Genomic DNA, 57,671 nt, shown 5'->3' with positions numbered 1-57,671 from the left:
CAACAGGCTTTTGCCATGCTTATCGAAATACAGTTTTTGCTGACGGGTTTCTTTTTCCAGCTCCATCGGAATATTCTCTGATGCCCAGATCTGTCCGTGTGGATGTGGATTGCTACAACCCATAATATCTCCTTTATTTTCGAAGATCTGGATGTATTTGATGTAGTCTACAGCTTTCAGCGCTTCGTACTCTTTTACCCACAGGTCTACTACCTGGCGGATAGCAGGAACGTCCATTTCAGGCAGTGTGAGGTCATGTCTTGGGCTGAAACAGATCACACGGCAAAGGCCTTTCTGTGACTGTGCTACCAGCAGACCATCCTCATTCACATCGCCGGTAGGTGTGTCGGACAACAAAGCAGAGAAGTCGTTCGTAAAGGCGATCGGCCCTGTGTACGCTTCATTCTTGCTGCCATCGGCACGTGTATTGGTTGGACACAGGTAACAGTCTTCTACATAAGAAGGACGCTGTACCAGCGCTGGCGCTTCTACTTTTCCCTGCCATGGTCTTTTGGAACGGTGAGGAGAAACGAGTACCCATTCTCCGGTCAGGATATTCAGTCGGGTATGGGGATGAGAAGTTAAATCAAAGGTATTTTCAGACATTGCTCTTAGTGATTTCACTTGACAAGGATATCTGCGTGAAGGCGAACCTGCACGCAGATGGAAATGGTATATTAGTTATTCACCAGGTTGTTGACAGTACGGCAACCGTCTTCAATGCTGGTCACATATGCTTTCAGATTAGTGTTGAACTGCTGTTTGTAGCCTGCAGCTGCTCTTTCCAGCAGGGCTGGTACAGCAGTTTTCTTCACGATGTTGATAGTACAGCCACCAAAGCCGCCCCCCATCATACGTGCACCCAGTACGCCATTTTCACCGGCAGCGAATTCCGCCAGCCAGTTCAGTTCAGGGCAGCTTACATTATACAGCTTATCGAGGCCTTCGTGTGTAGCAAATACTTTTTTACCGAAAGCTGTAAGGTCGTCATTCTGCAGATCGATACAGGCATCCTGTAAGCGCTGAATTTCTTCCACTACATAACGGCAACGGTTATATACGGTAGCATTCTTACCTTTTACATAGGCATCCAGCATATCCATATTTACATCACGCAGGCTGTTTACATGCGGATGGTGTGCCTTTACCCAGGCTACACCCTGCTCGCACTCAGCACGGCGGGTATTGTATTCGGATGATGCCAGGGAGTGCTTCACCTGTGTATCCAGCAGCACGAGGTTTACATCGTCAAAGTTAAAAGGGATGTATTCATATTCCAGGGAGGCACAATCCAGTTTGATGAGCTGTTGTTTTTTACCAAACATGCTGGCAAACTGGTCCATGATACCACAACGTACACCAACAAACTGGTTTTCGGCAGCCTGTGACAGGAGTGCCATTTCTTTACGACCCAGGCCAAGGCTGAAAAGTTCATTCAAACCAAATACGGTAGCACATTCCAGTGCTGCGGAGGATGAGAGGCCGGCGCCCAGGGGAACATTACCGCAAAATGCACATTCAAATCCGCTGATGATATGACCACCCTGCTGCAATTGCTGCACAACGCCCAGCAGATAATCAGGCCAATGCTGTTTCGTACGCTCCAGTTTATCCAACGATCCGGTGAATGTATCATTTACATCCAGTGCATGCAGCACAATTTTGTTGTCGTTGCGCTTGATAATGGCGAGGTAGATAGCTTTGTCAATAGCGGCAGGCAATACGAATCCATTGTTGTAATCCGTATGTTCTCCAATGAGATTGATGCGTCCTGCAGCTCTTACCATAATTGGTTCCTGATCAAAATGCTGCTGGCAATAAGCGTTTAGTTTAGCTTGCTCCACGTTCTAATTTTTTAATCAAAGTTATTGATCCTAGTTTGTTCCTGTCAGGGATTTGATCACCGTGATCTCTTCTGTGCTGTAAGGTGTACCGTCTTGTCTGAAAATGTCGTGGAACCAAACTTTAGGTTCTGCGCCGTCAGGCATAGGTGTATCCCAGGCATAAATAGTATTGGTCTTACCTGATACAAGGCCCCAGTTGTAAGCAGCTACATTTTCCTTTTTCAGGAGCGGCATAATGTTCGCAAAGCGGCTGCCACGGGAACGGGCCATGTATTCGGTACAGATCAGGGGACGACCATACTTACGCAGGGTGTCGATTACTTCCTGGTGTTCCTTTTCGTCAGCATAGTTGTGATAGGTGATCACATCTGAATTGTTCAGTTGGAATTCGTTCAGGCTTGTGAGACTTTTATTCCATACACCGGAGCTGATAGGCTGTTCTGTATTAGCTTCTCTGCCCCAGGTGAATACGAGTTGTAATAAAGGCAGGCTTTTGTCTCCATAGTCGGAGTTGCCTGGTTCGTTATAAAGATCCCACAGGAGGATACGCTTATCTTTCCTGAAGGAGGTCATTACATCATTTACATATTTGTGCAGGGTGTCGTTCAGCAGTGGTGAACTTTCTCTGCGGATACCTGGGTCCTGCAACCAGCCGGAGTTATGGATACCGGGTTTGGGTTCAGGTTGGGTACCGATAGCATAGGTTTTGTTCCAGCAGTCATCAAAAAGTACGAAAATGGTGGAGATACCATAGCGGTCTGCGATGCTGAGATAGGTGTTCAGACGGTTTTTGAAACCCTGAGGATCCTGCTCCCAGGCAGCATGATGGAGGAATACGCGCATAGAATTTAAACCAATGGAGGCGGCGTAGCCAAGGTCACGGCTGATGGTGGTGGTGTCGAAGGTAGCTGCCTGCCACATTTCCAGTTGGTTGATAGCAGAACTGGGGATGAAGTTGGCGCCTCGTTGCCACGAATGTGATTTATACCATTTTTGAGCTTGTTTTTTGGACCATTGTGGTCGCGGCTGAGCATTAGCGACAACGGCCATCGTCGCAAATAACAAAGCGATTAATGAAACTTTTCCTTTCATGCATTTCAGTTTTTTTGTGGAGCTGGATAGATTCGGATTTAATAAGGGAGATTATTAGATCTTTTTTCTATAGCCATGGAATTTTTCCTGTTTAAAAAAGTGGAATCACGATATAAAAATAGAAGATTTACGTAAACGATTACAATAAATCTTACGAATGGTAAAAGATTTTATATAATTGATTGTAAATGAAAGATTTATTTTTATGTAATCGTTTACATCAAAGCGGCATTCCCTACGTAAAAGATGTTTATTTGCCCCATTTTCTTTTAGCCTCCCGCAGGGCCCTTTCCGAAAATTTGCGGAGGCTGCAAAGCAGCCTCCGCAAATTTTCGCTATCTCCTTACAGAGGACTGCCTATACACCGGTACCGGATCCAACACCACTCTCGACTTTACCAGCGTCCCCTCTTCCCCTTCATTTATCAACTCCATCAATAACTTAAACGCCTCCTTCCCCATCTGCACCGTCTGCTGATCTATACTCGACAAGCTCGGCGTTATATGCTCATCGAACGATTCATTGGCAAATCCGATCACCCCAAACGCCCCCGGCATATCTATATTTTTGTCTTTCAATTCCTTTACTACCCCCAGCGCCGTAAAATCCTCTACGGCAAATACCGCATCAGGTGGCTGTGCCAGCCCCAGCAAATGCTGTATTGCCTGTCTGCCCGCCTCGATCGAAACGTTTCCCTGGTATATCAGGTCCTCCTCTACAGGAATGCTATATGCCGCCAGGGCTGATTTATATCCTTCCAGGCGGTCTTTGAATATTTTCAGGTGCTGCTGCCCCGCAATGTGAGCAATCCTTTTATACCCCTGACGGATCAGGTGCTCCGTAGCATAGTAAGCTCCTTTGAAGTCATCTACCACCACCGAAGGAATATTCAGGCTATCATTCGCACGGTCAAAAAAGACCAGGGGTACACCCCGCTCCTTGATTTCCAGGTAGTGGCTAAAGTCGAATGTCTCCTTGGCAATAGAAGCCAGGATACCATCTACCCGGGTGCTCAGAAAGGTTTCAATCCCCTTCTGCTCATATTCCGGTTGTTCGTTGGACTGATAGATCAATACATTATAGCCGTGTTGGTTGGCCATACTTTCAATACCGTGGATAACAGAACCAAAGAAGTTGATTTCCGCGCTTGGAATGATGACCCCAATAATATTGGTCCTGCCGGAACGAAGCGACCATGCGATCCTGTCCCTCCGGTAGTTCATCCTTTCCGCCGCTTCCTGTACCATTTTACGGGTTTCCTCGCTGGTTCCCTTGCGGTTATTCAACGCCCTGGATACAGTCGCCCCCGTCAGGTTCAGCTCCCTCGCAATGTCTGCTATAGTAACTTTGTGGTTCAATAAAGGCTGTGTTTACTACTAAAGTATAAAATGATTATTTAATACAGCAAAAATAATGGAGGACGGCAAATTCCATTGTAATCAATCATTGCTTGCATTATATTTATACCAATCTAATCCTTACCAATGCAAGCTGCCAATCAACGCTTTCTACCACTGGATGTATTCCGTGGCCTTACCATCTGCTTTATGATCATTGTAAATACCCCCGGTAGCTATGATCATATATTTGCACCACTGGAACATGCCGCCTGGCATGGATTCACACCCACCGACCTGGTTTTCCCGTCTTTCCTCTTCGCCGTGGGCAATGCCATGAGCTTTAGTATGCGCAAGTATTACGAACTGGGTAATGCCGCTGTACTATCGAAAATATTCAAAAGGACCCTGCTCATTTTCCTGCTGGGATTCATTATGTACTGGTTGCCTTTTGTACGCCACACGCCAAACGGACTGGAATTCATTCCTTTCCATGACACCCGTATCATGGGCGTGCTCGAAAGAATAGCCCTCTGTTATTGCTTCGCTTCTCTCATGATCCGCTATTTGCCTACAAAAGCAGTTTGGATTATCAGCGCATTACTACTGCTCGGTTACTGGTTCATCATGTACTTCCTGGGTGATCCTGCCGATCCATATGGTTTCAGTACCAATGCCGCTGTCCATTTCGATAAGTTAATTCTTGGTGAAAATCATATGTACCACGATAAAGGGACCATCTCTGAACCCGAAGGATTACTCAGCACCTTGCCAGCAATTGTGAATGTAGTGATCGGTTATTACACCGGCCTCTTTATCCAGAAACGCAAGCCCAATACCTTCAGTATCCTCATTCGTTTCGGTTCTATATTCATTATTGTCGCTACTTTGTGGGACCAGCAATTTCCAATTAACAAGAAGTTATGGACCAGTTCCTTCGTGTTATTAACAGCGGGTCTGGATCTCCTGATACTCACTGCCCTCTTATATATTATAGATGTTAAGGGAAAAACCAGCTGGACCGGATTTTTCACCACTTTCGGGAAAAACCCATTATTCCTTTATCTTTTGTCAGAAGTGATGGTTATATTCTTATATTTCTTTACTATTGGGAACGAATCAGTATACGACTGGCTCAGTAACCATATATTTCAGCAAATAGCGCCGGGCAAAGTAGGGTCTCTCCTCTTTGCAATTACATTCATGCTGTTTTGCTGGTGTGTGGGTAAAATTCTGGATAAAAAACGTATATACGTACGTGTATAAGAAAGGTGATATAGTATATTCCCTTATCTTAGCTTTCTGAAAAACCCAACGTGTTTTGCTACGTTTTGAGAAACTGTTAGTCATGAAATAGTATGGAATTATCTTTAAAGGGGAAAACCGCCCTGATCTGTGGTGCTACACAGGGAATTGGATTGGCCACAGCCAGAGAACTGGCCGCTTTAGGAGCTGAATGTATCTTAATGGCCAGGGACAAAGAAGCCCTGAAGGAAATTATACCTACGCTCGAAGCAGAACATTTTCAAGAGCATAGTTATCTTGTGGCAGACTTCCAGCATACAAAGGAAGTAGAGGAAGCCATCAAAACCGTCACTGAGAAACAATCAATACACATCCTGGTCAATAACACAGGAGGTCCTGCCAGCGGCCCGATCGTAGAGGCAGAAGTGCATGAATTCACAGCTGCTTTCAACCAGCACCTGGTGAATAACCATATACTTGCACAGGCTGTGCTCACAGGTATGATCGCTGCCGGTTATGGCAGGATCATCAATGTGATCTCTACCTCTGTGAAAGCACCTCTCAAAAACCTGGGCGTATCCAACACCATCCGCCTCTCCGTCGCTGCCTGGGCCAAAACCATGGCGACAGAACTGGCACAGTATGGCGTGACTGTCAATAATATCCTGCCCGGTTCGACCAATACAAACCGGTTACGCTCCCTGATTCAAACCACTGCCAGGAAGCGCGGTGTGGATCAGACAGTAATAGAACAGGAAATGCTGAATGAAATACCAGCGAAACGCTTTGGAGATGCAAAGGAAGTTGCAGCTGCAATTGCATTTCTGGCTACACCTGCCGCAGGGTATATCACAGGTACGAGCATCCCTGTTGATGGAGGAAAGACACCGACCATTTAAAAATACTTATAAAATAAAAGCCCCGACAAATGTCGGGGCCTAATTCATCACTTTTTACTATTACAAATTGAACAAGTGTGTATCTGATTGTACAAAAATCTTTTATCTGAAGGCTTAATCAAAAGCGGAAAAGGAATTTTATTTACGCAAAGGGGAAAAACAAACAGGGGGCAGTCTACGACTGCCCCCTGTTTGTTTAATGCTGCCGAAGGCAGCACGCTATTCATTTTATCTAACGTCGAACCAAAGACGCGTAATCAACTGATCCGCTCCCTGGTGTGTAACCGCTGCTTTATAATTTACTCCATTCAGCGCCTGCTCTGCCGAAGGATAGGTGAGCCTCAAAGGAATTTTTCCACTCAGTACACCTGAATAAGCAGGTGTCAGTACCGGGTAATCCAGTCTTCTCCACTCTGCAAATCCTTCCAGGCCTTCGCCAAACAGCGCCAGCCATTTCTGCTCGCCAATTGATTTTCTGTAATCAACTGCATTATATGCTACTGAAGTCTGCGCCAGGTAAGTAGCTACCACTACATCACCAATACTATACTGTTGCAGTGAAGCGGTGATCGCCTGCTTATACAGATCTGCCGCATCGCCACTCAGCAAACCTCTCTGTGCTGCTTCGGCCTTGATGAACAATAACTCAGCATAGTTGAAGATCACTGCTGGTGCTGTAGTAGCTGTGAACACCGCACCTACATCTGATGTCTTGTTGAAACCCAGTTTAGATGCTGAATCCGTAGGCAACCCATTGGTGATACCTACTACTGCATTTGTATCCTTAGGGATTGCACCATATACACTCAGACGAGGATCATTGAAGGTATGCAGTAAATCAACCACGCTCTTGCTGATGCGGTAGTCGCTGCGTGTCTCCCTATTCTTTGCTACCGGGTTCTGATTGGGAGATGCCAGGTAAGTTAGCTGTGCATTCTCACTATTCGCAGCGATCAACCCACTGTTGTCCGCACCGATTTCATCGAACACGGCTTTTGCTGCATCAAACTCCTGATCAGCTATTCTCAGTGCAATACGCAGTCGCAGTGAGTTCGCAAACTTCTTCCACTTATTCATATCACCATTATACAGCACGTCGCCGCCGATAGCATCACCATTCGTATTGATCACGCTTACTGCTGCTTTCAGTTCTGCCAGCAATCCGATGTAGATATCACGCTGGTTATCGTACTTAGGTGTCAGGTATTTCTCAATATTTGCAGCCTGTGAATAAGGTACATCGCCATACAGGTCTGTCAGCACCTGGAAGATCCAGGAACGCATGATGACACCTACTGCGCGATAATTCGGATTGTGCAGGGTATCGCCCAGCTGAATCAGCGTAGTAAAATCCTGTACACCCTGTGCATAAAAGTTATTCCAGATAGTCTGGATACTGGTAGATGCAGGAATGTATTTGTCCGGGTCCGTATATTGGATCTTTGCCCAGTATTGTACATACAGCAAACTTGTTTCCATGGCAGCATCTGTGCCCCAGTAAGTATCTACATTCGCTTTGATACCATTGGTGAGCAGGTAATCCGGCTGTGCAGTTTCTGATTCATTCGGATTCTTGTTAATCCTTTCCAGCTGTTTGGAGCAGGATGTGAGCACCAGTGCAATACCAGATACCCATAGTATATATTTGAATAGTTTCATGATCTGATTTTTTGATGGTTGAATTAGAAGGATACTTTCAGGTTCACACCAATACTACGTGTAGTAGGAATCTGCAGTGTTTCCAGACCTTGTCCGTTACCAGTATTAAATGCCGTTTCCGGATCAATGTTTGGAACCTTTTTGTCGATGTAGAACAGGTTACGTGCAGTTACTGTCAGGTTCACGCCCTGTAATCCCCACTTGTGCGCTATTTCAAGCGGCAGTGCATATCCTATTCTTACCTCTCTCAGTTTGATAAAGCTGGCGCTGTACACACTACTTTCGTTCAGTGAGCTGCTGTATACAGCTTTGTAATAACGCTGTGCAGGCAGGATCGATTCATTCTTTTTACCATCGGCAGTTACACCGTCGAAGATGATACCATCATGGTATACAGTCTCGCCATTTGGTGCTGCAGATGTATGGTTCTCCAGGCGAACCGCTGTACCCTGCTGGTTATTGTTAGCATAGTAATAAGGTAAACCACCATGCTCCTCATCTCTGCCCGGCATACTTGCTGCCAGTACACCTGTGTAGATGCCGGTGTAGTTAGTACCGGACCAGATCTGGCCACCCTGGCGGGTATCGATCAGGAAGCCGACAGTGAAGCCTTTGAAAGAGAAGTTATTGTTGATACTACCTGTCCACTTTGGCGTATAGTAACCCAGTACTTTTTTATCATCAGCAACCACTGGTGCCCCACTGGCGCTTACGATAATTTCACCTTTGTCATTACGCTTATAAGCTTTACCATACAGGGCGCCATAGCGCTTGCCTTTGGATGCCAGTACCTGCATGTTGCCAGAGCTACCCAGTACATAGTCGTTCAGGAAACCTTCTTTGTCCAGCTCTATTACTTTAGAGATATTCTTTGCGTAGTTGATATTTACATCCCAACGGAAACCGGAGGCAGTAGTGACAGGTGTAGCACCCAGCATTACCTCCACACCATGGTTATTGATCTTACCTGCGTTCAGGATCTTCTTCAGGTCACCGGTAGTGGCACTTACATCGGCCAACAGGATCTGGTTGTAACTGCTGGAAGCATAGTAAGTCACATCTGCACGAAGGCGATCTTTCAGGAAACCTGCTTCGATACCGAATTCAGTAGATTGTGTTATTTCTGGTTTCAGATCTTTCTTCAGGTACTTATCATTCACAGTCTGCAACGGCAAGCTACCAAATGGCTGGCTGAAAGGATAAGTATTGATCAGGCTATAAGGATCGGTATCCTTACCAACCATTGCCCAACCACCTCTTACTTTAAGGTTAGTGAGTACATTGCTCTGAATGTGCAATGCATCGCTCAGTACCACACTTGCATTCACAGATGGATAGAAGTAAGAGTTATTTGCCGCAGGCAGTGTAGAAGACCAGTCGTTACGTGCAGTCAGGTTCAGAAATGCCCAGTCCCTGTAAGCTACCTGTGAAGAAGCAAAAGTACTGTACACTCTCAGTTGGTTAAAGACATTTGTAGATACCAGCGGATCCCGGGAGTTATTCAATGTATACAGATCTCTTACGGCCAGCTTAGGTGCCTGCTGAAAGTTGTTTTCGTATTGATTGTTGCGGACGTTGCCACCCACCAGACCATCAATAGAGAAATTTTTGTTCAGTTTCTTCTTTGCATTCAGGGTAAACTCGGCGTTGGTTTCAGTCACCTGATAGGCGTCTTCAGTATAAGAACCATAAGGCGTACCGTTTGTATAATAAGCTACTCTGTACTTACGCCTATCATTATAAGTATCCGTACCAATGCGGAAGTTAGCAGAGAGCCAGCTGGCGATCTCATAGCTCAGACGGGCGTTTCCGAAGAAACGGTTACGTGCCTGACCTACTGTGTTTTCATACTGTATCCAGTAGGGGTTACTATAGTAGCTATGGTTCCAGTTGAAATCTGTACCATCTGCATTTTTATAATTTCTGAGGAGACGGGTATCTACCTGACGGCCAAACCAGGTGAACTGCAGGGTCACGCTGTTTGCACGTTTACCATCTATACCAGGCAGGTTATCTGCATCAGCTTTTACATAGTTAGCATAGGTGCTCAATGTCAGCTTTGGTGTAAGGCGGTAGGTGGTATTCAACGCAAAGGAATTGCGGGTGATTCCAGTGTTTGGCATAATGCCGGTTTGCTTCGTATTATTATAAGAGAAACGGTAATCTGCTTTGTCGCTACCACCGCTTACTGATATACCATTGTTCAGGGTATAACCGGTCTGATAAAAATCCTTCACGTTGTCAGGATGCGCAACAAAAGGCACTGCTTCACCCTTGGAGAAGAACTGCGGAATAAGGCGGCCATCCATTTTAGGCCCCCAGCTTTCATCCACACCGTCGTTCACGCCACCACCTTTACCATCTACATAGCTGAACTGTCCGCTGGAACCCTGTCCATAGCTGTTCTGATATTTAGGCAGTACCAGTATATTTTCGAAGGTAGCGCTGCTGTTTACAGTTACGCCATAGCCTTTCATGCCTTTCCCGGTTTTGGTTTTGATAACCAGTACACCACCAGCGGCGCGGGAACCGTATAGTGCTGCGGCGTTCGGACCTTTCAATACGTTCAGCGATTCGATATCGTCTGCGTTCAGATCGGCAATGGCATTTGCAAAGTCGCGGGCTGTACCGATACCTACACCAAGCTGACTATTATCAACTGGAATACCATCCACGATGAACAAAGGTTGGTTGTTACCAGCGATAGAGGTTTCACCCCTGATCACGATACGGGAAGACCCCATACTACCCTGGCTACTGGTAACCGTTACACCAGCGATCTTTCCAGTCAGCGCATTGACGAGGTTCGACTCACGGGCTTCGGCAATATCTTTGGATTTAAGTTCCTGTACCGCATACCCCAGGGAACGCTTTTCACGGCTGATACCGAGGGCGGTGACAACTACTTCCTGCAATTTGCTTTCGTTGTTTTCCAGCGCGAAATTCAGGGTTCGGCCAGTGCCGGCAACCTGCTCAACAGCGGTAAATCCGATAAAAGAGATGCGGAGAGTATCTTTTGGAGATACGGTGATGGAATACTTACCATCTGCATCGGTTTGTGTACCATGATTTGTGCCTTTTACAGAAATGATAGCTCCTGGAATAGGTGTGGCATCAGTACGGGATGTGACAACCCCGGTAATTCGTGTGTTTTGCGCCTGCCCCCATTGATATGCGAGTAGGAGAGCCAGTATCATACCAGCGATTCTGCGTAGTTGGTTATGCATTTTTGTATCAGATTTCAGGTAATTAATGTCCATGGCAATGCCTGGCCGGTTTGGAACCAGCAGTTGACATGACTCACAATAGCGTTGACTTAATTAATAATGAGTAGGAAAAATTGCTACTACTTATACAGACATTTAATCGACGATTGTTAAATACAGGGCGAAATTAAGAAGGAATCTATTAACCTACAAGTTTTATAGACTAAGTTGTTAAGATTTTTATAAAAATTATTCGCTTTTCAGGAATCCAGCTGACTCTAAAAGTCTACGGATATTGGGATTGCTACTATAATTAGCAATAGGGGTTTTCAATTCTTTAGTGACCAGGCTCAGTTTGCTATACTTATCACCAAATGCATTGGCAAAGGCATTTCCATAGATCAGGTTCATAAAACCGTGATAGGGTTCAAAATGGCCATATCCCCTATCCTTCCAGAATTTATCCATCCTGTCTGTGAAGTTTTGCAGGGCGGTGCCGAATTCGGACCCGGTAATTTTAGATACAGGTACTTTGCGTTTTTCGGCATCTATGACTTCTTTTTTAAATAGGGTGATATAGAAGTCTGACCCATTATCTTTTTTAATTCCATCCAGGGCCTCGTTCAATCCTTTATACCCATCTTCTATCCCATCGGCGCAATACATAAATACAGAATCGCCGGATGGACTTTTCTGCAGGGTCGTTACAAAGTATAATCCATCAAATGACTGAAAGATCAGGTAGGTCCGGTCATTTTTCTCTACTTTTTTGATGATTTTCAGGTGTTCGGCTTCCAGATCGTTCGATTTTCTGCCACTGATGCCCCCCTGTTTGGTAGCCGGATCGGTACGATCCAGTACAATTTCATCCCCGTTGATGGTCACATGGACCGCAGGCGTAGTGCCTGTGCTCCATGTATACCAATCCCCTTTTTGGGCCATAGCGGCCGATATAAAGAAAAATAAACCCAGACAGCTACTGATTATCTTTTTCATATCAGTTATTCACTTTTTTGCATGAGGTTATAGAGTATTTTCTTCTCTCCTTCATCCAGTTTTATGCCGGTTAATGAATCGGCGGGTACAAAGTGTCTTTTAAAAGCAATGATTGCGGCACTCGTATCTTTCACATCATAACCAAAAAGACGCAGTGCTTGTTTAGTATTAAAATCTGCTGGCAGGGTCACGCCGGTAGTATCGTACCAGAGCCCAAAGCCTTTTTCGGCCAGTTGCTGCCAGGGAAAGTACCGGTTGGGGTCATTTTTGCGGGTAGGAGCTATATCGCCATGACCAATAAAGTTGGCTGCCGGGATATTGTACCTGTGTTTTAAAGTATCCAGTAAAACCATCAGACTATTGATCTGCTGAGGCTGGAAAGGTACGAATCCATTGTTATCCAGTTCGATGCCGATAGAACAGGAGTTCATATCAGTCACATTTCCCCATCTTGACAAGCCGGCATGCCATGCCCGGAGGTAATCATTCAGCATTTGCACCACCGTACCGTCTTTACAGATCACGTAATGTGCGCTTACATTGGTCCGGGTCAGGGTAAAAGTCCTGAAAGTGCTGTCGCAGGTGCCCTGTGCCGTATGGTGAATGATCACGTAATTCGGTTTACGCATATTGAAATTGGTGGAACCAATCCATTGTCCCGTAGGCTCTGCACGTAAGGTGCGGGCATAAGTTTTGGCTTGCTTGCGGTATACCTTGTTGGTAGCGCCATATGGAGAATGTGCGCAGCTGAATAAAATAGCCGGTAGGGCTAAGCATAGTAATAGTCTGACCTGTTTCATAGCTAACAAACATACAATTAAAATACCACGTTCTCTTAGTGCGTCTTCGCTATGCTACCGATACTAAAAGGGTACCAAAAGGGCACTTTATTATCCCTCGGATATTGAGGTGCCCTTTTGGTGTTCTTTTGGTGACGAAGAAGCATCGAAGAAGCGTCGAACAAGCACTATAAAAAAAGCCCCCTCAACTGAGGGGGCTTCCTATCTGTAATGATATTATTTTATCTTATTTAACCTCCTGGGTCATGGAATAAGGTACATCCTTATCAGAGATACCTCTGCTCTTATTAGGCGTAGCATCCATATCGAAGTCGATAGTTGCACCCTTCATCAAAGCATTGTAATCCAGCCAGTTGTTAGTCAGGTTCGCACCATTGAAGGTAGCAGATCTGATATAACGGTTTTCTTCGCTGTTTCTTGGTGCATTGATCACGATCTCTTTACCATTTTCCAGCTTCACGGTTGCTTTTTTAAACAAAGGTGCTCCTACTACATACTGTGGCGCACCAGGTGTAACCGGGTAGAATCCCAGTGCACTGAATACATACCATGCAGAAGTCTGGCCATTATCCTCATCACCGCAATAACCATCAGGAGTAGCTGAATACAGGCGGTTCATAACCTCCCTCAGCCAGTATTGAGATTTCCATGGAGCACCTGCATAGTTGTACAGGTAGATCATGTGCTGGATAGGCTGGTTACCGTGTGCATACTGACCAAAGTTCATGATCTGCATTTCGCGGATTTCATGAATGGTGAAGTGATAATAGCTATCGTCAAATACCGGAGGCATAGCGAATACGGAATCCAGCATCTGAACGAAGGTTTCTTTACCCCCCATCAGGTTGATCAGGCCCTGTACGTCGTGGAATACAGACCAGCTATAATGCCAGCTATTCCCCTCCGTAAATGCATCTCCCCATTTGGTTGGATTGAAAGGAGTCTGGAATTTACCATCCTCATTTTTCCCACGCATTAATTTGCTCTCTGCATCATATACGTTGCGGTAGTTACGTGCCTGTTTAGCAAAACGCTCGATTTCTGCCTTTGGACGGTTCAGGGCAACGGCCAGTTTCCAGATAGTCCAGTCATCATAGCTATATTCCAGTGTACGGGCAGTGTTCTCATTGATCTTCACATCATAAGGCACATAACCCAGTTTATTGTAATATTTTACACCTTTACGGCCTACTGATTCCAGCGGACCTTCGTTGTTGGAGTTCTTAATGATCGCTTCGTAGGCAGTGTTGATGTCGAAACCTCTTACACCTTTCAGGTATGCATCTGCAATCAGGGAAGCAGAGTTGGAACCGATCATACAATCGCGGTGACCAGGGCTCGCCCATTCAGGCAACCAGCCACTTTCTTTGTAAGCGTTCACCATACCTTCCATGATATGAGCGTTCATAGAAGGGTACATCAGGTTGAAGAAAGGGAACTGGGCACGGAAAGTATCCCAGAAACCATTATCGGTGAACATATAGCCTGGCAGTACCTGGCCATTATAAGGGCTGTAGTGTACCACTGCACCTTTGGCATCGTACTCATAGAACTTACGGGGGAACAGCATAGAACGGTACAGGCAGGAATAGAAGGTACGGGTCTGGTCAGATGTACCACCTTCTACCTTGATACGGCTCATCTCGGCGTTCCAGGCAGCTTTTGCCTTGTCTTTGATGGCGTCAAAAGTGCTGCTGCCTATCTCCTGGTTCAGGTTCAATACTGCCTGCTCAGGGCTGATGAAAGAAGATGCCACTTTTACGTTTACCTGCTCACCTTTCACAGTAGAGAAGCCGATTACGGCACCTACGTGATTTTCCTGTGCTTCCGCAACACCTTTGCTCAGTACATCGTTCTTGAAGGTAGCTACATAAGTGAAAGGCTTGTCGAAAGTGAGTACGAAGTAGTTTTTGAAATTAGCCGGTACGCCACCGCTGTTTTTGGTGGTATAGCCAATAATTTTGCGCTCAGACTGCAATACTTTGATGTAAGAGCCTTTGTCCAGCGCATCGATCACTACGAAAGCACTGTCTTCCTTACCATAGGTAAAACGGATAGCAGCAGCTCTTTCAGTTGGAGTGATTTCCGTGGTCACGTTGTGATCGGCCAGGTATACACTATAATAATATGGTTTGGCTACTTCCGCTTTGTGCGAGAACCAGCTGGCTCTGTCATCTTCTTTGAATTTTACAGATTTCGTTACCGGCATGATGGCAAACTGGCCGTAATCATTGATCCATGGGCTTGGCTGGTGGGTTTGTTTAAAACCACGCAGTTTGTCCGAATGGTAGGTGTACGCCCATCCGTCGCCCATTTTGCCGGTCTGCGGCATCCAGAAGTTCATACCCCATGGGCAGGCAATGGCTGGATAGGTATTACCAGTTGACAAGGAACCCTTTGAATCGGTTCCCATAAGTGGATTGACCCATTCCACCGGGTCTGAGACGCTATTCACAGTCTGGGCCTTTGCAAAACAGGATGCCAGCAAAAGGGCCGGAATGATGAGTTTTTTCATGTTGAGAGTGTCTGGAATTTTAGCATGATAAAGGACGTAAAAATAAGTTTTCGCGGGGCAAAATACCATTTATTTTATAAATGGAAGAATAGCTGTACTGGCGTTCAGAGATAGGCTAAATTGTTTTAGCTAAAAAGAACTTTCTCCGGGAGAATATTAACTTTTCCTTAAAAAGTAAACTTTAAACCAACCGTGTAGTCCAATATCGTCGTATTGTATAAGAGTATCAATTCATTGAAAATCCATCCTTCTCATGAATAAAAGATTTACGCTGGCCGTACTGACTGTAGGTACGCTGTGTGCAGTTTTTTTCGCTGCCTGTAAAAAAGAAAGCAAATCCGGGAGTACAACAACCACAACCTCCGGCACTGCTACCTCCGACGAGGATTCGCTGAAATACCTGATGTATAATACCATGCAGGTGAGCTATGTAAATGGTGGTCGTAGTACGACGACTGACCTGCCTACCTACTACTGGTATTCCAATGTGCCTACCTTGAATCCACTGAGTAGCACCTATTCCACAGCTGATGACCTGCTCACTGCCATGAAAGCTTATTCAGTAGGAACGGGGTCAACCGCGCTGGACAGGTATAGTTTTCTGGACAGAACAGGATCCTTGTCTACCTCCCTGCAGGATGGGGTATCTGGTTCCCTGACAAAAGTGTCTGCCACCTCCGGCGATTTCGGGATGGAAGTGAGTTATGTATACGCTGATGCGAATAAGTCTACCACTTACCTGTATGTGCTTTATGCAGATAAGAACTCTCCTGCTGGTCTGGCCGGATTGGAAAGAGGCGACAGGATCACAGCGATCAATGGCGATACAGATATTGCTTATGATGGATCTTCAGGTACCAATACGACCAAGGTAACCAATGCCTTGTTTAACTCCTCTTCTGTGAGTCTGACAGTGACAAAAAATACATCAAAAGTAACCGCCAGTTATTCACTGACTGCTGCTACTTACAATATTAACCCGGTGCTGTTTGATACCACTTATACGATCAATGGATCTAAAGTGGGGTATTTTGTGTTTTATACCTTTACCAGCACCTATACCAGTAAAGGGGTGGCATCACCAACCAAAACAGTCCTGGATGCCCTGTTCACCAAATTTAAGGCGGCGGGTATCACGAACCTGATTGTAGATCTTCGCTATAATGGTGGTGGGTCTGTCACCACTGCAGAATACCTGGATAGTGCGATTGCACCGGCCAGCGCTGCGGGCAAGACTATGTATTATTACCTGTATAATGATAAACTGACTGCCAACCTGGATCAGGTGGGGCTGGAAGCCAGTGTGAACTTCCCGGCTACTACCGGCGGACTGGCACTGGATAATGTGTTCTTTATTACATCGGGGAACACGGCATCTGCCAGTGAGATGACGCTGAATAACCTGAAGCCTTATATGAATGTGCAGCAGGTAGGTACCACGACTTATGGTAAACCTTGTGGATTTATCACCTTCACCTTGTCTGATTATGATAGTACCGGTAAGGAACAGTACCTGGCGGATCTGTATGCGATTAACTTTGCTACTGAAAATGCCAACCATACAGGTGGGTATTACTCAGGTATTACCCCCACGGATTCTGCGGCAGATTATATTGGTGCAAGATGGGGAAGTTTGACAGGAGATGAGAATTTGTATAATATCCAGACTTATCTGACAACGGGTAGTTATCCGGTGAGTACTGGTGGCAGGCTGGCTACGGGAAGTAGTGAAGGTTTGAGAGTGTCAGGGACGTCGTTGAATACGAAGAAGTTTAGTGGAATGGTGGATTATAGGATAGGGAAAAAATTGAAATAGAGAATTCTTCTTTCAAAACAAAACCGCTTTTGCCTACGGCAAAAGCGGTTTTGTTTTGAAAGAAAAGCTGTTTTGCTTCGGCACACCCATGCTTTTTAACGATGCTGGTCGTAAAGATTTGGTTTGATTGATTGTTCCAGTTCCGCTATTTCATTAGCTGTCAGAGCTGCTGACTTAAACACCCCTGCCGCTTCTTCCAGTTGATTCTGTGTTCTGATCCCCACTACGGCTGCGGCGATAGCCGGCTGATGCAATACAAACCGTAATGCAGTTTGGGCCAGTGTACGACCCTGCTGTGAAATGTTTGCGACTGCCAGCGCTGCTTTTGCTACGGCGGCAGCATCATAGTTCAGGTACGGCTCCGGGTGCTTGCCGGCGAGTAAGCCTTTGGCCACTCCTCCCCTTGCTAATACCCCGATATTGTTTGATTTTAATAAGTCTAAACAGGTTTCTTCCGGTCTGCGGTCCAGAAGGCAGTATTGCATCATTACACTCACGATATTAGAGCGGTTGATATATTCCCTGATCACATTCGGCCGAATAGAAGAGATACCATAATACCGGATCTTCCCAGCCTGCTGCAATTCTTCAAAAGCAGCAATGGTCTCATCAATGGGATCCTCCATCATGCCCCCATGCAACTGGTACAGATCGATGTAGTCCGTACCCAGGCGGCGCAGGCTCTCATCTACTGATCTGAGGATATAAGCTTTGGACGGATTCCAATCCCACCCGCTTTTATCTGCTCTCCACTCGTTTCCTACCTTGGTGGCTACAACCGCCTTATCCCGTTTCCCTTTCAGCGCCAATCCCAGTTGTATTTCATTATCCCCATAATTGTAAAGATCCGCCGTGTCAAAGAAGTTAATCCCCTTGTCCAGCGCGCGATGTACCAGGAAAGTATTTTCTAAAGTGTTCTCTCCCAGCGACATGCATCCAAAAGCGATTTCGCTGATCTGAAGGTCCGATTTACCCAGGGTATTGTATTTCATTCTACTAATTTAACTGCCCCTGCAAAAAAAATAGCACCATTATTAAAAAAATTTCTACATTTTGCATATATATCCCCGGATTGTCATTCGGTCATTATATGGAACAGGTCCTCATTGGCAAGTGCGTTTATATTATCAATACAGGAAAAAACCTCTACAAGATTGGGAAAACCCAGGATCTGCAGAAAAGGCTTTCTTCCTATCATACTCACCTGCCCGTAATGTTCCGTGTAATCCGACAATACCCTGCTGCCAACATGGATGACCTGGAAGAATGTCTGCATGTAATATTCCAGCACAAAAGGGTAAAGGGTGAATGGTTCGAACTCCAGCCTTCCGACCTCGTTATTTGTGACAACGTAGCCCGCAATTACGCACTCAGTCGTATACATAAGCAAGCCAGACAATATGGACATATCCGCTACAGCGATGATCCCCTATTGCAGGTAATGGAAGCAAATGAAAAATACCTGCAGGATTATAGCCGGGTGGCACAGGATATAGACCTGGGTCTGAGTACGGACGAAGTATTTGAGCTACACGAAGGAACTGTGCCTAAAGCAGTTATAGAAACCGTGCGCCGGTTATTGAAATACCGTACGCCTAACTCAGCCTTCCTGAGCAAATGGTTGCCGGTAGTGAACGAACTGAGCAATGGTAGCTCAGAAGTAGCCATTCTGAATAAATACAAGGGACAAATAAGCCGCAATACGATCCAGATGATAAAAAGGATCCTCCGCAACCAGTTGTTTTAATGCCATTTTAAGCGGGTTTAAAGCCACACAAATTTACCTTCACATAAAATGTTAAACACGTTTTTAACGTTAAACTTATCGTATCCAGATCGATCTAATATTTAAATTCAGGCAAAATGAAGAATAGAATATATGTGTTGCTGACCTTGATAGCCCTGGTAAGTGTCGCAACAGTTGATAGTGCGTATGCCCAACGTAGTCGTGGACATTGGGGCGGTGGCGGTGGAGGCCGTATAGCATTTGGTGGTGGTGGTGGAAGGATCGTTGTGGGCGGTGGCGCCAGGATCGGTGTTGGTATTGGTGCGGCTATTGTAGGCCCACGCATCTATGCGGGTGGTTATTACCGCTCTCCTTATTATGCGCATTACCCACGTCCATATTATCGTCCATACCGTTATTACGGCATGCCAATAGGATTCGTAGTGAATGTATTGCCTTATGGCTTCCTTTCTTTCAACACAGCATGGGGTCCTTACTACTATTATGATGGATACTTCTATCAATCATTTGTAGCCGAAGGTGCGCAGCGTGAACAATACCAGGTAGTAGATCCTCCAATGGGTGTAGTGATACCAGGTTTACCAAATGGAGTAAATACGGTGGTGATTGACGGGAATACCTACTACGAAAAGAACGGTACTTACTACCAGGAAATCCTACAGGATAAACAAGTAAAATATGTGGTAGTAGGTAAGAACGGACAGCTGGATACAGGCAAAGCACAGGACGAACAAACTGCGCCTGAGCCTGAACCGGAGATATTGCAACAACTGCCAAATGGTTGCAGGGGAGTTGAAATAAATGGTCAACAATTATACGTATCTCCAGATGGTATGTATTACCAGGAAGTCACTAACGCAGACAGTTCCAGAGGATATAAAGTCGTTGGAAAGCTGTCAGCAGACAATTAAGTATCTGTTCACAATTGAGACAAGTGGTACGGAAATCCGTACCACTTGTCTTTTTTAGTTTTATTCCATTTCACAATCACATTAGTATTATTAACAGATATTAATTTCCTGTTACGAACTACTAATTCATCGCTAACCCCTATATTTTTTTCAAGGAAATTTCAGTAGCTTTAACATAACATTAAAGGTTTTTCCTTTAACATCTCAAATAACCAGATATCTTTTAAATTCTATGAAGCCCACAACCAGAACACAGTACGAAACCAGAACCCGGCATGTATATAAGAAATCAATAGTGTTGTTGCATCAATTTATCTTCGATCATCAGTAATACCGTATCAGGATAAATAACCATTACCGGAGTCGCTTTTTTATTTTCACCAGGAATTGTCATAATATTTTAAGAGCTGCGAGAATAGATCTCTTTCAGCCATTTAACCTTCTGTAGCAGGAAGAACAGTTGTTCATGTGAGATCCAGGCCCGTTTAGCCTTTAATAAGTCTGCGCTATGAAAACAATTTCCAGTTCGTATAAACAGGATGGGAATGCTATGTCCCGACGTCAACATAGTAATCTCAAAGGCGCAACAGTTATAATAAAATAATCCAGGCACGCGGTATAGCATTACTATGATCAAATGATGATGATCATGGTCTGGTACAGGCATGCCCGTTACCTAACTCAAATAACCTAGTATGAATATGTCTACAATTATCGGGATCACCCCGTTCGAAAGCCCTGACGTCCACCTTGCCATTGCTTTGGCTAATGCGAAAGCCTTCCCTGTACTTCATTTAGGACGTAACAGACAAGTTGCGGAAACAGCATTGTCTGCACTGGCACTACAACTGTCACAACCCTTCGGTGTATGTATTGTGCATACTAGTGTTGCAGATATTTCCCTCCCTGAGCAGGTATCAATGGTTATTGCACCCTATGGAATGAAATTAAAACTGCCAAAGAGAGTGCAACTGTTTTACCAGGTGCATAGTCTTGCCGAAGCGAAGCTGGCAAAGAAAGAGAAGGCAGACGGTATCATTCTCAAAGGGAATGAAAGTGGTGGTAAAACAGGTGATGAATCATCTTACATTTTATTTCAGCAGGTAGTCAAAGCAATTCCTGATGCCCACATATATGTACAGGGAGGCATCGGTATTCACACTACAGCGGCCCTTATAGCCACTGGCGCTACCGGGGTGGTACTGGACAGCCAACTGGCACTCTTTCCTGAATGTACAGCCCCTAAAGCATTAAAAAATGTATGCGAAAAACTCAATGGCAATGAGACCCGCCTCATCGATCATTTCCGCGTACTGGTACGCCCCAACTCTCCGGAGCTGCCAGAAAACGCTACCATGGCCCAGTTAGAGCCATTGTTACAAACTTTGGAACTGGATAAAGGTTTCCTGCCACTGGGTCAGGACATTGCCATTTCTACCGACCTTGTAAAGCGATATAAGAAATTAGGCAGACTCATCACCGGTATGCATCATGCTATTCGTGGGCATATCAGGCAGGCACAGACACAGCCTGTCATCAGTCCGAACAATGCACTGGCGAAGGAATTGAACATTACCTATCCCATTGCACAAGGGCCGATGACACGTGTGAGCGACGTGCCCGCTTTTGCTGCGGCTGTAGCCAATGCAGGTGCTCTGCCATTCGTAGCCCTGTCTTTATTGAAAGGCGAATCAGCCAGAAACCTGATCCGCGAAACCAAACAACTTGCCGGTGACAAAACCTGGGGTGTGGGTATACTCGGGTTTGCACCGCAGGAGCTGAGAGATGAGCAGACTGCTTACATACAGGAAGAAAAACCGCCATTCGTGCTCATAGCCGGTGGCCGCCCCTCTCAGGCCAAAGCGCTGGAGCAGCAGGGTATCCAGTCTTTCCTGCATGTACCCTCAGCTTCATTGCTGGATATGTTTATAAAAGAAGGGGCCAGGAAATTTGTATTTGAAGGCCGCGAATGCGGAGGACACGTAGGGCCCCTGTCCAGCTTTGTGCTGTGGGAGAAACAAATTGACAGACTATTGCAGGAAGAAAATGCGGGCCAGTTCAGTTTGTTTTTTGCAGGTGGTATTCACGATGCATTGTCAGCAGCTTTTATTGGTGTGATGGTCGCACCATTGGCGACCAAAGGTGCGAAAGTTGGTGTGTTGATGGGTACTGCTTATATCTATACGAAAGAAGCAGTAGAGACGGGTGCAATCCTGCAGCAATTCCAGGATCAGGCCATTGCACATAATCATACCGTTTTATTAGAAACTGCCCCGGGCCATGAAACCCGTTGTCTGCACTCTCCTTTTGCCGATTATTTTAATAAGGAAAAGGAGCAGCTGGTAGCTGCAAATGTGGATAAAAAAGAGATCTGGGCGCAACTCGAATCACTGAATGTAGGCCGTTTGCGGATTGCTGCGAAAGGTGTGGATAGAACAGATGATGGTTTGGTGAAAATAGCACCAAAGCAACAACTAAGTGAAGGCATGTATATGATTGGGCAGGTAGCCGCCATGCGCAATGAAACGGTGACGATGCATGCACTACATGAAGATGTGGCAGCAATGAATCAGACCATTATTGATAAAGCTATTTTGCCTGCTCCGCTTACACAGCCGGAGAAAGCACTGGATGTAGCCATCATCGGTATGGCTTGTATCTATCCGGGTGCGAAAAATATCGATGAGTTCTGGGCGAATATATTGAATGGTGTAGACTGTGTAACTGAGGTGCCGGATGAGAGATGGAACAAGGAATTGTATTTTGATAATAATTCGAATGATGGCGAGATGTCTCCTTCCAAGTGGGGAGGATTTATTCCGCGTATTGATTTCGATCCGATGGCGTTTGGGATTCCACCACAGTCATTGGCAGCGATAGACCCTACACAGTTGCTGGCATTGCTGGTAGCGAAGCAGGCATTGGATAATGCGGGGTATGGCGGAAAGGAATTTAATGGAGAAGATGTATCTGTAATTATAGGTGCAGAAGGTGGTACTGATCTGGCAAATAGTTATGGGTTCAGATCTACGTATCGACAGTATCTGGGTGAGATGCCGGATGAGTTGAAAGCAGTGTTGCCAAGAATGACGGAAGATAGTTTTCCGGGCGTGCTGGCCAATGTGATCTCTGGTCGTATTACGAACAGGTTGGATCTGGGTGGACGTAACTATACGGTAGATGCCGCTTGCGCATCGTCCCTGGCGGCGATTGACCTGGCCTGTCAGGAGCTGGTATTGGGTAAGTCCGAAATGGTGCTGGCTGGTGCTGCCGACCTGCACAATGGGATTAATGACTACCTGATGTTTAGTAGTACGCATGCATTGTCAAAGAAAGGACGATGCGCAACTTTTGATAGTGAGGCGGATGGGATTGCACTGGGTGAAGGGGTAGCGATGATTGTGCTGAAAAGATTGTCAGATGCAAAGAGAGATGGAGATAAAATATATGCTGTGATCAAAGGTGTGGGTGGTAGTAGTGATGGGAAGAGTTTAGGGCTAACTGCACCACGTAAGGCAGGGCAGGTGAAAGCATTGGAACGTGCTTATGAGATGAGTGGAATATCTCCGGCTACAGTAGGTTTGGTGGAAGCGCATGGTACCGGTACTGTAGTAGGTGATAAGACTGAGATCAGTGCCATCTCTGACATGCTGATTCAGAATGGTGCGGTGATCGGGCAGACCTACCTGGGTTCTGTAAAGACACAGATCGGGCATACTAAGTGTGCTGCAGGTCTGGCAGGATTGATCAAGGCTGCATTGTCAGTATATCATGGTGTGAAGCCGCCTACCTTGCATATGAAGACGCCGAATAGTTTTTATAATCCGGCAAGCAGTCCTTTCCTGTTTAATGCGGAAGCAGGGTTGTGGCTGGATGATAAGCGTACGGCGGGTGTCAGCGCATTTGGGTTTGGAGGTACGAACTTCCATGCAGTGATCGAAAATGATGCCAGCGTACAGGACGCGCATACAGCGATTAAGACATGGCCGGCAGAGTTATTCGTATTCAGAGGAAATAGTCAGCCGTTGTTGAAAGCGGTGAGCAGCATACTCCAAAACAATGATAGTATATCACTGAAGGATCTGGCTTATAGTCTGGCAGTGTATAGCCAGGAGCCGGTATCCTTATCTATTGTAGCTACCGGCAGAGAAGATCTGATGATGAAATTAGATCTGGCCATGGCAGGTGCTACTTCTAAAGATATTTATGTGACAGCGCCTGTAGAAGGGAAGGTAGCCTTTTTATTCCCTGGGCAGGGTAGTCAGCGGATCAATATGGCGAGAGAGCTGTTCGTGGCTTTCCCCGAGATGAGACAGTTGCTGAAGAAACATCCTGCTTATGAGAAAGTGTTGTTTCCACCGGCGGTGTTTAATAATGAGGCGATCCAGCAACAGAAAGAACAGATCAAAGACACAAGGGTAGCGCAACCTGTGTTGGGCATTGTGGACCTGGCCATGGCGCAGTTCCTGCAATCATTGGGTATTGAGCCTGATATGATGGCAGGGCATAGTTATGGCGAGTTGCCGGCGTTGTGTTTTGCAGGGGCATTTGCTGATGAGCAGTTGGTACCGCTCAGTGAGTTGCGTGCGAAAGCAATACTGGGTGGCGTGATTGATGATAAGGGGATGATGGTGGCTGTAAGCTGTGGGGAAGATGTATTAAAAGCATTTACGGGTGAGGGTACGGGTGTGTATCCGGTGAATCATAATTCCCCTGCGCAATGGGCATTGGCTGGTAAGAAAGCTGATATGGAAGCGCTGATGGAGAAATTGAAAGAGGCAAAGATCTCTTACAAACAGATGGAAGTGGCCTGTGCATTCCATAGTCCGGTGATAGCGGGTGCAAAGGCGCTATATGAGACCGCGATCAAGGATGTAGATTTTGCGCCTATTGCCATTCCTGTATGGTCAAATACTACGGCACAGTTATATCCAACACAACCAGCGGAGATCAGGGCAAGATTGGCGGAGCATATCGTTAAACCAGTATTGTTTGCAGAAGAGGTGGAACACATGTATGCTGCAGGTGCAAGGGTGTTTATTGAAGCAGGACCGGGTAAAGTGTTGAGTAATCTGGCAAAGTCAACTTTAGGTAAAGAAACGCTGGTGTTGCATACAGAAGATAAAGCACCGCACGCGATCACCCATTTGTTGAATACACTGGCAAAATATATAAGTACAGGTAGAGCGATCAATTTAGAGAAACTATTTGATGGTCGTGATGTGCAGGTATTACAACTGGATAACCCTGCTCAATATAAGAAGAGTGCTACAGTATGGCTTGTAAATGGGCATATGGCAGTGCCTTCTGTGGGTAAGTTGCCAGCGCATGGTGCAATGCCGTTATTGCAGCCATTGAAACTGAATATTGGCGCGGCTCCTGTAGTGGTAGCTCCTCCTGCGGGCAATGCAGAATATATGGTGCAGGAATATTTGAATAGTGTGAAATTGTTGGTGCAGGCACAGAGAGATGTGATATTGGGTTATTTGGGTCATACGCCTGCGGCAATGTCGATTGCGGCGGCTGTGGCGCCGGCTACGCATGTGGCGGTCCAGGTTGCGACGCCAGCACCAGCTCCGGCTTCTGCTCCTACAAAGAGAGATACTAAACGCATCCTCATCGAAGTAGTCAGTGAAAAAACAGGTTATCCACACGAAATGCTAGGTCTTGAAATGGACATGGAAGCAGACCTGAGCATTGACTCTATCAAGCGTATGGAGATCATCGGGGAGCTGCGTACCCAAATGGGTGGTTTCAAATCAAGTGGCAAATCAGACGAAGCAGTTGTAGAACAACTGGCAGGTATCAAAACACTGAATGGTCTGCTGCAATGGATCGCTGAAAACGTAGATGCACAGAGCTTACCAGATGCTGGTGGCGTATCGCTGCAACATGCCATTGCACAACAACCTGTGGTCGATATCAAAGACACTATTTTGCAAATTGTGAGTGAAAAGACCGGTTATCCACAAGAGATGCTGGGCTTAGATCTCGACATGGAAGCGGATCTGAGTATAGATTCTATTAAGCGCATGGAGATCATAGGTGAACTCCGCACCCGGTTGGGGGGCTTCAAAACCAGCGGTCAGAGCGACGAAGCTGTGGTAGAACAATTAGCGGGTATCAAAACCTTAAATGGTCTGTTAGTATGGATTTCAGGAAATATGGATCAGCCACAGGCGGCTCCGGCAGCAGCTCCATCCACATCTGCTGCGGCGCAAACATCGGTAACCTGGTCCGAAAGCGAAATTAAAAATATACTCCTGCTCACGGTCAGTGAAAAAACCGGCTACCCTACTGATATGCTGGGTATGGACCTGGACCTGGAAGCGGATCTCAGTATTGATTCTATCAAACGTATGGAAATACTGGGTGAGCTGAAAATAAAGATTGGCAGCTTCTCCCAGAATGGAGAAGATAAAACAGAAGCTCTTGCAGGGATTAAAACCCTGAATGGTTTGCTGCGTTGGATTGCTGAAAATGTAGGTGGTACTGCGCCAGCGAGTCCTGTGCAGAATGTGGGTAACGCAATTCCTGTATACAATACCGCCAATGCGATAGCTGCCGCAACAGCAGCAAGTCTTTCAAGGTTGTGTTTCTCTTTGACGCCTTCCGTTTTTGCCCAGCAGGCGGTTGCTATTAAAGATGCGAAGTTTGCTATCATGGACGATGGCAGCGCATTGCCTGCGGCTTTGCAAAGTTTGCTGGTTGAAAAAGGCGCCAGTGTTACGATCATAAAAGGTGAAGAACCTTTAGATGAATACCAGGGGCTGATCATTCCAGATCTGCTTACAGCACCCGGCCGGCCTAACATCCTCACAGCATTTGACACCATCAAAAAGCTGAACCCTGAAAAAGCGAAATGGGTATATGCCATTTCCGGTGTACTGAATGGCGATGCCAAAGACCTGCGTAGTGTACAAGGCTATCCCGGTTTTCTGAAAAGCCTGGACAAGGAATGGGAAACCACCAGGTGCCGTAGCATTACACTGACAGGCCAGTTCCCGGCTGATCGCATTCCAGGTATGATCATCGATGAAATTCTTCATCCTGATGAACCAGCAGAAGTGATTTATCACAATGGCAGCAGACATACTTTTAGTCTGATACCTTCACAATTACCCGTAGGTGATACTTCACAACTGCAATTGAATAAGAACAGCGTAGTACTGGTATTAGGCGGTGCACAGGGCATTACAGCAGAACTGATGATCCGCTTTGCAAAGGATTATCCTTGTAATTATATACTCGTAGGTCGCTCCGCTGACCCTCGCAATGTGGTAGCTTCTCAATATGCATCTCTCACAACCAAAGATGCGATCAAAAAGCAACTGATAGCCGAAGGACAACTCACCAAACCGGCGGACATAGAAAAGAAAGCTTCCGATATACACAAAGCAAACCAGATATTATCCACCATCCATTCGCTTGAGCAAAATGGTGCGACTGTTATTTATCGCTCACTCGACCTGCGCAATGAACAGGAGATCAGTGCACTGATCGATCAGGTATACAAAAACTATGGCCGGATTGATGGCGTAGTACATGGAGCCGGATTATTAGAAGATAAACTCTTCCAGCAAAAGACTTCTGAATCATTCGAACGCGTGTTCACGACCAAAGTTACACCACTGAGAATACTGGCAGAACAACTGCGTCCGGATGTACAGTTTGTGATCTTCTTCTCCAGCGTGGCCTCAGTATATGGCAACCGTGGCCAAACTGACTATGCTGCTGCCAACAGTGTGATGGACCGCTATGCATGGGAGCTGCGCAACACCATTAAAGGGAAAGTGACAGCTATCAACTGGGGTCCATGGAAAGGCACCGGGATGGTGTCTCCTGCGCTGGAAAGGGAATACGAACGCAGAGGCATTGCTCTCATCCCTTTACAGGAAGGCATGGAGCTATTTGTAAACGAGCTGAAATATGGAAATGAGAGCCAGGTACTGATCATGGCTTAACCTTAAAAAACGTCCGCAAATATGAATGTAGCAATCATAGGGATGTCCGGTATCTTCCCCGGTGCGGGCAATATCCAGGCTTTCTGGCAGAACATTATACAGAAAAAAGACGCAATACAGGCGGTGCCTGAAAACAGGCTGGACGCCACTTTCTTTGATACAGAGACGATAGCGGTAGACCGTTTTTATTGTCGCAAGGGTGGATTCATCGATGAATTTGCCACCTTCGATCCCATTCGTTTTGGCATATTGCCACTGGCGGTAGAGGGTACAGAACCAGAGCAGTTGATTACGCTGGCCCTTGCCCAACAAGCATTGCAGGATGCAGGCATATTGGATAAGCATATCTCGCTGGAGAAAACAGGTATCATTATCGGGAAAGGAAATTATCCCGGGCCTGGTGCTACCAGGGCGATTGAAATAGTGCGTACGGGTGAACAGATTGTACAACTTCTGCAAACTTTATTACCACATTTATCAGGTGCAGATCTTGAAAAAGTAAAGAAAGAGTTCCAGCAGAAAAAAGGTCGCTTTGGTCCGGATACGGCCATGGGATTGATCCCTAATCTTGTGGCCTCTTTGGTAGCGAATCGTTTGAACCTGGGTGGTGTAGCTTATACACTGGATGCTGCCTGCGCCAGTTCACTGCTGGCAGTAGATCATGGCATACAGGAACTCAGTACCGGCAGGGCAGATATGATCATTGCCGGAGGGGTGCATGTATCGCAGAATGCCCCATTCTGGAGCATCTTCACACAACTGGGAGCGCTTTCAAGAAGACAGCAGATAAGACCCTTTGATCAACAGGCCGATGGTTTGCTGATAGGTGAAGGATGTGGTTTTGTCGTGCTGAAAAGATTAGATGACGCCATTGCAGATAATGACCGCATCTATGCTGTGATCAAAGGTAGCGGTATATCCAGCGATGGTGCAGGTACCAGTGTGATGAGTCCTGCTGTAAAAGGACAAGCTGTTGCGATCAGGCAGGCATGGCAAAAAGCCGGCGTTTCTCTGGATGAAATCGGGTATATAGAAGCACATGGTACTGGTACACCATTAGGAGATAAAACAGAACTGGAAACACTGGCACAGGTGTTTGGTCAACATGCACATAAAGCAGGTATTGGTTCTGTGAAATCGATGATTGGTCATGCGATGCCGGCAGCTGGTATGGCAGGTTTGATCAAGACAGCGCTGGCATTGTATCACAACACCCTGCCTCCTACCCTGCACTGTGAAGAACCGGTAGCAGCTATGCAGGATACCCGATTTGCACCCGTACAGGAAGCCACCGACTGGCAGGCGACAGGCTTACCATTAAGAGCAGGGGTGAATGCATTTGGGTTTGGTGGTATCAATGCACATCTGGTGGTAGAAGGCTTTAATAGCTTACCTAAAGGCGTCTTCAATGGCATCACGCCTTCGCTGAAAGCAGATGTATTATTACTGGCAAGGAATAGTGCAGATGCACTGATCCGTGCATTGGAAAATAAAGAAACCGATCCCGGACAGGGTGATTACCGCATTGCATTGTTTGATCCTTCGCCGGAACGAATCAAAAAGGCCGTAAAAATTGTAGGCAGGAATACCCCGTGGAGAAACAAACAGGACATCTGGTTTACCAATGAGCCGTTGATTTCCAAAGGCGGAAAGGTGGCCTTCCTTTTTGCAGGCCTGGATGGATTGGGTGGCGGAGAAGTAGATAGCGTTGCGGCTCACTTTAATTTACCCGGTGCAGAGAGCAATAAAGACAGCGTATACGATTCTGCTATTACCCTGCTGGAAAGGAGCCGTATTATCGATACAGCCCTCAAACAAATGGGGATTCGTCCTGACCTGAATGCAGGTCATAGTATGGGCGAATGGCTGGCTGGCCGCTCTGCGGGTATGGCTACGGAGGCTTCTATTCTTGAAATATTACAGGACCTGAACCCACAGGCATTAGAAACAGAAAATGCGAAATTCCTGGTGACCGGTATTGGATATGACCAGCTGCTTCCTTTACTGGAAGGGAAGCAAGATATTTATCTGTCCATGGACAACTGTCCGCAGCAAGTGATTCTTTGTGGTACAGATGCTGCGGTTGCAGACTTCATTGAGATACTGAAAGCAAAGCAGATCTTCTACCAGGTACTGCCTTTCCAGTCTGGCTTCCACTCTCCATTTGTAGCGAAGAAAACAGATGTATTGCTGGCGGGTATCAGCAAGATACAGTGGTTAAAACCTGAGATTCCGTTCTGGTCTGCGACTACGCTGGATCTGTATCCGGATACGTATGAGGCCATCAGGGATTTGAGTGTGGATCATTTAATTAAACCGGTACGCTTCCGTGAACTGACACAGAAATTATACGAGGAAGAAAATGTACGTGTGTTTATCCAGGCAGGTGCAGGTGGTTTGATTGGATTTGTAGATGATACATTGAAAGGTAAATCATATAGTGCAATCGCTGCGAATGTACCTACACGCAGTGGGTTGGATCAGTTACAACGAGTAATGGCTGCATTGTTTGTGGAAGGGAAACCTGTGAATCCGGCATTTTTAGGAATTTCTCCAAAAGCCAAACCGGGCATGCCTTTGCAATTAGGTTCACCGTTTATCAAAGAACTGGAAAGTTTGAAGGGATTATCTCTTCCTGCTCCTGCTATGAAGCCTGCATTTGCCACCGTGCGAAAACCTGTTTTACAGGCATTTCTTCAAAATGTAGATGAGATCTCGGCTATTCAGGATGAAATCATTGCATTATTCAATGACCCGATCACTGTACAACCCATTTCTCATACACTCAATATTTCTCTGGAAAATACGCCTTACCTCATCGACCACGCATTGGTAAAACAAAAACCCGGATGGCCCATTAAAGAAGATATGGACCCCGTTATACCCATGACGATGATCTTTGAGCTATTTGGTGACGTGGCCCGTGCAAACGGTCAGAATAGGGCTGTAAAACGCATTTACAACATACAGGTGTTCCAATGGATGAACGTGTCCTCTCCTTTCAAAGAAACCATTACCGGTAAGTGGGAAGGAAATGACACTGTGCACCTGGACCTTCCTAATTATGCCAATGCCAGTGTACAACTGACTAAGCAATATCCGGTACCACCTGCAAGGGATTTTTCCATTGGCGCCTCCTTAGACAGTGAATTGTACAAAACACCTGAGCAGATCTACGAGCGGCACATGTTCCATGGCCCCGGTTACCAGGGTATCCGGAAGATTGTGCACATGGGCGAAAAAGGCATCACCGGCATCATCGAAAGCAGCACGGGCAAAGGTTCCTTATTAGACAACGCCGGCCAGCTGTTCGGACTGTGGTTACAGCTGACCTTAACGAAAGACAGGATCGCATTTCCCGTAAAGATCCATGAAATCGCTTTCTATGGTGATATGCGGGATCAATCCGGCAGCTTTGAATGTACCTGTCAGCTCACTGAACTGAATGACGAATTTGCCACTGCTGATTTTGTCATCAAAAAAGCAGGACAGATATGGGCCATCGTTACCGGCTGGCAAAACAGAAGGCTTGAAATTGATGAAGCCCTCTGGCAGATCTCCATGGCGCCATTACAAAATAAACTGGCGAAAGAGATTGCACCGGGTGTATTCACTTTTAACAATGCTTACCAGCGTGTGGTATCATGGGATTTTATTCAGAAGCGCTACCTGAACCAGGCAGAGAAAGCCTTTGTAAAAGGGCTGATGCCAATGAAGCGTAAAGAACGGATCATCAGTCGCGTGGCCGCCAAAGACGCTGTGCGGGCGGTGTTACAACACCACTGCTTCCCGATAGAATTTGAAATCAAAAACAATGCTGCCGGTGCACCTTATGTAGCAGGTGTGGAAGATATTCAACTGAGTATTGCACACAAAGGTATGGAAGCTGTGGCGATTGCCCGTTATCAACAACCGGTAGGTATTGACATAGAAGAGATAAAACCACAGAGTGAGGGCTTTTGTGAACTGGTGTTCAGTGTTACAGAATTGGAGCTGCTGCCCCCTGAAAACCGCGATGAATGGATCATTCGCGCCTGGGTTGCCAAAGAAGCTTATGGCAAATACCTGGGTAAAGGGCTCCAGGGCAATCCAAAAGGATATGCCATTGCCGCTATCAATGGTGATGAGCTGACTATTAACGATATCAACATTAAGACAATTAAACACAACAATTTTATAATCGGATGGACGCTATAGCTGCACACAAACTGAACAGCGAAGAGATCTTCGCCTTGCTGAAACAATTCATAACTGAGGTAATCGGAGAAGAGTTCGTAGAAGATATGGACATCACCAAAGAAAGCTCTTTTACACGGGATCTGGAAATGGACAGTATCGAGATCGTGTCCTTTTCAGAGAAGGTGAAGGGTCACTTTGGTGAACATGTAGACTTTACAGGATGGCTTTCCAACATGGACCTCGACCAGCTGATCAATCTCAGCCTGGGTGACATTATAAAATACATTGAACAATGCCAGTAATCAAAATCAATCACACCTCCGTTCATGTACAGGAAATGAACAAAGGTGCAAAGGAAACCATTTTGCTGATCCATGGAATGTTCAGCAATCTGTCCGTTTACTATTTCAACATTGCCCCAATTCTGGCCAAACAATTTCATGTAGTCATGTATGACCTGAAGAGTCATGGCATGAGCGGTAAGGAGAAAGATGGTTACGACCTGAACGCCCTCACCGACGATCTGTTAGCCCTGATGGAAACCTTAGAACTCAAAGCCGTACACCTGGTAGGTTATAGCTTCGGCGGACTGGTCGCGCTACGCATGGCGAGCCGGTTCCCCGGTAGGGTCAGGAAACTCGCTGTCATCGAAGCGCCCGATCCGGGCGAAAATGAAAGACTGGGCATTATCGATATGTACAGCAAAGAGTTTCTGATCGACTACATCAACAACTTTACTGACACCACAAAGTTCAGGATGGGCAAGCGACAGCTGGAAAAAAACCATCGCATGTACGAATACCTGTTCAATGAAACATCCATCAAAGCTGACCTGCGCAAAGAACGTGGCTTCTTCTCCGGCAAGGAGATCGGGTATATCAAACAGGATACTTTATTGCTTTATGGCAAAGACTCTGACTGCGTACCCTCCGGACAAACTTTATATGACAGACTCACCCGTTCTAAACTCGCTTTACTGAACGGGGATCATAATCTGCCGCTACAACAGCCGGAAGAAACGGCATTACGATTAAAAGACTTCTTCGAAGGATGGCAGAGCAAATTCAGACAAATCAATAATAGAATATGGCAAGGTTTGCGTTTATAGTTCCTCCCTTACATGGGCATGTGAACCCAACATTGAGCCTCGGTGCTGAATTATTGAAAAGAGGGCACGAAGTAGGCTGGATCACCCTGGACCCCGCACTGGGCAATAGATTGCCAGCCGGTGGTCAACTGCTGCTCGCCGAGTATAACGACGATAGCGAAGACTACCTGGAACAGATCCATAAAAAGAATGTATCCGGCATTGAAAGTATCAAGTTCCTTTACGAAGAGGTACTGATACCCCTAAACAGGTTTATGTACGATGGCATCAATACCATTCTCGATAGCTTCAAACCAGATGTAGTGATCAATGACCACCAGCTATTTGCCGGTGCCATTGCGGCTTACAACAGGAATATGCCTTACGCTACTTCCGTGACTGCACCAGCAGCGATCAAGATGGTTGAAGACCTGCCCGGTGTACATGACTGGGAAGTAAAACAGATCGTAGGACTACAACAGGAACTCGGCGTACCAGGAAATAACGCCGTAGTGCTTTCTGAAAAACTCACATTGGTATATACTTCAAAGGATTTCTTCGGTTATATGGACACACCGGAGCATTACAAATTCATAGGCCCTGTATTCAATAACCGGCATACTGTACCTCCTTTTAACTGGGAACAACTGTCGCAGATGGGTACCCATCCAAGAATACTCGTCTCGATAGGTACCACTTTCGATCACGCTTATAAAAAAGAATTCTTTGGAAAGGTCATTGATGCTTTTAACAACGAAGCAGTGACAGTAATAGTCGTATCGGATGAAAGTCTCTTTGACAGCTGGCCTTCCAATTTTATTGTGCAGGATCGCGTACCTCAGCTGGAACTGTTGCCACACCTGGATGCCGTGGTTTGTCATGGTGGTCATAACACCGTGTGCGAAACACTTTCACATGGATTGCCACTGGTCGTAATTCCAATTGCTTATGATCAATCGCATGTAGCAGGTCAGGTCACACAGGCAGAGAGTGGTGTACGGCTGAACTTTAAACGTTTCAAAGCGCCGCATCTTCGTGAGGCTGTATTCGAGATCCTGAAAAACCCGGCGTATAAACAAGCCGCACAACGTATCCAGGATTCATTTGAACGTTCTGGTGGCGCCGCTACAGCAGCCGATCTGCTGGAAGATCTGGCGCCAGTCATTCCCCCCTATGGTATGACGATGAACCAGGCATTTTACCGCAACAAAGTTTATTAATCTATCTTAAAACCACTATCCTATGTCTAAATTCATGTTTGTAGTACCACCCTTTTTCGGGCATATCAGTCCCACCCTCAGTGTAGGCAGCAGCCTGATTGCGAAGGGACATGAAGTGATATGGGTAGGCTTGAAAGAACTGGCTCCTGAGCATATTCCTGCAGGAGGAAAATTCATTGTACCACATGCAGAGCTGGCGGAATACCAGACTGCTATCCATCATATTTTACAAAAGCAGGACGAAGGTCCGAAACTATCTGGTGTAGAGACCCTGAAACTGGCATTGGAAGAGACTTACCTCCCCTTTTGCCGTATTATGATCAATGGTGTGAACAGGGTGGCTGATGACTTTCAGCCGGATGTGATTGTAAGTGACTGTATCACTTTTGCAGGTGCCATCTGTGCTCATCAAAAAGATATTCCCTGTGTAACGACTACACCTGTACCTCCTGACGTGACAGCAGATAGTATGCAGTCACCCAAGATCTTCGAATGGCAGCAGAACCTGATCAAAGGATTGCATCATGAAATGGGAATTTATTCAGGCGAGTTTGCCATTCATTCAAGAGAGATGAATATTGTATTTACTTCTGAAGAGTTTTCCGGCTGTAAAGCACCTTTGCCACACATGCGTTTTGTAGGACCCGTAAAGGGCAGACCGAATAATACACCGTTTGACTGGGATCGTTTATCAAGAGCCATCGGACCTAAGGTATTCGTGTCGTTAGGTACTTTATTGGTAGATATCAGAAAGGAGTTTTTTGGCAAACTGATAGAAGCATTTGCCGATGAACCATTGACCATCGTTGCAGCCACAGATCCGGGGATCTTCTCTTCATGGCCGGACAACTTCATTGTACAGGGCTATGTACCACAGACACAACTGATGCCGCATATGGATGCGGTGATCTGTCATGGTGGTTTCAACACGGTGAACGATGCTTTCCTGAATGGGTTACCTATGCTCATCACTCCCATCGCATACGATCATTTCCACACTGCATCCCTCATTGAAAATGCCGGATGTGGTATCAAGCTGCGCTATAAGCGGCTACGGGTCAGCGATCTGCGGGATTCTATGTGGGAAGTTTTACAAAATGAAAAATACAGAAAAGGCGCACAGCACATCAGAGATACATTTATACAGGCTGGAGGAAACGATAAAGCGGTAGAACTATTAGAAACTTTTGCACAACGCACTAAAGTAAGGTTAACTGCATGAAAAGAAAATTACTCTTCCCCGAAAGGCTGATGTTGGGAGATGGCAACACACCTTTCAATGTTGTATCTGCTATCCGTATCAAAGGGTCGATCTCAGAAGAGAACCTGGTACATGCACTGGCTTGTATTCAGGCGAAACATCCTTTGCTCAGGGCAAACATTATCGATGACCACTATGTGGTGCAGGAACAACCTGCACCCATTCCTTTGAAGATCGTTCATAGCACCGATTGGATCACGGTCACTTTAGCAGAACTGGCCCAGCCTTTTGACACAGCCACCGCACCATTGGCAAGATTGACCTGGATCAGAACACTGCATTATTCTGACCTGGTGCTTTCCCTGCATCATTGTTTGTGTGATGGTGGGGGCCGGTGGGCATTGATAAAAGAAATCATTGCCCTGCTGGATAATCCTTCGAAAGATATTGGCATGCATCGTTCTTTATTAACAATTGAAGATATTATCCCTGCAGCACAACGTACAGGGTGGCCATTAATGAAAGCAAAGTTGGTAGGTGGCATTATTAAATATGGTTCTCAACTACTGGCCGCGCTGGTTTCCACGAAAGGGAAGTCAAAAACCAACCGTGAAAAGGACTATTTATTACACTGGAAACTGGATGAGGGCATGACATCCGCATTAGTACGTCAGTGCAAGGCCATGGGTGTCACCGTGAATACCGCCCTTTGTGTAGCACTGGCCAGTGCTTTCAGAAAAGTAAAGGGAGAACAGGGTGCTGCTAAGGTGACCTGTCCTGTAGATATCCGGAAGTATGTACCGGCTATTACCAAAGATTCCATCTTTTCCGTAGGTCTTTCCATCACACTGGAAATTCCGGATGAACACACCCGGCCTTTCTGGACAAGGGTGCAGCTCCTACAGCCTATCGCTACTGACAAACAGAAAAGGCTGGGCACTTCAATGGTACATGCGCTGGAATATGCACATTCCGCTATTCCGCACATGATCAAATTCCTGACGTATGGAAAACTCAATTACAACCTGATGTTTTCCAACATGGGACAACTGGATATTGATGAGCATTGGCGGACCTTTGATATCGAAACGGTATTTAGTCCCGCCGTGATCGGCCCTTTCGCCAATCCGAATACTGTACTGACCTGTACATATAAAGGGCAGATGGATTTCACATTTATTTCCAATGATGACTTTTTAGCACTGGACGATGCCCGGGCTATTAAAGACGCTCTCCTCCAAATATTAAAAGAAGTACTACCGAGCACCACACCAATTTTAACCGTATGAACAGAAAATTAACTGTTGGAGAGAGGGTCATGTATGTATCCTCTGAGGCACCTGTGAATTGTATATTTCCCGTAAAAATCAAAGGGCAGATCAATCAGGAAAGATTGGAACAGGCCCTGCTGAAGTTGCAGCTGAAACATCCGTTATTAAGAGTGGTGATCAGGGAGGACGAAAAAGGAGCGCCTTATTATGTAACAGATACGCAGATCGCGCCGATTCCTATTGATATACGTGAACGTTATACAAACGATGACTGGCAACAGGTGAGTGTGGATGAGTGGTACCGGCCGTTCGAGGTCACTAAGGGGCCATTGGCAAGGGTGGTTTGGCTGAAATCGGATATGGTTTCGGAGTTATTGCTGGTTTGTCCACATTGTATTTGTGACGGGAGTTCTATTCTGACATTGTTGCGGGAGTTGCTGATGGGGTTGGATAATCCATTGTTGGATCTGCCACCTTATCCTTCTTTTGAGAATGTATCTGAGTTATTGCCATTATCGCTGTTGGGGAATAAAAAATTCAAGCTTCGGGCCACGGTGATTGGGAAAATTGCGGGGGTAGTATTGTGGTTGAAGACGCGGGGATTAAAGCCGGTGACCAGCAGGGGATATTTATTAAACTGGAAACTGAGCCAGGAGTTGAGCAATACGCTGGTATACCGGTGTAAGGAGGAAGGCACTTCTCTCTTTGCAGCCATTTCTGTGGCTTTCCTGGAAGCCTTTAGGCAGGTGAGACCATCGCAGGCGCATAATAAGCTCATTTGCCCGGTGGATATCAGGAGATTTGTACCAGAGATCGCGCAGGATGAACTGTTTGCATTTGCACCTATTGTAGAATTATCCGCGGATACCAGTGCCCTGAACGATTTTTGGTCCAAGACCCGGAGTTTTAAGAATGACCTGATGGCAAAGATTGACAAGATCAATATCCACGAGTTATTATACATGGGGGAGCACTTTCATAGTTCCCTGCCCAGGATGGTGACATTTTTGAAAACGACGGAAGGTACGCATGATGTGACCTTATCAAATATGGGAAAATTACACCTGCCGGAGAGTTTTGAGACTTTCGAGCTGGAAACGGTGTATAGTCCGAGTGCCGGTTTTCCCTGGCGCAATCCGAATACATTAGTGGCTTCTACCTACAAAGGGCTGCTTGATTTTACATTTATTTCCAACGAGGCTTTCCTACCTGAAAGTGATGCCCGGGCGATACAAATGAAGGCGATCAGTATCCTTCAGGAGAAAAGCCGTATAAAACAAACTTATGGGGTCAAGGGATAAATTGCTAAAGACCTTCACGCGTAAACAATTATATATTTATTTCATAACCAACCTGCTGATCAATGCCGTTGTACCCTACTTTGGGTTCGACGACAGGCATGCGGTCAGTTTATTCAGGGGAGCGCATTCCATGGCGCGTTTTCTGATTCCAATGGCGATCTTTCTGCCATTTGGGATTACGTTCGACATATTAAAGAAATACTTCACACTTTTAGAGAAGGAGGGCCTGGCATTTATGTTGCCGTCTCACCATTCAAAGTTGTCATTTATGCTAAAACTGGCCGGTGTCAATGCTTTGGCTACGGTAATTGTGGTTACGGGGGCTATGTGGATCATCCACGTGAGCATGCCAGCGGGGTATAGTTTTGAGGGGACCTGGCTGGCGATTATTTCGGGAGTGATAGCGGGTGGATTGGCGGTCCTGTTTACCTGGTTACCGCTATATGTAGTGAAAAAACTGCCGTCTGCGTAATATTACATAATTTAGTGACTGTGATGCCCGTTATTAACCCGATAACGAGCGTCGCTATCATTAAATTCACATGGATGAAAAGGTTTCTAGCATTTTTCATGCTCCTGCTCCCCATAGCACTGAGCGCACAGACAAAACTTTCCGCTAATATAGCAGAAGACTTTTCCAATAGGGTAGCAGAACGCTATCAGCAAAAGAATCATCAGGCCGAGCTTTTCATTGCCGACCAGCTTTCCAAGAGCGGTACGGGCGGGTTGGATATTGATAAGACCATGACTGATCTGAAAAGTGATCCGGCGGCATTGGATGAATCCCTGAAGTTTTTGTTCCAGTATAATGACTGTAACCGTCAGACCCTGATCGCGTATTTCCGTGAGATGGGGGTACTGAGTGGCAGCGTGTTTCCACTGGCGACTTATACAGTGAATAAGTATAAGAATGAAAGTAAGACATTGATTGAAGAAAAAGCGACTATTATAAAGATGGGCGCTATGCCGGTAGCTGCGGCAACGCCACAGCCGATTCCGGCTAAAAAACCAGCGGCTGCCAGGAAGGTTTCTTCTGAAGAGGAAGCTACGACTGTGTCTCATGAAAATGATAATACTCCTACAGCGGCATCTGCGGGTGTTGCTGAACCAGGTGATGCTACCGCGGCGACTGCTGCTGCCGGTGGAGAAGATTATAACTGGGATGTACGTACACTTTTCAAACTCCGTACCCCTCAGGAACTGGAGAATCTGTATGGAAAAGAGAATGTAGTATACCGTGGTACTACAGACCTGGCAGGCAATGATGCGGGTAATGCATATTTTGTATTCCCTGATACGGACAATGAAATGCAGGTGATATTTGATGGTGATAAGAGTCCGACTATTACTTTTACAAAGCCACATGCTAAGTGGAAATCTCCATTTGGAATTAAAGTAGGTGATCCTTTGGATAAGGTGGTAAAGGTGAATGGCCGTGATTTCAAGATCAATGGTTTTGAGTGGACAGATGGTGGGATTGTGAATAGCTGGGAAGGCGGACAGATTGCGGGGAAAGGAGTGTTAGTGTTGTTTAAGGCGAATAATTCCGGTGATCCGAATATGTATGATAAGGTGACGGGCGATAAGAAAGTGAAGACAGATATGGGGGTGTTGAAGAAGTTGGAGGTGGTTGTGGATAAGATAGAGTTTAAGAGTAACTGAGTTTAAGCGTTTTTTATAAACGGGAAAAGCGTTTGCCTTCGGCAAACGCTTTTCCCGTTTAATGAGGGTCCATCGGCGCCTAAAGGCGCCGATGGACCCTATACCAGCAGGTGATTATCTACTGCGTATTTTATTAGCATGGCGGTGTTCTTTACTTCCAGTTTTGCCAGTAAGTTCTTCCTGTGGCTATTCACTGTATCAGCACTAATGAATAACTTCTCCGCTATTTCAGGATTTGTATTCCCTTCGGCTATCAATGATAGGATTTCTTTTTCCCGTCGCGTCAGGTGATGCTTTTTCCCTTCTCCCAATAACTGACTCACTACCGGCGAGAAATAAGTTCCCCCATTATACACGGTATGAATCGCTTCCAGCAATTCTTCCCTATCCGCATCTTTCATCATATACCCACTCGCCCCATGGGCTATCATTTCAGTTATATATTTCACGTCACGGCAGGAACTCAATGCCAATAGCTTTATGGAAGGATGCGCTACTTTTATAGCCGCACACAAATCCACCCCATCAATATCAGGCAGGCATACATCTGTAAGAATTAAATCAATAGCATGTGCTGAAACGAATGACAGACAGGTGGCACCATTGCGGGCTTGTCCGGCAACGGTGATGTCGGGTGCGCCCTTTAGCAATGCACGCAGCCCTTCCAGGATCAATGGATGATTATCCACAAAATACAGGCGGATCATGGGTTTTCAATTATATGTAATTTACCAAAAAACGGGTCTTTAAGAAAGCAGGATACACCTGTCCCAGGCGGGCTCCGTATCCTTGTCCAGCGCGGCAATCAGCGCTAACCCTACACCGGCGATACCTTCCAGTACGCCTACTTTCATTTCATATTTTCCATCACCATAAAATCCTAAACCGGCAGGACTTTCATACATATCAATTGTATGTTGTAACCATTTTTCGGCTCCCTGCTGAAAGAGTTTTTCCCCTGTTTCACGGTAAGCTCTGTTAAAGATATGGGCGATGCCCGCACTCCCATGACAGATGCAGGTGTCGTGCACGATGCCGTTCTGAACATCCCTGTTTTGAACACTGTGGGCCAGGATTTCGTATGCGGGGTTGGTGTATCCGCCATACAGCAGCGTCATGGCAACCGGCAGATCACCATAACACCAGCCCATACGGCTATGGCTGGCAGTAAGCGGAGTTCCTGCGTTGTTTACAAGTGTTGGATATAATGAGGGAGAACCGGGTGGATTACTCACTGATAGTAGCCAGTCCAGACTCTTTTCTACCAGGTTACCTGCATAAATACCTTTTGCCCTTATCCTTGATAATATACCAACAATAGCAGGCATACCATGGGCCATACCCAAATTGTAACAAGGCTCATCAGGCAAAGAAGGTACGGTTTGTCTGGAAAAATGATCTTCCCAGGTGATGCCGTTTGGGAGATCTGTGGCAGTGTTTGCTAATGCTATTGCTATTTCTGATAACCATGGGTCTGGCGTTTCTTTTTCAAGAAAATATAATGCTATACCTAAGCCTTCGTGCAGGAAATCGTATCGCTTATTATTCAGGTCTTCGATCATCTGGTTGCCCAGTAATACATCTACTTCAGAGAAGATCTCTTCCATATCACCATCCACAAAACCCTGGTTCATGAGGTGTTGAATACACCATACCACGCCGGCAATGCCATTGCAATGAGTAGGCAGCAACGCATGGGATGACATCGCTTCGATACTGCTGAGTATAAGCGCATGTACTTTTTCAAGGTATTTTTCTTTTCCGGTGAGTTGGTAGTAGTAGGCGTAGAATAAAGCACAACCGGTGTGCCCTCCCAGTAATCCGGGTTGATGATCTGTTTTGAGGAGTTGGTCTAGCTGCAGACAGATGTCTTTCAGGATATGGGTTACTCTTTTCTGATACATACCCGTAAACTACGAAAAGGGGCTCACTTTATGGCAAGCCCCTTTTCCAATACTCAATATCTGCAGGAGTCAATACTGCAAATGGAGAGTACCTGACTTGCGTTTTGAGTGCATACCGCACTACCTGATTCGGCTTTGTCCTTTTTGGTGCCTTGCAGGGATGCGATTTTCACTTTGCTTAAGTTCAATTTTTTGGTGGATTCCTTTTTCATAAGATGCTTTTTTAAGGATGATTAACGTATTGTTGGCGTGCACTTAAAAAAGCTGCAGCCAGTGACGAGCGTAGGCTTTTTTTCTTCAGATTGCCGGGCTTTCAGGTTCGCAATGCGGATCTTGCCGAGGGAGAGCTTTTTAGATGTTTGCTTTTTCATGGTTAATAGAATTTATTAAAAGATAAAGAGAATATACTCAGTCGCAGAGCGATTTTGACAACTTGTTGTCCAGTTGGAAAAATTTCCCCCTTTCAGGGTATCTTGCAGCCAAGACAATAATGTTATCTTACTATACTTAGCCCATCCTATATGATCACCGTCAAGGACTTTTATTTAGTACGAACTCCTTTACAGTCTATACAGTTCTTAGATCAGTTTCAGCAAATTGATATGGCGGCACTACCTGCCAAATTGTTTTCCCTGTTCCAGGATCCCACTTTGCAGGAATCGATTTATATCGCTTCGCCAGAGTTGTACCAGGAGCTCATGAAGTGGCTGCAGGGCGGTACGGGTAGTGAGAAAATGTGTATGGCGCTATATAAGTATGTACTGAGAATGAGTACCCGGTGTACACCCTATGGCTTGTTTGCAGGGTGCGCTACGGGCCACTTTTCGGATGTTACTACTATCAAAATCGGTGAGGAGCACAGGAAACATTGTCGCCTGGATATGAACTATGTGGCAGAGCTGGCAGCGATGATCACACAATTGCCTGAAGTAAAGGTGCAATTACGGTATTTCCCTAATAATTCTATTTACCCGGTAGCGGATACTTTCCGTTATGCAGGGTTTACGGTGAAAAACAAATTCAGAAACTACGAGCTGGCGGCGGTGAGCAGGAGTCCATACCTGGAAACACTGTTGTCTGTAGCCGGCGCTGGCGCAACGATCGATCAATTGTGTGCATCGATTGTGGACGATGAGATTATGGAGGAAGATGCGCGTGAATTTATAGATGAACTGATTGTGAATCAGCTGTTAGTAAGTGAACTAGAACCGACAGTCACGGGCGATGAGTTCTTTTCTTACTTATTAAAGCGGTTATCCACCTTATCAGGTATGGAGCAGATCGCTCATACTTTACAACAGATTCAACAGTTATTGTCAGATCCTGTTACGGGTGTAGATAAGTACCTGCGTACCCATGCTTTGGTGCAGGAATTATTACCTGATACGAAAAGTAAAGACCTGGTACAGACAGATCTGTTTCTGGCAACCACTCAGAATACAATTAGTGCTTCCTTAATAAAAGACTTGCAGGAGCAGGTATTGCCTTTGTGGAAAATGGCGAGACCGAATACCAATTCGGATATGACCAACTTCATGAACCGCTTCAGAGAGCGGTATGAAGATCAGGAAATACCACTGGCGTTAGCGTTGGATAATGAGGCGGGTATTGGATATGCCCATAGTCAGTCGGATCATACCCCATTGATTGATGACCTGGCCATCACCACTAATGAGGAGCAGACGAATATGCAGTGGAGTAAGTTCCGGAGTTTTCAGCTGGAGAAACTGCATGTTTGTATGCAACAGGGGCTATCATCACTGGAGTTGACAGATGCGGATCTGGAAACGTTGAAAAGCCCGGTACCCGTGGTGTTGCCATCCAGTATGTACCTGATGGGAAGTTTGCATGGCAGGAGTACGGAGGCAATAGATAGCGGAGAATATCTGTTTGAGTTCAATGGTTTCAGTGGCCCATCTTCTGCAAATTTATTAGGTCGGTTTTGTCATGGAGATGCGCAGTTATTGGCGCATGTTCGTGAATGTTTACGAGAAGAAGAACAACAGGATCCTGCTGTAATTTATGCCGAGGTAGTGCATTTGCCGGAAGCGAGAACAGGGAACATCCTGTTGCGTCCTCAGTTGAGAGCTTATGAAATTGTGTACCTCGGTAATGGTAGTGTACCGGCAGAAAATCAATTTCCGATTACAGATCTGATGATCAGTGTGCGTCAGAATAAAATCGTGTTACGCTCTAAGAGATATAATAAGCGGGTGATTCCAAGACTGAGTACGGCACATAATTTTGCCCGGAATAGTCTGCCTGTGTATCATTTTCTCTGTGATCTGCAATCGCATATGGCAGCTGGCTGGCAATGGCATTTGCCAGTACAACCTGCTTTTTTACCAAGGGTGTGTTATAAAAAAATCGTGCTGAGCAAGGCTACCTGGCATATAAAAAAGGGAGATAATATAAGGGCGTTGCACCTGCCTCGGTACATGACCATTATGGAAGGCGATAATGAGCTGTTCATAGATATGGAAAATGCCGTTAGTGTGAAACTGTTGCAGACAATGCTGGAAAAGAAAGAGAAAATCACGCTGCAGGAAGTGATTGGAACGCCTGATCAATGCTGGATTCATGGTGCATCAGGAAAATTTACGAATGAGGTGATCATTCCTTTTGCGAATAAAGTAACGGTTTCATCTACTTTGCATACCAATGGGTCTGAGCCTGCACGTAGGTTTATCACAGGTAGTGAGTGGCTCTATATCAAACTTTATGGAGGCAGCAAAACAGCAGAAGATATGCTGACAACAGTAGTAGCGCCACTGATAGCACAGGTGGAAGCTGCACAGCTGGCAGATAAATGGTTTTTTATAAGGTACAATGATCCGGAACATCATATCCGGTTACGGTTTCACAATAGCAGTGCCCCTACCTTCTGGCACCAGATCCTGCATCTGCTGTATGAACAGCTGGGCCAGTATCAAAAACAGGAATTAATCTATAAAGTACAGACAGATACCTATGTGAGAGAGGTGGAAAGATATGGTGCAGCTACCATGGAGTTCAGTGAGCATGTGTTTCATGCAGATAGTAAAGCAGTATTAAATTGTATCTGCAAGCTGGAAGGTGAAGAAGGAGAACGTTACAGATGGCTACTTGGTGCCAGAGGTGTAGATGTATTATTGCAGGATTTTGGGTATGATCTGGCCAGAAGAGCGGGTATCATGAAAACCATCAGGGAAGGGTTCTTCCAGGAGTTTGGCGGCACACAGGATTTACAAACACAATTGAATAGTAAGTATAGACAAGAGATGCGGCAGTTGAGTAGTTTTCTCGATCCCAGACAGGATAGGGAGAATGGCATTGAGGGACTGTTTGATGAGCGATCTGCTTTTATCAGGGAGAAAATTCCTGCCGATATTGCTGCTGACGAATTACTACCTAGTTATATCCACATGTTTTTGAACAGGATCTTAGTAACAGGGCAGCGCAAGCATGAACTGGTGTTGTACCATTTTCTGAGTAAATATTATGACTCGCAACTGGCGATTCAAAAGAAGGCACAACAACACCTCTGATTAGAGGTGTTGTTATAGCTTTTATTTTATTACGCCTGCAGGCACTTTGCCATCTACCTTGCCTAAGTCGAGTTTCAACAATTCAGCAATGATAGGGGCTACATCTGTAACGTTCATTTCTTTGACATGTCCACCCTGTTTGATACCAGCACCATAAGCGACAAAGCCGGTCTGAATTTCTTTGAAGTCAGGATAGTAGCCATGGGTTCCTCCTTTAGCGGACTTAATGAGTTCTCCTCTCTTTGCACCACCAATCGTTACATGACCTAAAGCTGTAATAGCCATTGCCGCATTTGGATCAACACCTATTTTATCCAGTTGCTGACGATATAAGATCCTGAACATTTTCTGCTGGTCAGCGGGTAAGGCTTTCAGTATGGCGATCACTTTATCCACAGTTGCCTTGTCGTTCTTATCTTCCTGGTGTAGGAAAGCAGAACCGCCGCAGGCGTGAAACTGTGCCTTGATACCATTTTTAACCAATAATACATTTGGATTAAAAGACTTTTCAATATTCACAAACCCATGGTCACCGGTGACGATGATGGTCGTGTTATCGGCAATACCAGCCCTTTGTACGGCTTCCAGAATAGTACCGATGGCTCTGTCAGCCCCGGATACTGATTTTCTGACGAGGTAACCGTCACGACCAATCTGGTGTTCGTAGTGATCAGTACATGGGAAATGTAGGGTGATGAAAGCTGGTTTATATTTCTGAATCAGGTAACCGCTGATTCTGGCAATGTTTTCATCAAAGATCAATTCTCCGTTGTTCATCGCCCAGTCATCTTCCTGTATTTTGCCCGTAGCGCTATCTTGTACTTCCTGCCATAGCGTGGATGGATTTGCATATTCGGCCATCGCTACCCTTCTGTCTTTATTTTTGCCCAATGGCCATACATCAGGAATGTTATAATCAACCGGTGCATGTACTGTTACGGGCCAGATCACACTGGCAGATTTCTTCCCGGCCTTGTGTACGGCATCAAAGAGAGTTGGTACTTTCAATGAATCGTAATAGAAATACCAGACACCGGTCGCTCCCTTTGGTTCGTAAGGAGTGTTGTAATAAATACCGTGCTTCATAGGTGTAACACCTGTGATCAGCGAGGTGTGATTGGGATAGGTTACAGTTGGAAATACACTGTTTACCCCATCCGCATAGGTACCGCTATCTTTCATCATACGCAGGTTTACCATTCCCCAGGAAGCGTCCTGGTAAAAGTCGGGTCTAAAGCCATCAATGGTAATTAAGATGACATGCTCTGCCTGTTGGGCGAAGGTGGTGAATGCCAGCATGAGTAATGCGGGAACGAGTAATATCTTTTTCATAATAGAGGGTTTCCTTGTATATAACTACACTATGATAAGGATACCGCCAGCATTTGGGTGTAATTCATAATTACTTAACAATGGCTTTCTTCCTGCCGGACCTGTGGTTGTACCAGATCAGGGTACCGGTCACTGGCAGTGAAGACTGGATCGATCCTTTATAGGGCAAAGATTGGCCTGCGTGAATTGAACTTATTGAGCCAGCTTTTGTAGCGCCGCTCATTATCCCTAGTGTTCGAAACCCGGTGCATTTGTCGTAGACAGGCTTTCAGATTCGACATTGGCAATGGATTTCGTTCGCCCTATCTACAAAAGATTATTTCCCGATACAGAACTTACTGAAAATAAAATCCAGCTGGTCCTCATTCGTGATCTGTCCCGTGATCTCACCAAGGAAATGCAGACAACGTCTGATATCCAGCGACAGCAGGTCACCAGGCAGTTGATTATCTAATCCATTCTTTACATCGATAAGGGACTTCATCACCTCCTGCAGGGCTGCATGGTGCCGGGCATTGGTCACAATGGTCGCTTCCGTGTTGATATCTCCACTCATGACTTTATGTACCAGACGGTCTTTCAGGTCTTCGATATGTTCATGCTGGCGGGCGGAGATATACAGAATGTCTTCAATGCCCCTGAATTTGGATTTATTGGCTTCCAGTCCGGCGATATCAGTTTTATTCCCTACCAGCAGGTAGTTAATATTATCTTTTTTAAAGGCATCGATCTGTTCCTGCAGGTCTTCAACACTGGTCTGGTTTACATCAAACATGTATAACACTACACCGGCCTCACGAATTTTCTCCATGGTCTTTTGCACACCGATAGTTTCAATAGTGTCATTGCTTTCGCGGATACCAGCTGTATCGATCAATCTGAACAGGATACCCTGGATATTGAGGATTTCCTCAATCGTATCGCGGGTAGTGCCGGCTATGTCACTTACAATAGCACGGTTTTCATTGAGCAGGGTATTGAGCAGGGTTGATTTTCCGGCGTTGGGTTTGCCGACGATGGCAGTGTTCACGCCATTCTTAATCACGTTCCCCATCTGGAATGAATCAGCCAGGTGCTTGACTACCTGCATGGCTTCGCTGATGAGTTTATAGAATGAGGTACGATCAGCAAATTCCACATCTTCCTGGCTGAAATCCAGTTCCAGTTCAATGAGTGCAGAGAAGCTGATAAGTTGTTCTCTCAGGGCGAAAAGTTCTTTTGAGAATCCACCGCGCATCTGTTGCATGGCTGTCTGGTGGCTGGCAGCGGAGTTACTCGCGATCAGGTCGGCTACAGATTCTGCCTGGGTCAGGTCCAGCTTACCATTCAGGAAGGCACGCATGGTATACTCACCGGGTTTTGCCATTCTGGCGCCGGCACGAATACAGGCATCGATGATTTGTTGTTGGATGTAGGGAGAACCATGACAGGAGATTTCCACGATATTTTCACCAGTGTAAGAGCGGGGCGCCTTATAAAGACCCACGACTACTTCATCAATAGTACGTCCATTCTCCACGATGCTACCGAAGTGTAAGGTATGGCTGGCCTGTTTATGCAGGTCTTTGGCTGGAAAGAGCTGGTTGCAGATCTCAATGGCATTGGCTCCATTGAGGCGCAATACAGCAATAGCGCCTACACCGGCGGCAGTAGCGGGGGCTACAATAGTATCGTCATATCCTGTAAGATTATTCCCAAGCATCATAATTTCATTTGCAAATCAGACGGCAATATACCAATAAATAAAAACACCCTGTCATGGCTAAGCCGTGACAGGGTGTTTTCTATCAAGCGTACGTTAGTACTACTCTTGCAGTGTGAAGCGGATAGGCAGGTTGAACTGAACTGATACCTGACGGCCGTTCTGTTTACCAGCTTTCCATTTAGGCATGATTTTCACCACGCGGATAGCTTCTTCTTCAAGACCGCCACCTTTCGCAGCACCTACAGTTTTCACATCTTTGATGTTACCTTCTGAGTCTACTACGAACTGTACGAATACAGTACCTGAAATCGCATTTTCCTGCGCTACGCGAGGATAGTGGATGTTTTTGCTCAGGAACTTCGCGAGTGCTTCTTCACCACCTGGGAAGGTAGGCGGCTGTTCTACGAATGTGAAGATCTCTTCTTTAGCCGGAGCCGGAGGAGCTTCTACCACACCTGTACCTTTACTGTCTTCCAGCAATCCTGGGTCGATACCGTTAGGATCACCTTCTACTGTTTTAGTACTTACAGCTTTATCTTTCAGGTCCTCTTGCTTAGGTGGCACCTCATCTGGTGGCACTTCACTATCTTTTTTGATAATAGGAGGCGTGAATTGCACTGATGGCTTCACCGGTGGCGGTGGAGCTGGTGGAGGTGGAGGTGGAGGAGGTGTTTTTGGATCATCTGGGATCTTTACGTCCTCCATCTTGATTGTTTCGATAACGGGCTTGTTAGGGTTATCCCTTTCAGCCTTCATTATCGCTGTATTGATAGCGTAACCTGCGATAACAAGCAATATCAACGCTGCGCTGCCGATGAGGGCATTGCGCACCCTTTTATTGTATTGTCTTCTAAGGTCATAAGCTCCATATTCCTTATTCCTGTTCTCAAACAGGATATCCAGAAAGTCGGAGTTTAAGATTTTAGCGGTATCCATTGTTTCAATTTTTAAGATGGATGCAAAAGTTAGTTAGTTCCTCAATTACTGGTTGCCGCCACCACCGCCGTTAGCAGCTTCTGTCTGATGGATCCAGGTTTTATCCTGGTCGCTGATGTCGACAGTAGCATAACGTTGAATACGGTTGATAGCCATTTCATCCAGGATGTCTACAAAGTTCTTATACTTGGCATCATCATCTGCCTTGATAATCACTACAACATCTTCAGGCTCACCTTTTGCATTTCTCAATTTTGCAACATCATCCCGCTTTTTAATGATAACATCGCGGATGCCATCTTTATTAGCAAAGCTAGTCGCCTTGAAAAAATCAGGATTAGCAGAGGCATTAGGGTCCTGTGCTAAGCCTTCATAATAGTATACTCGATTGTCTTTTCCAAGCAATATAGTGAGGGCTGTACTTTCCTTAACCTTGTTTTGCTCTTCTTCATTCTTTGTATCCTTCGGCATGATCAAGTCCATTGTTTTGGGCTTGCTCATGGTAGTAGTCAACATGAAGAAGGTGATCAAGAGAAAGCCGAGGTCCACCATCGGAGTCATGTCTACACGGGTAGAATGCTTTTTGGATTTGGTACCCTGGTGTTTCTTCCCACCGCCACTACTGCTGGTATCCATTTCTGCCATAGTAGCTCTTTTTTTTAGTTTTCAAAAGCAACTCAGCGCCTCAGCACTGCCTGCCGTTTACTTTTCTATTCTTCTTTCTTGTTACCGCCTTGTGCACGAGCCAAAGCAGCAGCAGTACCTGGAGGTGGTGCCTCAAGGTTAGTCACCAGATTCAGCTTCTGAATACCTTTCTTTTTGAAGGTATCCAGCACATCCTTGATCTTAGGATAAGGGGTGTTGTTATCAGCCTTTATACAATACTGCAATCTGGGATTACCACCCTGTGCAGATCTTGCATACTCGATCCATACTGCTACCTCATTGTTAGCGGAATCAGTAGGAATACCTGTTTCGAGACCGGATTTCTTACGTTCTGCTGTTTTCAGCGCGAGGTAAGATTTGAGATTCTTCAGCTCTGTACCAACACTGGAACCGATAATGAAGTTGTTCATCTCCTTTGCATCCAGACCCAATTTATACTGGGTATTCAGGTCTTCGATCAGTTTCTGACGTTTAGGCTGGCCATCCATACTAAAGAATACCCTTCCATTCTCGTCGATTGTTAACATGATTACATCGGAATCAGGCAACAATTTGGTGTTGATTGAAGACGGAGTTACCACAGTTACCGGTTCATCCGGCTTAAACTTAGTCGCCAGCATGAAGAACGTGAGCAGCAGGAAAGCCACATCACACATCGCGGTCATGTCAACCAGCGTGCTCTTCCTAGCCATTTTAACTTTTGGCATCTTTACTCCTTTTTGGTTTACTTATAAGATTCAAAACCGCATTTATTCCACACAAATAATTAAAAATTATTTGTGGTTTGCAGCGAAGCTCTGTGTTAAAGTAAAGCCAGACTCGTCGATAGCGTAAGTGATGCTATCAATGTTTGTAGTAAAGTAGTTATACATGATGATCGCAACTGCTGAAGTAGAGATACCCAGAGCGGTGTTGATTAACGCTTCAGAGATACCACCTGCCAGTTTACCAGAATCTGGTGCACCTGCTGCAGACATCGCAGAAAAGGATTTGATCATACCTAATACTGTACCGAACAGCCCTAACAGGGTAGCTACGGAAGCAATTGTTGAAAGGAACACCAGGTTCTTTTCCATCATAGGCAGTTCCAGTGAAGTAGTTTCTTCGATCTCTTGCTTGATAGCCAGGATTTTCTGCTCAGTATCCAGCTCTGTGTTAGTGATCATTTCTTTGTACTTCTTCAGACCAGCTTTCAGAACGTTACCAACTGAACCTTTTTGTTTGTCGCACTCAGCCAGAGCAGCGTCAACATTTTTGTTCGCCAGGTGATATTGAACTTTTCTTACCAGTTCAGCACCGCTAAATTTACCCTTCGCTTTAGAGATATAAAGGAAACGTTCGATTACGAAAGTGATACAAATCAGTAATACAGAGATCAGGATAGGTACAATTACACCACCCTCGTAAACAGTACCAAACCATTTACCAATACCTTCTTCAACTGGTTTTGCACCTTCGCCGGTAATACCACCCTGGAAGTTACTAGGGTTACCTAATACGAACATGTAAAAAAGAATACCTATTACGATACAAACAGGCACAGCCAGCATTGCAAATGCATTGTTTGATTTCTTAGGTTGATGAGATGAATTCGCTTTGGCAGAAGCTGCAGTCACAGTTGTTTTAGTCTCAGCCATGTTGATTGAATTTTAGTGTTAAAGATTAAACTATTGTTTTTTTGTTATTTCTGCAATGTTAAATACGTGATTCGCAAAGTTATACGGTTGACTTAAAAAAACAAGTGCAGCTCAAAAAATCTCACAAAATTTAACCTCCCTCCCCAAAAGCCCGCCTGTGGCAGACTTTATGCATTCCGATTTTTGTTTGAGCGACACTTAATTTGTTTAAATACAAAATATATCAAAGATTGGGGCATTCCCCTGAAGAAATACTATCCCTGGAACCTGAAATTTATTGATTTTATTCAAAGTTGGACGCACAATTTAAGAAATATTTTAAATGTTCCAACAGAAATTTTATCTCATTTCTCTTTCTACTTCCCGCTACCAATGGCACTTTGCGTCAATTTGCCCTGATTGATGGTTATCTTGCCGTTGTGCCATTCAGCCATTCACATATAGTTCTCATCATTCTCTCCGATTCTCATAAGCGTATTCTTTTGATGAAAGACCCTGTGCTCGTGGATATCACTGAATCCTAATCATAGCCTAATATAAATATAAAAGCTACCATATCAATAAATTTACTCATAATCTCTGGCTCCCGCTGTCACTTTAACATACCTTTAAACAATTATTCCCCCACATAGGCCAAAACTTCCATTCCTAAAGGTATTAAAGCGCTTATGGATTTCCCGCATAAGTTACTGCTTAATATGTTTATTTGCAACTTACTTTTCTAAAAAAACAGCTAAATCAAGAACAACCACTTAATAACTATCAATGAATAAACGCTTTATCCGCTCCTCTGCGGCTATCTTTTTCAGTTCCTTTCTGCTGATTACAGGGACTTTCAGCCCTGCCGCAGCCCAAAGAAGAAAAAAACATGAGGGTAACACCACACCTACCGACTCTACTGCACGCCCTCCACTTCCTGCTAAAAGTGGTCCTAAAACCTCACCAAAAAAGTTCAGTGATGTCATCACAGCCAGTGCCAGAACGGATTCCGGACTGTTCATTATCTACAAACAAGATGATAAGATCTTCTTCGAAATACCCGATTCCATTATGGGAAGAGATATCCTCGTAGTAAACCGTATCTCTAAATCTGCTGCCGGCCTGCGCTCTTCTATGTATGGCTATAGTGGTGATGAAATAGGGGAAAACGTGATCCGCTTTGATAAAGGTCCAAATGACAGGATATTCCTGAAAAACATCTCCTATACTGAGATTTCAAAAGATTCCAGTCAACCGATGTTCCAGGCCGTGATGAATTCCAATATCCAACCTATTGCAGCAGCCTTTGATATCAAAGCTTTCTCCGACAGCGCTCACAATAGCGTGATTGACCTCACAGATTACATCCAGGGTGATAATGATATCTTCTTCTTTGATCCGCGTATCAAGTCAGGACTCAAGCTGGGCGGGGTACAGCCTGATAAATCTTATATCGTGGATGTGAAGTCTTACCCCATCAATACGGAGATCAAAACGGTAAAAACCTACTCCAAATCCGGTGGTGGTCAGGGCCCTGTAGGCAGCTCTCCAAGTGGCAATGCTACGCTGGAACTGAATACTTCTATGATCCTTCTGCCTGCTACCCCGATGAAGAGCAGGTACTTTGATCCCCGCGTTGGTTTCTTTACTACCTCTGTGACTGACTTTGATGCCGATCCACAAGGTGTGAAAAGATTATCTATGGTCACCCGCTGGCGCCTGGAGCCCAAACCGGAAGATAGAGAAAAGTATAACCGTGGGGAACTCGTGGAACCCGCGAAACCCATTATATTCTACATAGACCCCGCTACTCCTAAAAAGTGGGTGCCTTACCTGATTCAGGGTGTCAATGACTGGCAAACTGCATTTGAACAGGCTGGATTTAAAAATGCGATCATTGCTAAAATGGCCCCTACCCCAGCAGAAGATTCTACATGGAGCCTGGAAGACGCCCGTTTTTCAGCAATCGTATACAAGCCTTCTGATATTCCTAATGCAAGTGGTCCGCATGTGCATGATCCCCGTTCCGGAGAGATCCTCGAAAGCCATATCAACTGGTATCACAACGTGATGCGCTTATTGCGTAACTGGTACTTTGTACAATGTGCGCCCAACGATCCAAGAGCACGTAAGGTTGAATTCGATGACCAGCTAATGGGTGAACTGATTCGCTTTGTTTCTTCTCATGAAGTAGGACATACCCTGGGCCTCCGTCATAACTTCGGTTCCAGCTCTGCATATCCTGTAGAAAAACTGAGAGATAAGGAATGGGTCAGGGCTAACGGCCACGCCCCCTCTATTATGGACTATGCGCGTTTTAACTATGTTGCACAACCAGGTGATGGAATTACCGGTACTGACCTCTACCCTCGTATTAACTTCTATGATAAATGGGCCATTGAATGGGGATATCGCCAGATTCCTGGTGTGACTGATCCGACTGCAGAACAGCCTATTTTGAATAAATGGACCATCGAAAAACTGAAGGATAAGAAATATTGGTTTGGTACTGAAATGAATCCTGACGATCCAAGATCTCAGAATGAAGACCTGGGTGATAATGCCATGAAAGCAAGTGAGTATGGTATTAAAAACCTACAGCGTATTATGCCTAACCTCATTACATGGACAAGTTCTCCAAATGAAGGTTATGCTAATCTCAGTGAATTGTACAAAGAGATCAATACACAGTTTGGCAGGTACATGGGCCATGTGGCTAAAAACATAGGTGGAATATATGAGACACCTAAAACTGTAGAGCAGGAAGGGGGCATATATGCCGCTGTTCCCAAAGCAACACAGCAGGAGGCCGTACAGTTCTTACAACAACAATTATTCACTACGCCAAAATGGTTACTTAATAAAGAGATCCTGAGCCGTACCGGGAACAACGCCACTGCTATCATCAGTGCCCGTCAGAATCCAATTCTTCAACGCATCATGAGTTCTGGTACGTTGACAAAACTGATCAACTCTGAGGCAAATGAAGGCATCAATACATATACAGCTATTACCCTGCTGACCGATCTGAAAAAAGGGATCTTTAGTGAACTGACTTCTCATCATGCAATCGACGTATTCCGCAGGAACCTGCAAAAGAATTATGTGGATAACCTGGTGGGCCTGATCAGTGAACCATCTGCCAACTCTGGTGATGGAATGATGATCGTGATTGGTCCAGCCACCAGTATTTCTGCTACACCTGCTGATGTAAGCAGCATTGCACGTGCACAACTTGTTGCATTGAAAGGTGAAATAAAAGCTGCTGCTGCAACGGCCGGAGATAATATGAGCCGTTATCATCTGAATGATTTGTATGAGAAGATTAATCAGGCTTTGGATCCTAAATAACATCTTATCACGAATACTATATAAACGCTTTCTGTCATTGGCAGAAAGCGTTTTTTTTTGAGTTGTAGCATTTACATTATATTTATATCACTGAACCTCAAAAATGTGAAAGAACGCACTTCAAAAGTCACCATTTACGACATAGCTAAGTCGCTAAATCTCTCTGCTTCCACGGTCTCAAGGGCACTGCAAAACAACACCCTGATTAATCAGGAGACACGTGAAAAAGTAAGACAGACTGCCACTGATATGGGCTATGTCCCCAACTGGATCGCATCCAGTCTTCGAAAGAAACGCTCCAACATTCTGGGGCTGATTGTTCCACGTACTTCTATGTATTTCCAAAGCACTGCTATCAGCGGTATCCAGCACGAAGCACATAAATATGGCTTCAGCATTGTGATTGGTCAATCTGATGATACAGTGGCGATGGAAAAAGAACTGGTGCAAACCTTTTATTCTTTAAGAGTAGATGGATTACTGGCGGTTTCTTCGATGTTTACCACCACGTTTGAACATTTCAATCCCTTTATTAAGAACAACATTCCGCTGGTATTCTATGATCGGGTACCATCTGACTTCAATGGTTATACCATTACGGGAGATGATTTCAGAGGAGGGTACCTGGCTACGGAGCACCTGATCAAACAAGGATGCAAACGTATTGCACATTTTTCGGGTATTCTGACGTGTAATTTGTATCAGCAACGATTAAGTGGTTATAAGGCTGCTTTAGCGCATTATGGCCTTCCTTTTGACGAATCCCTGATATATGTGCATAACCTGACTGCTGATGCAGCTGTTACTGCTGCCAGGCAGTTATTATCCCAGGAAGTATTACCGGATGGATTATTTTCTACAAATGATACTTCAGCTATTGCATTCATCCAGGAGGCGAGACAATTTAATATTCAGATACCGGAACAGATTAAGGTAGTGGGTTATTCTAATGACGCATCTTCCCGCATTATTTCTCCTTCGCTAAGTACGATAGAACAATCCGGTTATTCAATGGGGCAAAAAGCTGTAGAGATTTTAGTGCAGTTGATCAACCAGGATGAGACGGTGAAGATTACCCAGAATTTTGTATTTCCTGTTGAATTGATAGAACGAGCTTCCAGCAAGATATAAATGAAAAAAGCCTCTGAATACATTCAGAGGCTTTCTAATAAATATGGCAGCTACCTACTCTCCCGCATTGTGGTGCAGTACCATCGGCCATAAGGGGCTTAACTTCTCTGTTCGGAATGGGAAGAGGTGAACACCCTTGGCAAAACCACCATAAGATCTTGAAGATCTTTTTGTTACCATGACGGTAACGCAATAAGTTGAATATTGGGAAAGTTATAATACAATATAAATAAAATTAAAGCTTACGGGCAATTAGTACTACTCGGCTTCGATGTTACCACCCTTACACCTGTAGCCTATCAACGTCGTAGTCTCCGACGGCCCTTAAAAGTAAACTCATCTTGAGGTAGGTTTCACGCTTAGATGCTTTCAGCGTTTATCCTTTCCGTACATAGCTACTCGGCACTGCACCTGGCGGCACAACCGATACACCAGCGGTACGTACGACCCGGTCCTCTCGTACTAAGGTCATGTCCCCGCAATTTACTAACGATCACAACAGATAGGGACCGAACTGTCTTGCGACGTTCTGAACCCAGTTCACGTGCCACTTTAATCGGCGAACAGCCGAACCCTTGGGACCTTCTCCAGCCCCAGGATGTGACGAACCGACATCGAGGTGCCAAACCTCCCCGTCGATATGAGCTCTTGGGGGAGATCAGCCTGTTATCCCCGGAGTACCTTTTATCCTTTGAGCGATGGCCCTTCCATGCAGAACCACCGGATCACTTTAGCCAGCTTTCGCTCCTGCTCGGCTGGTCAGCCTCACAGTCAAGCACCCTTTTACTAATGCGCTCTGCGTACGATTACCAACCGTACTGAGGGTACCTTTGCGAGCCTCCGTTACTTTTTAGGAGGCGACCACCCCAGTCAAACTACCCACCAAACAATGTCCCCGTTACCGGGTTAGACTCTAAACAACAGAAGGTTGGTATTTCAACGTTGACTCCACAACTCCTGGCGAAGCTGCTTCATAGTCTCCCAACTATCCTACACATCTGTGGTTCAAAATCAATGTTAAGTTGTAGTGAAGGTTCACGGGGTCTTTCCGTCCCGTTGCGATTAACCGGCATCTTCACCGATACTACAATTTCACCGAGCTCGTGGTAGAGACAGTGTCCAACTCATTAGACCATTCGTGCAGGTCGGAACTTACCCGACAAGGAATTTCGCTACCTTAGGACCGTTATAGTTACGGCCGCCGTTTACTGGGGCTTCAGTCAGAAGCTTTGGGTTACCCCGAACATCCTTCCTTAACCTTCCAGCACCGGGCAGGTATCAGGCTCTATACGTCATCTTTCGATTTTGCAGGGCCCTGTGTTTTTGTTAAACAGTTGGTTGGACCATTTTACTGAGACCGCATTACTGCGGTACGCCTTATCCCGAAGTTACAGCGTCAATTTGCCTAGTTCCTTTACCACGGATCACTCGAGCGCCTGAGGATACTCTCCTCGACTACCTGTGTCGGTTTACGGTACGGGCTGCTATAACCTAACCTTAGAGGTTTTTCTTGGAAGTCTGATTAGAGACACTATCAGTGCGGCCGAAGCT

Annotated in this window: 37 protein-coding genes and 2 rRNA genes (2 of these 39 only partly in view); 18 read left to right on the top strand and 21 right to left on the bottom strand. The window is 45.5% G+C overall.

Annotation, left to right across the window (positions count from 1 at the left end; genetic code table 11):
• The 4 genes from SIO70_RS08620 to SIO70_RS08605 all read right to left on the bottom strand — a co-directional run.
• Positions 1–606, bottom strand: partial view of a UDP-glucose--hexose-1-phosphate uridylyltransferase gene (locus SIO70_RS08620; protein WP_320580516.1) — the 5' portion only. It extends 459 nt beyond the left edge of the window; the window shows 606 of its 1,065 coding nt (coding positions 1–606); its start codon is at positions 604–606; its stop codon lies beyond the left edge, outside the window.
• A gap of 71 nt (positions 607–677) precedes the next feature.
• The gene (galK, locus tag SIO70_RS08615) at positions 678–1,844 is read right to left on the bottom strand and encodes a galactokinase (RefSeq protein ID WP_320580515.1); all 1,167 of its coding nucleotides are present in this window, start codon (positions 1,842–1,844) and stop codon (positions 678–680) included.
• 30 nt (positions 1,845–1,874) lie between these two features.
• Entirely contained in the window at positions 1,875–2,936 is a 1,062-nt protein-coding gene (locus tag SIO70_RS08610) for a cellulase family glycosylhydrolase (protein WP_320580514.1), read from the bottom strand.
• 335 nt (positions 2,937–3,271) lie between these two features.
• Positions 3,272–4,294, bottom strand: a complete 1,023-nt coding sequence (locus tag SIO70_RS08605) for a LacI family DNA-binding transcriptional regulator (RefSeq protein WP_320580513.1) — start codon at positions 4,292–4,294, stop codon at positions 3,272–3,274.
• A 126-nt stretch (positions 4,295–4,420) separates the two neighbouring features.
• Here SIO70_RS08605 and SIO70_RS08600 point away from each other — a divergent pair, with 126 nt between their 5' ends.
• Complete coding sequence (locus SIO70_RS08600) at positions 4,421–5,539, top strand: DUF5009 domain-containing protein (RefSeq protein ID WP_320580512.1); 1,119 nt, start codon at positions 4,421–4,423, stop codon at positions 5,537–5,539.
• 92 nt (positions 5,540–5,631) lie between these two features.
• Positions 5,632–6,417 (top strand): SDR family oxidoreductase, encoded by a 786-nt coding sequence (locus SIO70_RS08595; protein WP_320580511.1) that lies wholly within the window; start codon positions 5,632–5,634, stop codon positions 6,415–6,417.
• A gap of 228 nt (positions 6,418–6,645) precedes the next feature.
• Here SIO70_RS08595 and SIO70_RS08590 read toward each other — a convergent pair whose 3' ends face one another.
• The 5 genes from SIO70_RS08590 to SIO70_RS08570 all read right to left on the bottom strand — a co-directional run bounded on the left by SIO70_RS08590 (position 6,646) and on the right by SIO70_RS08570 (position 15,593).
• Positions 6,646–8,076 carry a SusD/RagB family nutrient-binding outer membrane lipoprotein gene (locus SIO70_RS08590; RefSeq protein WP_320580510.1) on the bottom strand — a complete coding sequence of 477 codons (1,431 nt, stop codon included), beginning with the start codon at positions 8,074–8,076 and terminating at the stop codon, positions 6,646–6,648.
• Positions 8,077–8,099: 23 nt separating this feature from the next.
• On the bottom strand, positions 8,100–11,336 hold the full coding sequence (locus tag SIO70_RS08585; protein ID WP_320580509.1) for a SusC/RagA family TonB-linked outer membrane protein: 3,237 nt from the start codon (positions 11,334–11,336) through the stop codon (positions 8,100–8,102).
• Between the two features lie 195 nt (positions 11,337–11,531).
• On the bottom strand, positions 11,532–12,278 hold the full coding sequence (locus tag SIO70_RS08580) for a hypothetical protein (RefSeq protein WP_320580508.1): 747 nt from the start codon (positions 12,276–12,278) through the stop codon (positions 11,532–11,534).
• A gap of 5 nt (positions 12,279–12,283) precedes the next feature.
• Positions 12,284–13,078, bottom strand: a complete 795-nt coding sequence (locus tag SIO70_RS08575) for an N-acetylmuramoyl-L-alanine amidase (RefSeq protein WP_320580507.1) — start codon at positions 13,076–13,078, stop codon at positions 12,284–12,286.
• A gap of 226 nt (positions 13,079–13,304) precedes the next feature.
• Positions 13,305–15,593 (bottom strand): GH92 family glycosyl hydrolase, encoded by a 2,289-nt coding sequence (locus SIO70_RS08570; protein WP_320580506.1) that lies wholly within the window; start codon positions 15,591–15,593, stop codon positions 13,305–13,307.
• 253 nt (positions 15,594–15,846) lie between these two features.
• Between SIO70_RS08570 and SIO70_RS08565 the strand changes: the two genes are divergently transcribed.
• Positions 15,847–17,409, top strand: coding sequence for a S41 family peptidase (locus SIO70_RS08565; RefSeq protein WP_320580505.1), 1,563 nt, complete (start codon positions 15,847–15,849; stop codon positions 17,407–17,409).
• Between the two features lie 95 nt (positions 17,410–17,504).
• Here the strand turns inward: SIO70_RS08565 and SIO70_RS08560 are convergent, their stop codons facing one another.
• Positions 17,505–18,401 carry an aldo/keto reductase gene (locus tag SIO70_RS08560; RefSeq protein WP_320580504.1) on the bottom strand — a complete coding sequence of 299 codons (897 nt, stop codon included), beginning with the start codon at positions 18,399–18,401 and terminating at the stop codon, positions 17,505–17,507.
• 98 nt (positions 18,402–18,499) lie between these two features.
• Between SIO70_RS08560 and SIO70_RS08555 the strand changes: the two genes are divergently transcribed.
• The 12 genes from SIO70_RS08555 (at position 18,500) to SIO70_RS08500 (ending at position 39,952) form a co-directional block, all read left to right on the top strand.
• Positions 18,500–19,156 carry a GIY-YIG nuclease family protein gene (locus SIO70_RS08555; protein WP_320580503.1) on the top strand — a complete coding sequence of 219 codons (657 nt, stop codon included), beginning with the start codon at positions 18,500–18,502 and terminating at the stop codon, positions 19,154–19,156.
• A 116-nt stretch (positions 19,157–19,272) separates the two neighbouring features.
• A complete protein-coding gene (locus SIO70_RS08550; RefSeq protein WP_320580502.1) occupies positions 19,273–20,067 on the top strand; it encodes a DUF6515 family protein in 795 nt (264 codons plus the stop codon).
• Between the two features lie 701 nt (positions 20,068–20,768).
• A complete protein-coding gene (locus SIO70_RS08545; protein ID WP_320580501.1) occupies positions 20,769–28,031 on the top strand; it encodes an SDR family NAD(P)-dependent oxidoreductase in 7,263 nt (2,420 codons plus the stop codon).
• 21 nt (positions 28,032–28,052) lie between these two features.
• Positions 28,053–32,228 (top strand): beta-ketoacyl synthase N-terminal-like domain-containing protein, encoded by a 4,176-nt coding sequence (locus SIO70_RS08540; RefSeq protein ID WP_320580500.1) that lies wholly within the window; start codon positions 28,053–28,055, stop codon positions 32,226–32,228.
• A complete protein-coding gene (locus tag SIO70_RS08535) occupies positions 32,216–32,512 on the top strand; it encodes an acyl carrier protein (protein ID WP_320580499.1) in 297 nt (98 codons plus the stop codon). Before SIO70_RS08540 ends, SIO70_RS08535 begins: the two co-directional genes overlap by 13 nt.
• Positions 32,503–33,318, top strand: coding sequence for an alpha/beta hydrolase (locus SIO70_RS08530; RefSeq protein ID WP_320580498.1), 816 nt, complete (start codon positions 32,503–32,505; stop codon positions 33,316–33,318). Before SIO70_RS08535 ends, SIO70_RS08530 begins: the two co-directional genes overlap by 10 nt.
• Entirely contained in the window at positions 33,297–34,517 is a 1,221-nt protein-coding gene (locus SIO70_RS08525; protein ID WP_320580497.1) for a glycosyltransferase, read from the top strand. The genes SIO70_RS08530 and SIO70_RS08525 overlap by 22 nt, the downstream gene beginning before the upstream one ends.
• A gap of 22 nt (positions 34,518–34,539) precedes the next feature.
• Entirely contained in the window at positions 34,540–35,739 is a 1,200-nt protein-coding gene (locus tag SIO70_RS08520; RefSeq protein WP_320580496.1) for a glycosyltransferase, read from the top strand.
• The gene (locus tag SIO70_RS08515; RefSeq protein ID WP_320580495.1) at positions 35,736–37,007 is read left to right on the top strand and encodes a hypothetical protein; all 1,272 of its coding nucleotides are present in this window, start codon (positions 35,736–35,738) and stop codon (positions 37,005–37,007) included. Before SIO70_RS08520 ends, SIO70_RS08515 begins: the two co-directional genes overlap by 4 nt.
• Entirely contained in the window at positions 37,004–38,290 is a 1,287-nt protein-coding gene (locus SIO70_RS08510) for a condensation domain-containing protein (RefSeq protein WP_320580494.1), read from the top strand. Before SIO70_RS08515 ends, SIO70_RS08510 begins: the two co-directional genes overlap by 4 nt.
• A complete protein-coding gene (locus SIO70_RS08505) occupies positions 38,274–38,762 on the top strand; it encodes a hypothetical protein (RefSeq protein WP_320580493.1) in 489 nt (162 codons plus the stop codon). Before SIO70_RS08510 ends, SIO70_RS08505 begins: the two co-directional genes overlap by 17 nt.
• 74 nt (positions 38,763–38,836) lie before the next feature.
• The gene (locus SIO70_RS08500) at positions 38,837–39,952 is read left to right on the top strand and encodes a hypothetical protein (protein ID WP_320580492.1); all 1,116 of its coding nucleotides are present in this window, start codon (positions 38,837–38,839) and stop codon (positions 39,950–39,952) included.
• A gap of 98 nt (positions 39,953–40,050) precedes the next feature.
• Here the strand turns inward: SIO70_RS08500 and SIO70_RS08495 are convergent, their stop codons facing one another.
• From SIO70_RS08495 to SIO70_RS08485, 3 genes are all read right to left on the bottom strand, one after another.
• Positions 40,051–40,659 (bottom strand): response regulator transcription factor, encoded by a 609-nt coding sequence (locus SIO70_RS08495; protein ID WP_320580491.1) that lies wholly within the window; start codon positions 40,657–40,659, stop codon positions 40,051–40,053.
• A gap of 39 nt (positions 40,660–40,698) precedes the next feature.
• The gene (locus SIO70_RS08490) at positions 40,699–41,856 is read right to left on the bottom strand and encodes a lanthionine synthetase C family protein (RefSeq protein ID WP_320580490.1); all 1,158 of its coding nucleotides are present in this window, start codon (positions 41,854–41,856) and stop codon (positions 40,699–40,701) included.
• Positions 41,857–42,089: 233 nt separating this feature from the next.
• Positions 42,090–42,227, bottom strand: a complete 138-nt coding sequence (locus tag SIO70_RS08485; RefSeq protein ID WP_320580489.1) for a class I lanthipeptide — start codon at positions 42,225–42,227, stop codon at positions 42,090–42,092.
• A 150-nt stretch (positions 42,228–42,377) separates the two neighbouring features.
• Here SIO70_RS08485 and SIO70_RS08480 point away from each other — a divergent pair, with 150 nt between their 5' ends.
• Entirely contained in the window at positions 42,378–45,383 is a 3,006-nt protein-coding gene (locus tag SIO70_RS08480) for a lantibiotic dehydratase (protein WP_320580488.1), read from the top strand.
• Between the two features lie 21 nt (positions 45,384–45,404).
• Here the strand turns inward: SIO70_RS08480 and SIO70_RS08475 are convergent, their stop codons facing one another.
• From SIO70_RS08475 to SIO70_RS08450, 6 genes are all read right to left on the bottom strand, one after another.
• A complete protein-coding gene (locus SIO70_RS08475) occupies positions 45,405–46,715 on the bottom strand; it encodes an ectonucleotide pyrophosphatase/phosphodiesterase (protein WP_320580487.1) in 1,311 nt (436 codons plus the stop codon).
• A gap of 316 nt (positions 46,716–47,031) precedes the next feature.
• Positions 47,032–48,420: a tRNA uridine-5-carboxymethylaminomethyl(34) synthesis GTPase MnmE gene (mnmE, locus tag SIO70_RS08470; RefSeq protein ID WP_320580486.1), complete on the bottom strand. Its 1,389-nt coding sequence runs from the start codon at positions 48,418–48,420 to the stop codon at positions 47,032–47,034.
• A 99-nt stretch (positions 48,421–48,519) separates the two neighbouring features.
• Positions 48,520–49,356 (bottom strand): TonB family protein, encoded by an 837-nt coding sequence (locus SIO70_RS08465; protein WP_320580485.1) that lies wholly within the window; start codon positions 49,354–49,356, stop codon positions 48,520–48,522.
• A gap of 45 nt (positions 49,357–49,401) precedes the next feature.
• Entirely contained in the window at positions 49,402–50,001 is a 600-nt protein-coding gene (locus SIO70_RS08460) for a biopolymer transporter ExbD (RefSeq protein WP_320580484.1), read from the bottom strand.
• 65 nt (positions 50,002–50,066) lie between these two features.
• Positions 50,067–50,729: a biopolymer transporter ExbD gene (locus SIO70_RS08455; protein ID WP_320580483.1), complete on the bottom strand. Its 663-nt coding sequence runs from the start codon at positions 50,727–50,729 to the stop codon at positions 50,067–50,069.
• 66 nt (positions 50,730–50,795) lie between these two features.
• Entirely contained in the window at positions 50,796–51,659 is an 864-nt protein-coding gene (locus tag SIO70_RS08450; protein ID WP_320580482.1) for a MotA/TolQ/ExbB proton channel family protein, read from the bottom strand.
• Positions 51,660–52,424: 765 nt separating this feature from the next.
• On the opposite strand from SIO70_RS08450, the gene SIO70_RS08445 reads away from it, so the two are divergent.
• Both SIO70_RS08445 and SIO70_RS08440 read left to right on the top strand, forming a co-directional pair.
• The gene (locus tag SIO70_RS08445) at positions 52,425–54,989 is read left to right on the top strand and encodes a zinc-dependent metalloprotease (RefSeq protein WP_320580481.1); all 2,565 of its coding nucleotides are present in this window, start codon (positions 52,425–52,427) and stop codon (positions 54,987–54,989) included.
• A gap of 105 nt (positions 54,990–55,094) precedes the next feature.
• Complete coding sequence (locus SIO70_RS08440) at positions 55,095–56,120, top strand: LacI family DNA-binding transcriptional regulator (RefSeq protein WP_320580480.1); 1,026 nt, start codon at positions 55,095–55,097, stop codon at positions 56,118–56,120.
• A 41-nt stretch (positions 56,121–56,161) separates the two neighbouring features.
• On the opposite strand, the gene rrf is transcribed toward SIO70_RS08440, so the two are convergent.
• Positions 56,162–56,273: ribosomal RNA gene (rrf, locus tag SIO70_RS08435) — 5S ribosomal RNA — on the bottom strand.
• A 79-nt stretch (positions 56,274–56,352) separates the two neighbouring features.
• Positions 56,353–57,671: ribosomal RNA gene (locus SIO70_RS08430) — 23S ribosomal RNA — on the bottom strand; it runs 1,561 nt beyond the window's last position.

The sequence above is a fragment of the Chitinophaga sancti genome, from assembly GCF_034087045.1.
In the GTDB taxonomy this organism is placed as follows: Bacteria; Bacteroidota; Bacteroidia; order Chitinophagales; family Chitinophagaceae; genus Chitinophaga; species Chitinophaga sancti_B.
The sequence above is the reverse complement of the archived record's forward strand: the minus strand, read 5'-3'. Positions and strand labels throughout refer to the sequence as shown.

What these genes read in the sequence shown, in the direction of transcription:
- SIO70_RS08610 (WP_320580514.1), bottom strand. Translation starts at nt 2,936, where the DNA reads ATGAAAGGAAAAGTTTCATTAATCGCTTTGTTATTTGCGACGATGGCC.
- SIO70_RS08600 (WP_320580512.1), top strand. Translation starts at nt 4,421, where the DNA reads ATGCAAGCTGCCAATCAACGCTTTCTACCACTGGATGTATTCCGTGGC.
- SIO70_RS08595 (WP_320580511.1), top strand. Translation starts at nt 5,632, where the DNA reads ATGGAATTATCTTTAAAGGGGAAAACCGCCCTGATCTGTGGTGCTACA.
- SIO70_RS08590 (WP_320580510.1), bottom strand. Translation starts at nt 8,076, where the DNA reads ATGAAACTATTCAAATATATACTATGGGTATCTGGTATTGCACTGGTG.
- SIO70_RS08585 (WP_320580509.1), bottom strand. Translation starts at nt 11,336, where the DNA reads ATGGACATTAATTACCTGAAATCTGATACAAAAATGCATAACCAACTA.
- SIO70_RS08580 (WP_320580508.1), bottom strand. Translation starts at nt 12,278, where the DNA reads ATGAAAAAGATAATCAGTAGCTGTCTGGGTTTATTTTTCTTTATATCG.
- SIO70_RS08575 (WP_320580507.1), bottom strand. Translation starts at nt 13,078, where the DNA reads ATGAAACAGGTCAGACTATTACTATGCTTAGCCCTACCGGCTATTTTA.
- SIO70_RS08570 (WP_320580506.1), bottom strand. Translation starts at nt 15,593, where the DNA reads ATGAAAAAACTCATCATTCCGGCCCTTTTGCTGGCATCCTGTTTTGCA.
- SIO70_RS08565 (WP_320580505.1), top strand. Translation starts at nt 15,847, where the DNA reads ATGAATAAAAGATTTACGCTGGCCGTACTGACTGTAGGTACGCTGTGT.
- SIO70_RS08560 (WP_320580504.1), bottom strand. Translation starts at nt 18,401, where the DNA reads ATGAAATACAATACCCTGGGTAAATCGGACCTTCAGATCAGCGAAATC.
- SIO70_RS08555 (WP_320580503.1), top strand. Translation starts at nt 18,500, where the DNA reads ATGGAACAGGTCCTCATTGGCAAGTGCGTTTATATTATCAATACAGGA.
- SIO70_RS08550 (WP_320580502.1), top strand. Translation starts at nt 19,273, where the DNA reads ATGAAGAATAGAATATATGTGTTGCTGACCTTGATAGCCCTGGTAAGT.
- SIO70_RS08545 (WP_320580501.1), top strand. Translation starts at nt 20,769, where the DNA reads ATGTCTACAATTATCGGGATCACCCCGTTCGAAAGCCCTGACGTCCAC.
- SIO70_RS08540 (WP_320580500.1), top strand. Translation starts at nt 28,053, where the DNA reads ATGAATGTAGCAATCATAGGGATGTCCGGTATCTTCCCCGGTGCGGGC.
- SIO70_RS08535 (WP_320580499.1), top strand. Translation starts at nt 32,216, where the DNA reads ATGGACGCTATAGCTGCACACAAACTGAACAGCGAAGAGATCTTCGCC.
- SIO70_RS08530 (WP_320580498.1), top strand. Translation starts at nt 32,503, where the DNA reads ATGCCAGTAATCAAAATCAATCACACCTCCGTTCATGTACAGGAAATG.
- SIO70_RS08525 (WP_320580497.1), top strand. Translation starts at nt 33,297, where the DNA reads ATGGCAAGGTTTGCGTTTATAGTTCCTCCCTTACATGGGCATGTGAAC.
- SIO70_RS08520 (WP_320580496.1), top strand. Translation starts at nt 34,540, where the DNA reads ATGTCTAAATTCATGTTTGTAGTACCACCCTTTTTCGGGCATATCAGT.
- SIO70_RS08515 (WP_320580495.1), top strand. Translation starts at nt 35,736, where the DNA reads ATGAAAAGAAAATTACTCTTCCCCGAAAGGCTGATGTTGGGAGATGGC.
- SIO70_RS08510 (WP_320580494.1), top strand. Translation starts at nt 37,004, where the DNA reads ATGAACAGAAAATTAACTGTTGGAGAGAGGGTCATGTATGTATCCTCT.
- SIO70_RS08505 (WP_320580493.1), top strand. Translation starts at nt 38,274, where the DNA reads ATGGGGTCAAGGGATAAATTGCTAAAGACCTTCACGCGTAAACAATTA.
- SIO70_RS08500 (WP_320580492.1), top strand. Translation starts at nt 38,837, where the DNA reads ATGAAAAGGTTTCTAGCATTTTTCATGCTCCTGCTCCCCATAGCACTG.
- SIO70_RS08495 (WP_320580491.1), bottom strand. Translation starts at nt 40,659, where the DNA reads ATGATCCGCCTGTATTTTGTGGATAATCATCCATTGATCCTGGAAGGG.
- SIO70_RS08490 (WP_320580490.1), bottom strand. Translation starts at nt 41,856, where the DNA reads ATGTATCAGAAAAGAGTAACCCATATCCTGAAAGACATCTGTCTGCAG.
- SIO70_RS08485 (WP_320580489.1), bottom strand. Translation starts at nt 42,227, where the DNA reads ATGAAAAAGCAAACATCTAAAAAGCTCTCCCTCGGCAAGATCCGCATT.
- SIO70_RS08480 (WP_320580488.1), top strand. Translation starts at nt 42,378, where the DNA reads ATGATCACCGTCAAGGACTTTTATTTAGTACGAACTCCTTTACAGTCT.
- SIO70_RS08475 (WP_320580487.1), bottom strand. Translation starts at nt 46,715, where the DNA reads ATGAAAAAGATATTACTCGTTCCCGCATTACTCATGCTGGCATTCACC.
- mnmE (WP_320580486.1), bottom strand. Translation starts at nt 48,420, where the DNA reads ATGATGCTTGGGAATAATCTTACAGGATATGACGATACTATTGTAGCC.
- SIO70_RS08465 (WP_320580485.1), bottom strand. Translation starts at nt 49,356, where the DNA reads ATGGATACCGCTAAAATCTTAAACTCCGACTTTCTGGATATCCTGTTT.
- SIO70_RS08460 (WP_320580484.1), bottom strand. Translation starts at nt 50,001, where the DNA reads ATGGCAGAAATGGATACCAGCAGTAGTGGCGGTGGGAAGAAACACCAG.
- SIO70_RS08455 (WP_320580483.1), bottom strand. Translation starts at nt 50,729, where the DNA reads ATGCCAAAAGTTAAAATGGCTAGGAAGAGCACGCTGGTTGACATGACC.
- SIO70_RS08450 (WP_320580482.1), bottom strand. Translation starts at nt 51,659, where the DNA reads ATGGCTGAGACTAAAACAACTGTGACTGCAGCTTCTGCCAAAGCGAAT.
- SIO70_RS08445 (WP_320580481.1), top strand. Translation starts at nt 52,425, where the DNA reads ATGAATAAACGCTTTATCCGCTCCTCTGCGGCTATCTTTTTCAGTTCC.